This is a genomic window from Pseudomonas sp. NPDC089918 (genome assembly GCF_050280605.1).
Taxonomy (GTDB): domain Bacteria; phylum Pseudomonadota; class Gammaproteobacteria; order Pseudomonadales; family Pseudomonadaceae; genus Aquipseudomonas.
The window spans coordinates 1-57,671 of sequence record NZ_JBNNVP010000010.1 but is presented as its reverse complement, the minus strand read 5'-3'; the positions used below and the strand labels follow the sequence as shown (position 1 = coordinate 57,671).

Sequence of the window (57,671 nt, the reverse complement as noted above, 5' to 3'; positions counted from 1 at the left end):
TAAGGAGCGGCACAGAGCTGGGCCTTGAACACGCTCAAGTGGTGGAGTTTTCCAGCGTCATCGCCACCGACAACGGCATTCAGCTGTCCAGTATCAAAGCCGCCGATGACGTCTACCCGTTGCGTGGCGAACTGAAAAGCGCCCCCGCGCCCTTCGCGCCGGAAGAACCCGGTGGCGGACCGAAACCCGGCGAAGCCTGGGTCGAAGCGCGACTGCTGACCGCATTGGACTTGAAGATCGGCGACAGCATCGACGTCGGCATGAAAACCCTGACGCTGGCGAGAGTGCTGACCTACGAACCGGATCGCGCCGGCAATTTCTACAGCCTGACGCCACGGGTGCTGATCAACTTCAGCGACCTTGAGGCAACCGGCGTGGTGCAACCCGGCAGCCGGGTCAGTTACCGCGAACTCTGGCGCGGCAACGCCTCGGCGCTGGAAACCTATCGGCAACTGATCAAGCCAGGCCTGGCGGCCAACCAGCGTATCCAGGATGCTCGCGATGGCAATCGGCAGATCGGCGGCGCCCTGGGCAAGGCTGAACGTTATTTGAACATGGCCAGTCTGGTGGCGGTGCTGTTGTCCGGTGTGGCGGTGGCGTTGTCGGCGACACGCTTCGCCACCCGCCGCTTCGATGCCAGCGCATTGCTGCGCTGCCTGGGCCTGTCCCGTCGGGAAACCATGGTGCTGTTCAGTCTGCAGCTAACCGTACTCGGACTGCTTGCCAGCATCAGCGGCGCCCTGCTCGGCTGGCTCGCGCAGCTCGGGCTGTTTGCGCTGCTGCGTGATTTACTGCCGACCGATGTTCCACCGGGTGGCCTGCTGCCGGCCATCGCGGGGATCGGCACCGGGCTGGTGGCGCTGGCCGGTTTCGCCCTGCCACCACTGGCTGCTTTGGGTCGAGTGCCACCGTTGCGCGTGTTGCGTCGCGACATGCTGCCGATTCCGTCCAGCACCTGGATAGTTTATGGCGCGGCATTAGGCGCCCTCGGCCTGATCATGTGGCGCTTGAGCCTGGACCTGTTGCTGACTTTCGCCCTGCTCGGCGGCGGTGTGATCGCGGCACTGGTGCTGGGCGGCTTGCTGTTGCTGCTACTGAAAAGCCTGCGCCGGATGCTGGCGCGCGCCGAATTGCCATGGCGCCTCGGGTTGGGCCAACTGCTGCGCCATCCACTGGCGGCGGCCGGTCAAGCCCTGGCCTTCGGTTTGATTCTGCTGTCCATGGCACTGATCGCTTTGCTGCGTGGCGAGTTGCTCGATACCTGGCAAAACCAGTTGCCGAAAAACGCCCCGAACTATTTCGCCCTGAACATTCTGCCGGCAGACAAACAGGCCTTTACCGATCGACTGATGGAGCTGTCGGCACAATCGGCGCCGCTGTATCCGGTGGTGCCGGGACGGCTGATCAGCATCAATGGCGAACCGGTGCAGGACATCGTCAGCAAGGATTCGGCCGGTGATCGAGCCATTCAACGCGACCTGAGCCTGACTTGGGCGGCCGACCTGCCAGCGGGCAACAAACTCACCGCCGGCAACTGGTGGGACCAACAACCGGCAGATGAAATACCCGGAGTTTCGGTGGAAGGTAAAGTCGCCGAAAGCCTCAAACTCAAGCTCGGCGATCACATGGTGTTTACCGTCGGCGGAGCCAATCGGGAGGCGAAAGTCACCAGCCTGCGGGAGATCAACTGGGACAACTTCCAGCCGAACTTTTTCATGATCTTCCAGCCCGGCACCCTGAAGGACTTGCCGGCGACCTACCTGACCAGTTTCTATCTGGCGCCCGGTCACGATCAGCAGATCGTTGATCTGTCCCGAAGCTTTCCGGCAGTGACCATTCTGCAAGTCGAAGCCTTGCTGGCGCAGCTGCGCAGCATTCTCGGCCAGGTCACCCTGGCAGTAGAATACGTGCTGTTGTTTGTGCTGGCGGCGGGCATGGCGGTGTTGTTCTCCGGTTTGCAGGCAACGCTGGATGAACGCATACGCCAAGGTGCATTGCTGCGAGCGCTAGGCGCCGAGCGACAGTTGCTGGTCAGGGCCCGGCGGATCGAGTTCGGTCTGCTCGGCGCGGTCAGCGGATTGTTGGCGGCACTGGGTTCGGAATTGGTGAGCCTGGTGCTCTACCGTTATGCCTTCGACCTGCCCTGGCATCCGCATCCATGGCTGCTGGTATTGCCGCTGATCGGCGCCGCGTTGATCGGAGGCGCCGGTGTATTTGGTACACGCCGCGCTCTTAACGCCAGCCCCCTGACAGTCTTGCGCGAGGGTTGATAGACTCAAGCTCTCTTTACCACAAGAAGTTGCCATGAGCCGTTATCGCCCTCCCCGTACCGCCGGCACCGCGTTGATCACCCCCGAAGGTGAAGCGCGGATGCGCGCCGAGTTTCATGAGTTGTGGCATGTTCGACGCCCTCAAGTGACACAGTCGGTCAGCGAGGCCGCAGCCCAGGGCGATCGCTCGGAAAACGCGGAGTACACCTACGGCAAAAAAATGTTGCGCGAGATCGACAGTCGCGTGCGTTTTCTCACCAAACGGCTGGAAGCACTGAAGGTCGTCAGCGAGAAGCCCAGCGATCCGAACAAAGTCTATTTTGGCGCCTGGGTCACCATTGAAGATGAAGAAGGCAAAGAGTCGCGCTATCGCATCGTCGGGCCAGATGAACTGGACTTGAAACAAGGGCTGATCAGCATCGACTCGCCGCTGGCACGCGCCCTGATCGGCAAAGCGCTGGACGCCGAAGTTCGAGTGCAAACACCGACTGGCGAACAGTGCGTTTATATTATAGACATCAATTACCCGTAACACCCTACCTACAACATCGAAACAACAAGCTGCAAACACCCCCATCTTCCTACTTGACTTAAAAACAACAAAGAACAACTATCAAGCCGCCAGACAGCCCGACAACTGACAATCTTGTTGGCGGATGCCTGCCTCACTTACTCAGTTAACTTTATTCAAAGGAATGAATAACATGCTTGATCGCTGGATGAACAATACGCTACATATCGGCAACTTGCGTATCGACGAACTTATTCTGCCGGGGTCGCATGACTCAGGCTTTGACAAAAAAGCGCCGAACGCATTTTTTCCTCAAGAGATCACACAAGATGTCAGCCCTCAGGAGCAAGTGGCCGCCGGCGTACGGGTGCTGGACCTAAGGGTAGAGTTCTATAGCAACAAGCCTGTCGGCCGGGCACACCGCTTCCAGATTTTCCACAAGACGTCGTCCGGACGCACGGTCAGCGTCGATATTCTAGACATGGTGAATGACTTCTATGATACGCCTTCAACCAAATCGGCCCGGGCGCGGGAAATTTTCATTCTGGACTTTCACGAGTTCAAGAACTTTACCCCACAGGCTCATCAAGAGTTGCGTGAACTTATCAATAGTAAAATCGGTTACAGATCCATCTCTAAAGATCTGCGCCACTTGACGCTTGACCAACTATGGAATCAACACCCAGGAAAAACGGTCGTCGTTGCTTATAATCATTTCATTCAAAACTCCGACTTCTGGCCCGGAGTGGAACAAAAATGGTCTGGCGACAATGTCATGACCACCCAACAATTGAAAGCCTTTATGGACGAGGTCGCCACGCAATACAAACCTTCTTATGTGCTGCGTTCAATACAATGCGCCAAATACGTTTTACCACTCGTTGTACCCGACGATTTCAGCAACAAAATAGATACTTGGTTTGAATCGACTGACGAAAATAGTTATATCCAGAAGTTCTTCATTATCAATACCGACTGGACAACCCGCAGTCGAATTATCCTGAACTGCTTGCACGCCAATCAATTTCGCGGCAGGCAAAAAAAACACCCACAATGACACGCAGGCCTCTTTCAGCGGCGAGTAATCAGCCCTTGGCGAGCCACGCGAGTCAGCTGCCTGATCACTTCAGGCGCATCCTCGGCGTTGGGTGCCAGAATCACCGCCAGATCGAAACTGTCGTTGGCAAACCGTGCCAGTGACTCGCCGTCGTCGACAAACTGAATCAGGAAGGCAGCAGGCCCACCGGTACGACGTGGCCAGCCATCGAGGTAACGCAAAAGCGTCGGCTGATGTTTACCGCCAAGCAGGATTTTTGGATTGCGCTGGGTGAGGTGTGCCGTGATCGGCGCGGGGCGTATAACGGGGTTTAATGCATTCATTGTGTCGTGTCTCTGCCTCAAAAGTCTGCATGGCAGGTGAGAGGCAACACCGAACCAGCGCTTTAGCGGTATTTCGAAGCCTGTTTCAAGCTTCTATCGGCAACTGAATGAGTTACCTGGCGCCCCGCAAGTAGCTGTTTAAATCGGCGCATGGGCAGCATCCTAGAGAAGCTGACCGGACAGTGTCAAGAATCACCAGCAACAAAAAAGGCCTGCACAGTGCGTCGCACAATGCAGGCCTTTTCGTTGAGCCAGGGCAGTCAGTTGGTGATGGCGCGGTCGACCGACAGCTTGCCTGCACCCTCAATCAGCACCGCGAGGCTGCCACCGAGCAAAGCCAGGGCGAACTCATAACCGTTGTTAGCCATGAACAGACCGTTGCTGATGTGCACTGTGAAAATAGCCACCAGAGAGAGAAAGGTCAGCCCCAGCGCTGCCGGGCGTGCCAGCAGACCGATGATCAACGCCAGACCGCCGAAGAACTCGGTACCACCGGCCAGGATCGCCATCACATTGCCCGGAGCCAATCCAATGCTTTCCATGTACTGCGCAGTGCCGGCAATGCCGTAGCCGCCGAATGCCCCAAAGAGTTTCTGTGAACCATGGGCCGCGAAGATGATGCCGACGAAAATGCGCAGAATCGTCAGACCGTAGCCCGCGCGAGTGAACAGTACCTTGTTGATCAGAGTGCTCATGCTGTGTCATCCATTGTGAGTGTGTGTTGGTTGGCCGCTATATTAATCAGTAAAACTCATGTTAAAAGCGCAAAAAACGCACCATAACAATCAGCTTAGTCGATCATTTGCGCGAGACCACTTTTTGCCCCTGGGGCTCCAACGACTCCCGCTCCCGATCGAACGCCAAGTAATACTTGTTCACGCTATTAACATAGCTGACAGCCCCCATCCCCACCTGCTCCATGGCGATGCGCTCGACCTGGAAAAACCACTGATTAGGATTCAAGCCGCGCCGCCGGGCCTCGGCGCGCATGCCTTGAACCCGCTCCGGTCCCATGTTGTAGGCCGCCAGCACGAACGCCATGCGCTCGCGCTCATTGAGTTTGGGGCTGGCAAAAAACTTGCGGCGGATCATCGCCAGGTACTTGGCGCCGGCCTGCACATTGGCGTCGAGGTTTTGAATATTACTCACGCCAACCCGTTGGGCGGCGGACGGGGTGATTTGCATCAGGCCGGTGGGGCCGCTACCGCTTCTGGCGTTGGGTTGCAGCGCCGACTCCTTGAAGGCCAGCGCTGCCAGGTTCAGCCAGTCCATGCCTTGGGCTTCAGCGTGTTTCTGCAACACCGGGCGAAGTTTTTCCAGGCGCTGCCGATCGGCTTTGGCCAAGGGATAGTGCACTTGATACAGGCGTCGATAGATCCGCAGGAACGCCGCATCCTGGTCCGACGGTTTCTTGTAAGTAGTCAGGAAGCGATCGATGCTCGAACGCAGCATTGAAGCGTCGCGGCGCACAAACCAGTATTCCTCGCCTGGCTCGCTGATAAGGACCTGTCGATCGAAGCGTAATTTGGGCAGGATTTTGCCCCAACGTTCGGCAATCGGTTGCTCGACAATCGTCAGATGAAAAATCCCGCCCTGGACCATTTCCAGCACGTCCTCGACCGCCAGGCTGGGATCGACCCACTCGATCTTCACTGGAGGCAGTTTGTGCAGCGCGAGTTTCTGATTGATCTGGCTGACCGCATCCCCGGCGGCACTGCCGGTGGGCAGCGCGAGGGTTTTGCCCGAGAGTTGTTCGAGACGGGTGTAACGTCGTTCGCCTTTAATCCCCACCAGCAGCAACGGCACGTTACTGGCAATCGGCTGACTGGTACTGACGGCGAGGCTCGGTTGCGGGTCGAGTAATTCTCCCGGCGCAACCAGATCACCCTCCCCGCGCTGCAACGCGCCGAGCAGTTGATCCTTGGCTTTGGGAATGATCTTGAGGGTGATTTCCTGGCCATCGCGGGCATGGCCATTGAGGTATTGTTCGAAAGCGCGCAGGCGGTGGTATTCGACGCCGATGGCCTGGCCCTGGACTTCACCGGAGCTGTTGCGGCTCTGGTTGACCAACACCCGCAACACGCGACTGCTGCGAATCTCCGCCAGGTCGCGGACCTTGGCCGCCGGCACGGCTTGCAACGGCCCGGCCAGACGCGCAACCGCCGGCATGGGCAGCAGCAACGAACAACACAGCAGTAACAAAACCGAGGGACGAGTCATCCACTCTCCGGAAAGAATACTGGTCGACTTCATGGGTGATTTCATGACGTCGAGCGACAGAAACAGAGCGCCTGAAGCGCTGGTAAAGTGCGTGAGAGTGGCACAGTGATGGCAAATCTACCAATCCGACCTGTCTCGCGGCCTCAACAGACAGCTTTAACTCGTTGTAGTTCTTGGTTTTTCTTATAAATCCACAGCTCTGATATGCTTTCCGGCCTTTGGTCCGAGGTAGCACCATGCAACTCATCGATATCGGCGTCAACCTGACCAACCCCAGTTTCGCCGACAAACACCAGGCTGTACTCGACCGTGCCTATGCTGCCGGAGTCTGCCAATTGGTGCTCACCGGGACCAGCGTCGAGGGCAGTGAACAGGCTCTGGAGCTGTGCCAGCAACTGGACGAAAGCGCTCAGCGGCTGTTCGCTACGGCCGGTATTCACCCGCACTCGGCCTGCGACTGGAACGCCGACAGCGCTAAGCGCCTGCGCAGTTTGCTCAAGGAGCCGAACGTGGTGGCCGTGGGTGAATGCGGCCTCGATTTCAATCGTGATTTCTCGCCCCGCCCGCAGCAGGAAAAGGTCCTCGAAAAACATCTGGAGATGGCGGTCGAGCTGCAATTGCCGGTGTTCCTGCACGAGCGCGATGCCAGCCAACGATTGCTGGAGATCCTGCGTGATTACCGCGACCAGTTGCCGGCCGCCGTGGTGCACTGCTTCACCGGTGAAAAGAAGGCGCTGTTCAACTACCTCGATCTGGATCTGCACATCGGCATCACTGGCTGGATTTGTGACGAGCGCCGGGGCACGCACCTGCATCCACTGGTCAAAGAGATTAAACGCGGGCGCTTGATGCTGGAGAGCGATGCGCCGTATCTGCTGCCCCGCAGTTTGCGCCCCAAGCCGAAGAATGGCCGCAACGAGCCGGCGTATCTGACTGAAGTGTTGCGTGAGGTGGCGTTGCATCGCGGGGAAAGCCAGGAAGACCTGGCAAACCACACCACAGCATGCGCACGGGCATTCTACGGGTTGCCTTCGATCCCCCAATAACCACAATTCCCTGTGGGAGCGAGCCTGCTCGCGATGGTGGCACCTGCAGCATTCATGTTGCTGACAGACCGCTATCGCGAGCAGGCTCGCTCCCACATTTGGATAGGCTGTACTCGTTGACCTGCATCAACATCTGAATCCCTGCATAGCGGCACAATGCTGGCACCTTGCCAAAACTGTTTCCGCTATCAGAGAAGACCTCCATGGGTGCCTGGCTTAGCAACATCTCGCTGAAATACAAATTCTGGGCGGTCAACGCCGTTGCCTTCGTCACCACCCTGTTGCTGGTGCTGTACGCCGTGCAGCTTGAACAACAGGCCCGCAGCCACGCCGCCCAGGCTTCGGCTCAGGCCCAGGCGCGATTGCTCAATGCCTGGCCTGCCGGGCAGCCGCTGCCCAAGGCCGATAACCTGTTGACCTTCAATCGCGGGCAGGCACCGTTACTGAATGGGCAACCGGTGCTGGAGCTGACCGATACCAATGGTTGGGTCGAGTTCAACGCTATGCCGCTGTTCGGTGAAAACCCGTTGATGGGCGCCGAGATACTCACTCGCCCCGATGGTCAACAGATCGCGGTGATTGCCCATGGCCCGAGCCTGAGCCAAGTGTTCGGCGAACGCTTCACCCACTACGCGGTAGCGGTGTTCATCCTGATGCTGGCAATGCTCGGCGCCTCGCAACTGTTGATCCGCTTCCTGCTCAGCCAGCTCAACACGTTGAAAGACGTGATGCTCCATGTCGAGAAAAGCGGCGACCTGTCGGCCCGTGTGCCGCTGGCTTGCAAGGATGAAGTCGGGCAGATGGCCAACGCCTTCAACGCCATGCAGGCCGGTTATCAGCGGGTGGTCAACACCGTCGCCAGCACCGCCCGGCAACTGGATGTCGGTGCCGCGCGGCTGGCCTCTAGCATGAACGAGGTGCGTCACGGCATGCTCGGTCAGCAAAGCGAAACCGATCAGGCCGCCACAGCGATCAACGAAATGACCGCCACGGTCCATCACATCGCCCAACACGCCGGCGCCACCCGCGACCTCTCGCAAACCGCCGACACCCTGGCCGGCAGCGGCCAGGAAGTGGTCACTCGGGTGCAGAAATCGATTGGTGGGTTGTCCACCGGCGTGCAGCAAACGGCCGAGATGATTCAGCGTCTGGCCGAGGACAGCCAGAAGATCAACGGCGTGGTCAGCGTGATCCACAGCATCGCCGAACAGACCAACCTGCTGGCCCTTAACGCCGCCATCGAAGCGGCCCGGGCCGGGGAAATGGGCCGCGGGTTTGCGGTGGTCGCCGATGAGGTGCGTAACCTGGCCAAGCGAGTCCAGGCGTCCACCGACGAGATCACCACCATGGTTTCAGCGCTGCAGGCCGGCACTCGGGATGCCGTGGACTTCATGCAGGAAAGCTCGTACAAGGCGGACGACTGCATGCAGCAGGCTCAGGAAGCCAGTGTGGCTCTGGTCGAAATCACCAGTGCGGTGGCGCAGATGCGTGAAAGCAATACGCAGATCGCAGTGGCGGCCGAACAGCAGAGTCATGTGGCGGAGGAGATGAATCGGGCGGTGGTGAGCATTCGCGACGTCACCGAGAATACCGTGCAGCAGACCGTGAATTCGGCGATTACCAGCAATGAGTTGGCGATGTTGGCCGGGGAGTTGAGCAAGGCCATAGGTCAGCTGAAACTGTGACGGCCCCATCGCGGGCAAGCCCGCTCCCACAGGATTTGCGCTATTTTAAAATTTGCGCATGACCTGTGGGAGCGGGCTTGCTCGCGAAGGCGTCAGACCGGTCAACATCAATATTGACCATGACCCCTATCACTTCGATAGCCAGCCTCGATTCGCCGACGGCTTTCGCCCGGCCTATTCTTTGTTCAAGAGCCTCATCGAACCAAGGATAAGCATCATGGGCAAACGTCATCCCAACCTTCCCGCCTGGCAATGGCGAGCGTACCCGCATAATCACCAGCACCCGACCAATCTGGTGTTGCACCTGATTGCCGTGCCGCTGTTCATTGTGGCGTTTTTGCTGATGGTCTCGGGGGTGTTCAGCCTGGATCTGGCGAGTATCGCGATCGGCGTTATCGGCCTGATCGCCGCCCTGGGTCTGCAGCGCCAAGGTCATCGCCTGGAGGCGCAAGCCTCCGAGCCCTTCAGTGATCGCAAAGACGCCGTATCACGCTTGTTGGTCGAGCAGTTCCTGACCTTCCCACGGTTTTTCTTCAGTGGCGGCTGGTGGCGCGCCTGGCGTGAACGCCACCGCCGTCGTCACTGATCAGGCGAAAATCGTGACTGTCTGCCGGCTCATGGCGATCAACTGACCGTCTTCGCTCCACAGTTTTGCGGCGGCGTGCCCGTAGCCGTCAGCGGCATACTCGATTTCCACCAGGTACTTGCACCAGTCCAGCGTGCTCAACGCAAGTAACGGCTGGACGAATTCGATGGTCCAGGTCAGCGTGCTGCCTGCCGCAGGCTTCTTCAGATACGACAACAAGGACGGCGGCCAGGCATCGACCAGCGCCAGAATATGCGCCTCGCTGACCACCTCGTCCTTCCCTTCTCCACGCAAGCGCACCCAACCTCCCATGTCGCGGGAGGTGTTGCCGGTGAACGGCAGGCCACCGACACTCCAGCGCATTGCCAAATGACGCATGAATTCCGGGGTCACCCCTTTGATATAGGGCATTTCCTGGCAGTCGTCCCAGTGCTTCATCTCGGGCGCAGCGTTAGCCGTGACCGCCACTTCGGAAGGTCGCGAGGCGCCGAAGCTGCCCTGGACCAACGTCACCACTTGCCCCTTCTGTATCGCCCGGCCCAGCACCTGGCTGACGGCTTTGCCTTCGCGCAACACATCGACTTCAAAACTGACTGGCACATCGGGTTCGACCGGGCCGACAAAGGTGATTGCCAGCGAACGCACCGGACGATCCGCCCGGACTTTTGCGCGCATGGCTTCGTATTGCAAGGCGGCTATCAGCCCACCAAAACTCGCCCGGCCCTGGCCCCATTCCGCCGGAATAGACAGCTCCTGCGGCTGACTGCGCACAGCGTCGAGCAGATCGGAAAAGTGCATGGGAACCTCAGAGACAGGAAAATGGATGGAACGATCTTAACCAGCGCGCAAAGCTGACACAGCGCTTATTCCGGCCAAAATCACTGACAGATGAGCCGTGCCAACATTGAACACACAAACTGATGTGGGAGCGGGCTTGCTCGCGAAAGCGCTCTGACATTCAACATTTACGTTGAATGTTATGCACTCTTCGCGAGCAAGCCCGCTCCCACATTTGATCTTTAGGGTTTTCAGGATTTGAAGCAGGCGGCGCTGAATTTGTCGAGGACGTGGTCGGCGCGTGCTTCGGCCTCGGCCAAGGTGGTTTTCCAGACCGCGACACAAGGCTGCAGATCGGGCTCTTCTTTGGCGCGGTCCAGCCACTGCCAGCTGTCGTGCCAATCGCCCAAGGCAGCCTGCGCCGATTTCAGTCTGGGCAGGGCCGCTTCCGGTAAGCGATCCAGTTCGGGGTAGGCTTCGATGCCATAGCGCACGCGCTTGATCAGCAGGCGCAGGCGATGGCGGTCATGGGCGGGATCATGCAAAGCCTGGTCGAGTTTCTTCCACTGTTTGCCCAGGCGTTTTTCAATGCGCTTGCGCAAGCCCTTGAGCAAACCCTGACGCTGAGAAGCCCGCAGGAAACGCGGAAAGGCATCGAGGATCATCAGCATCTGCGCCACTTCCGGGCTCGCCGCGACGACGGGATAAGCCTCGTCCATCCGCGCCATGCGCCGGTGCGCGGCCTCGGGTTGATCGTGCCGGAGCAGGTACGCCGCCAGCACTTCGCGATCGCGCAACGGCGTGGTCAGGTCACCAACCCGGGATGCCGCCGCTTCCAGTTGCTCGACCCCGGGCAAACCGCGCAAAGGCCGCAGCAAGCTGCGCAAACGCCGCACGGTGGTGCGTAGGTCGTGCAGCGCTTCAGAGTCGGTTCGGGTACTCAAGCGTGCCTGACAGGCGAGCAGGCGAATGTCCAGGCTCAGAACGTGAGCCACCAACCGATCAACCAAGGCAGACATCGCTTGCTCCGTGAATCGAGTTCCCCCATTGGCTATAGCATGCTTCAGCGGCCGGCGCGAGACTCGCGAATGTAGAAGCGCGCCTTCTCGGCTTTCTTGGTGCAACCCTCATAGGCTTCGAATTGCTGCTGGGTCTTGGCACCGGTCAGCAACGACAGCGCCTTGGAGTAGCTGACGGTCCCAGCAAAGCCCTCGACCTTGGCCAGGTCCAGTTCATGCCAGGCGGCGTCGAGCTGGCTTCCGCAGCTGTCACGGTAAGCGGTTTTACCGGCACAACCGGCGAGTGCCAGGGCAATCAACGGCACACAGATCCAGACTTTCATCACTCACACCTCGAAGATAGGTAAACATGCATGCACGTAAGACGGTCTGGCACGTGAAAAGTGCCTTGGGCCGCAGTGGAAACCCGCCGTGAAAATTACAGCGCCCGCGAGAATACCTATTCGCCCTCCCAGAGTGTCAAAAAACGACGCACTGGCCCCGTCGAACGACCATAGCGATTGAAGCGTGCCCCTCGATAGGTGCATTGTTGAACCTTGTCAGAGAGGTCGATTCATGAAAAAGCGTGTCGCACTGGTGTTGGGCTCGGGTGGCGCCCGGGGCTACGCCCATATCGGCGTCATTGAAGAGATCGAACGGCGCGGCTACGACATCGCCTGCATCGCCGGTTGCTCCATGGGCGCAGTGGTCGGCGGGATCTATGCCGCCGGTAAACTCAACGATTATCGCGACTGGATCGAGAGCCTGGATTACCTCGACGTGTTGCGTCTGGTGGACGTCAGCTTTCGCCTGGGCGCAATTCGCGGGGAAAAGGTCTTCGGGCAGATCCGCAAGATCGTCGGCGAGATCAATATTGAAGACCTGCGCATTCCCTACACGGCGGTGGCCACGGACCTGACCAACCAGCAGGAAATCTGGTTCCAGGAAGGCTGCCTGCACCAAGCCATGCGCGCCTCGGCGGCGATCCCCAGCCTGTTCACGCCGGTGATGCAGGGCAATCGAATGCTGGTGGACGGCGGCATTCTCAACCCATTGCCGATCGTGCCGGTGGTGTCGAGCCATTGCGACCTCATCATCGCGGTCAACCTCAACTCCACCAACCAGCGTCATTATCAACTGCCAGTGATCCAGCGCCCGGCCGCGTTCAAGACCCGTTTTGACAGCCTGATCAACTCGTTGGGTTCGAAAATGCCCTTCCGCCGCAAACAGGCGGAACAATTGCTGCTGCTGGAAAAGGAAGCGTTGATGGCAGAAGCGGCCGATATCAATCCGTGGATCGAATCCGCCGCACCCGAAGGCCAGCAACCGGCGGCGGCCCCGGAAAGCAACGGCGCACCGAAATCCGCCACCGGGTCGTTCATCATCGACAACGTCGGGCCGGCGTCCTTGCTGGATCTGATCAACCAGAGTTTCGAGGTGATGCAGACCTCATTGGCGCAGTACAAGATTGCCGGGTATCCGCCGGATATCCTGATCAACGTGCCCAAGCGGGTGTGCCGGTTTTTCGAGTTCTACAAGGCGCCGGAATTGATCGCGCTGGGGCGCGAGATTGCGCGCGATACGCTGGATCGGTATGAGAATGAGCGGGAATCTTGAGGCCTGACGATCGTTCCCACGCTCTGCGTGGGAATGCATCCTGTGACGCTCCGCGTCACGACTTCAAAAGCGGACGCAGAGCGTCCATGGCGGCATTCCCACGCAGAGCGTGGGAACGATCAACTAAAGGCTACCCTCACTCAACAACCGATACCCTACCCCGGCTTCGGTAACGATAAACCGTGGCTGAGTCGGATCATCCGCCAGTTTCTGCCGCAGGTGCCCGACGACGATCCGCAGATAGTGGCTGTCTTCGGTGTGTGTCGGGCCCCAGATGTCCTTGAGCAATTGCTGCTGGGTGATGACCCGCCCCGGATGCCGCGCCAGTTGCGCCAGTACCGCGTATTCCTTGCGCGTCAGCGCCACTTCGGTGCCGTCCAATAGCACCCGGCGATAAGCCAGGTCCACGGTGAGCGGGCCGAAACTGAGCGCCGCTTCCTGAGCCTCACCCGTCGGCGCCTGACGCAGCAAGGCGCGCACCCGGGCCAAAAACTCCTGGATGCCGAACGGCTTGGTCACGTAGTCGTTGGCGCCGCCATCCAGGGCTTGTACTTTCTGCCCTTCGCTGGCGCGCACCGAGAGTACCAGTACCGGCACCGTCGACCACTCGCGAAACTCGCGCAGCACCTGCTGGCCGTCCATGTCCGGCAGGCCGAGGTCGAGCACCAGCAGGTCGGGTTTGTTCAATGCGGCCTGGGCCAGGCCTTCCGTGCCGGTGCCGGCCTCCAGCACTTTGTAGCCTTGGGAGGCGAGGCTGATGCGCAGGAATTTGCGGATCTGCGGTTCGTCGTCGATGACCAAAATGGTCGCAGTCTGGCTCATGAATTCATATCAACACAAAGAAGTGGCAAGAGAGTAGCGCAGGCGAGATCAGGCTTCACTGTCCAATCCCGGTTGAGTCTGCAACGGCAGGTGCAGCGTGATGCAGGTACCGCGCCCTTCGATACCGTCGGCGACGCTGATCCGCCCGCCATGGGCACCGACCATGCCCTGACAGATCGCCAGCCCCAACCCGGTGCCCTGCCCGCCGCGATCACCGCGAGCGGCGGTGTAAAACATGTCGAAAATCTTCGCCCGGTCCTCCTCGGGAATCCCCGGCCCCTCATCGCTCACCGAAAAAAACAGCTCGCTGTCAGTGGCCCCGGCACGCAATTCAAGACGCCCGCGGGGGGGCGAGAAACGCGCGGCGTTTTCCAGCACGTTGACCAGTGCTTGTTCGATCAGCGCGGCATGCACATAGAGCAGCGGCAATTCGGCCGGCACTTCGGTAATGACCTGCAACGATGCCAGCACCGCGCGCAGACGATTGAGCGAACTGCCGACGATGTCTGCTGGCGACACCCAGTCTCGCGCCAGTTTCAGGGCGCCGTGACCGAGGCGCGTCATGTCTAGCAGGTTTTGAATATAGCGATCCAGCCGTTCGGCTTCATCGCGGGTGCCTTCGAGCAGTTCGCGGCGGTCCTCCAAGGGAATCGCCTCGCCAAGCGCCAGCAGGCTGTCGATGCTGCCGCGCATGGAGGTCAACGGCGTGCGTAAATCGTGGGACACCGAGGCCAGCAGCGCGCTGCGCAGTTGCTCGGTTTCGCCATGCAAGCGCGCCGCCTCAAGGTCATCGGCCAGTTGCGCGCGGGCCAATGCCTGGGCCAGCGGTTGGCTCAATGCGGTCAACAAGCGCCGCCGCTGGCCGCTCAGGGTCTGACCTTCTTTGGCACACACGCCGAGCAGCGCCAGCGGCCCATCATCCACCGACAGTGGCCACCACCACCAGCGCCCGAACGGCAAGGTGCCGGTGCCTGCGCCGGCCGGTTGGTCGTGTTGCCAGGCCCAATCGGCGGCGGCGCGCTCGGCTTCGGAGAACTCCAGCGGCCCGCCGGTTTCGACTTTCCAGCCGCTCTGGCCATCGCGATTGAGCAGGCACAGTTTCAGGTCGGTCCAGCCATTGAGGTGCTGCGCCGCAGCGCTGACCACGGCCTGACGGTCGGTGGCGGCGGTGAGTTTGCGCGACAGGTCGAGCAGTTCGCTGGTTTCTTCCTGGGTGTCGCGCAAGGCCTGCAATTGCCGCCGTTGCCGCGCCGCAAGGTTACCGGTCAAGGCTGCCATCAACAGGAAGAACAACAAGGTCAGCACGTCTTCTTCGCGCTGGATTCTGAAGGAGAAATTCGGTGGAATGAACAAAAAATCATAGGTCAGAAACGACAGCGCCGCGCAGGCCAATGCCGGGCCGAGGCTGCTGCGCACCGCCACCAGCAACACCGCGGCGAGGAACACCAGCGAAATGTTGGGCAGCGGCAAGACGCTCGACACCGCCCAGGCCAGGGCACTGGCGAGCACCGTCGCCACCAGTGCTAACGCGTAGTCGAACCAGACCAGCGACTGCGCCGAGCGTTGGCGCGGTTGATGCTGTTCGTGGTCTCTGTCGAGCACGTTGATTTCCAGCCCGCGAGCATCACGCAGTAAACGAGACGCCAGACCGCCACCGAACAACCGTCGACGCAAACGCTGGCGCGACTGGCCCACCAGTACCAGGCTGGCGCGGCGTTCAGCGGCATGCTGGATCAGCGTTTTCGCCACCTCACCGGCACGCAGCAACACCACTTCGCCACCGAGGCGTTCGGCCAGTTGTTGAGCGCTTTGCAGGCGCAGCCGCGATTGCTCGTCGCGCACACGGCCGTTGTCCACATGCACCAGGCTCCACGGCAGATGCCGACGCTGGGCCACACGACTGGCGTGACGCACCAGGCGCTCGGCCTGAGCATCGCCATCGACGCCCACCAGCAAGCGACCGCGCACAGCCGGCGCGGCCTGCCCCAACTGGCGATAACCCTGGGCCAGATCGTTATCCACCTGAGCGGCGGCGGTTTGCATCGCCAGTTCGCGCAGGGCGGTGAGGTTGGTCTGGGTGAAGAACGCATCGATGGCCGCCCGCGCCTGCTCCGGCACGTAGACCTTGCCGTCGCGCAGACGCTCCAGCAACTCGCGCGGCGGCAGGTCGATCAGCAGCAGTTCGTAGGCTTCTTGCAGCACCCAGTCCGGCAGGGTTTCGCGCACCTGAACGCCGGTGATGCCGCGCACTTGATCGTTGAGACTTTCCAGATGCTGGACGTTGACCGTGGTGAACACGTCGATGCCGGCAGCCAGCAATTCCTGGATGTCTTGCCAGCGCTTGGCGTGTCGACTGCCGGGGGCGTTGCTGTGGGCCAGTTCGTCCACCAGCACCAGTTTCGGTTTGGCGGCAAGCAGACCGTCGAGGTCCATTTCTTCGAGCATCACGCCGCGGTATTCCGAGCGCACCAACGGTTGCTGCGGCAAGCCAGCCAGTAGCGCTTCGGTTTCGGCGCGACCGTGGGTTTCGACCACCCCGGCCATGACTTTCACGCCCTGGCGCAATTGAGTGTGGGCGGCTTGCAGCATGGCGTAGGTCTTGCCGACTCCCGGAGCGGCGCCGAGGAACACTTTGAGCCGGCCACGGCCATCGCGGGGCAGGTCTGCTAACAGCGCGTCGGCGCGGCCGGAGTCACTCATGCTTGAAGTTCTCTCTAATTGATCGTTCCCACGCTCTGCGTGGGAATGCAGCCCGGGACGCTCCGCGTCCCAGCCGAAGCGGACGCAGAGCGTCCATAGATGCATTCCCACGCAGAGCGTGGGAACGATCCTTTCCAAACTTTTGACCTTTACAGTTTTTCCAGCGCCATATTCAGCGCCAACACATTCACCACCGGCGGCCCCACCAAGGGCTGTTCAATGTGCGCATCCAGCAGTTGCTCAAGCGTAGACACTGGCAGATTGCGCGCCGCCGCGACACGCGCCAGTTGATAGGCAATCGCGTCCGGTGGCAAGTGCGGATCGAGGCCGCTGCCGGAGGTGGTCAGCATCGCCAACGGCACCGGCCCCTGGCCAGCTACCTGCAATTTACTGGCCTCGTCGATAACCCGAGTGGCGAGCGCCGGATTGCTGGGCGAGAGGTTGCTGGCGCTGCTCGACACGGTGGCAAAGGCACCGGCCGATGGCCGTGGGTGGAACCAGCCATCACCAACGAAATCCTGGGCGATCAGCGACGAACCCCGAACCTTGCCGTCGGCGTCGCGCACCAGGCTGCCGTTGGCCTGGTCCGGGAAGGCGACCTGGGCGACACCGGTGACCACCAAGGGATAGGCGACGCCGGTGATCAGGGTCATCAGCAACAGCAGGCTCAGGGCCGGACGTATCAGTGTGGACATTTCAAAATCCTCGATTCGATAAAAAACTCAGGTCTGGAAGCTACTGCTCAACCCGGTGGCAAAGGAGCTTTTGTGGCGAGGGGGCTTGCCCCCGTTCGGCTGCGAAGCAGTCGCCAGAGCGATGCATGCGGTATGTCTGAAGAAATGAGGTTTTAGGTTTTGGGGCTGCTGCGCAACCCAACGGGGGCAAGCCCCCTCGCCACAAAAACCCCTCACCACTGGCAAGCGCCTCAGCACAAAAAAACCGCACACTCAGATCAACCTCAAACCAAATGCAACGCCGTCAACAACATGTCGATCGCCTTGATGCCCACGAACGGCACCAGAATCCCGCCCAGCCCATAAATCAGCAGATTGCGCCGCAGCAACGCCGCCGCACTCACCGCTTGCACCCTCACACCACGCAATGCCAAAGGAATCAGCACCACAATGATCAAGGCGTTGAACACAATCGCCGACAGAATCGCGCTCTGCGGACTGCTCAGGTGCATGACGTTGAGCACACCCAGTTGCGGGTAGATCGAGGCGAACAGCGCCGGCAGGATCGCGAAGTACTTGGCCACGTCGTTGGCGATGGAAAAGGTGGTCAGCGCACCACGGGTCACCAGTAATTCCTTGCCGATTTGCACCACGTCCAGCAGCTTGGTCGGATCGCTGTCGAGGTCGACCATGTTCGCCGCCTCCCGCGCCGCTTGCGTACCGTCGTTCATCGCCATGCCGACGTCCGCCTGGGCCAGGGCCGGGGCATCATTGGCACCGTCGCCGCACATGGCGACCAAGCGACCGTCGTTCTGCTCGTGACGAATGCGCGCCAGTTTTTTCTCCGGTGTGGCTTCGGCCAGCACGTCATCCACGCCCGCTTCGGCGGCAATCGCAGCGGCGGTCAGCGGGTTGTCTCCGGTGACCATGACCGTGCGAATCCCCAGCTTGCGCAACTCGGCGAAACGCTCGCGGATGCCGGGCTTGACCACGTCCTTGAGGTGAATGACACCGAGCAATTTGCCGTCGGCGCAGACCAGCAGAGGCGTGCCGCCACTCTGGGCGATCTTGTCGATTTCCCGGGACAGAGGCGCGGCCAGATCGGCGCGTTTCAGGCCGACGAAAGCCAGCAGCGAATCCACCGCGCCTTTGCGATAGACCCGGCCCTGATAGTCAACGCCAGACAAGCGGGTTTCAGCACTGAACGGCACCGCGGTCAGCACCTCGGCGGACGGCTCGGGTTGCGGATGAAGACCGCGCAGGTACTCGACGATGGATTTGCCTTCAGCCGTGTCATCGGCCAAGGAGGCAAACAACGCGCCTTCGGCCAGTTCCTTGGCAGTGACACCAGGCGCGGCATAGACCGCTGAGCAGCGCCGGTTGCCGAAGGTGATGGTGCCGGTCTTGTCCAGCAGCAGGACGTGAACGTCCCCCGCCGCTTCCACGGCGCGACCGGATTTGGCGATCACGTTCAGGCGCACCAGACGGTCCATCCCGGCGATACCGATGGCCGACAACAAACCGCCAATGGTGGTCGGAATCAGCGTGACCAATAACGCCACCAGAAACACCAGCGGCAGGCTGCCATTGGCGAAGTGGGCGAACGGTTGCAGGGTCACCACCACCAGCAGAAAGATCAGGGTCAGGCCGATCAGCAGGATATCCAGCGCCACTTCGTTCGGGGTTTTCTGGCGTTTGGCGCCTTCGACCAGCGCGATCATGCGGTCGAGGGTCGACTCGCCGGGGTTGGCAGTGATACGCACCAACAGCCAGTCGGACACCAGTCGGGTGTTGCCGGTGACGGCCGAACGGTCGCCACCGGACTCACGAATCACCGGTGCCGATTCACCGGTAATCGCCGCTTCGTTGACCGCCGCGATGCCTTCGATCACCTCGCCGTCACCGGGGATCATCTCCCCCGCTTCGACGCGCACCACATCACCCTTGCGCAGGCTGGTGGCGGGCACCACCTGAAAGCTGCCATTGGCGTTTTTGCGCCGGGCACTCAAGCCTTCACTGCCGGCCTTGAGGCTGTCGGCACGGGCCTTGCCGCGACCTTCGGCCAGAGCTTCGGCGAAGTTGGCGAACAACACGGTGAACCACAGCCACAAGGCGATTTGCGCGGCGACGAAAGTCGGCACGGCGCTGTCGGGAATGAAGCACAGCACAGTGGTCAGAATCGCAGTCAGTTCCACCACCAGCATCACCGGCGCACGTTGCAATTGCCGTGGGTCGAGCTTTACGAACGCTTGCACCAGCGCCGGGCGCCAGAGCGCGGCGATCGCGGTTTTCGGTTGTTCCGGCGCCTTGACGACGGCGGCTTTAGTTGCGGGCATATTCATCATTGACTCCTTAGAAGCCCAAGCTCAGATGTTCGGCAATCGGGCCCAGCGCCAGGGTCGGCAGGAAGGTCAAACCACCCACCAGCAAAATGGTCACGGTCAACAGCACCACGAACAGCGGGCCGTGAGTCGGGAAGCTGTTCTGGCCGATCGGCGCGGTTTTCTTCATCGCCAGGCTGCCGGCCAGGGCCAGTACCGGGAGGATGTAACCGAAGCGACCGATCAACATGCCCAGCCCCAGCATCAGGTTGTGGAACGCGGTGTTGGCACCGAAGCCGCCGAACGCCGAGCCGTTGTTGGCACTGGCCGAGGTGTAGGCATAAAGCAACTGGCTGAAACCGTGAGCACCGGGGTTACTCACCGCCGCGACCGGGCCAGGCAGGCTGGCAGCAATCGCGCCGAGCACCAGCACGCCGACTGGCATCACCAGTAAGGTCACCACCAGTAACTGGACTTCTTTGGCTTGCAGTTTCTTGCCGAGGTATTCCGGCGTGCGGCCGATCATCAGCCCGGCGAGGAATACCGCGATCAGCACGTTGAGCAACATGCCGTAGAGCCCGGCCCCGACGCCGCCGAAGATCACTTCGCCGACCATCATGTTGATCATCGCCACCATGCCGCTCAGCGGGTTGAGGCTGTCGTGCATGCCATTGACCGAACCGTTCGACGCCGCAGTGGTGGTCACCGACCACAGCACGGTGGCGGTGGTACCGAAGCGCGCTTCCTTGCCTTCCAGCGGCGCGGTCTGTTCGACGGCGACGTTGTTCAGGGTCGGGTTAGGCTGGTACTCAGCCCACAGTGAAGTGGCGCCGCCGATCAAAAACAGCGCCAGCATGCAGGCGATGATCGCGCGGCTCTGACGCAGGTCTTTCACGTAATGGCCAAAGGTGAACACCAGCGCCACCGGGATCAGAATGATCGAAGCGACTTCGAACAGGTTGCTCCACGCCGTCGGGTTCTCGAACGGGTGCGCCGAGTTGACGCCGAAGAAGCCACCACCGTTGGTGCCCAGTTGCTTGATCGCAATCTGGCTGGCGGCCGGGCCGAGCGGGATCACCTGATCGACGCCCTGCATTGTCACGGCGTTCACGTACTGGGCGAACGTTTGTGGCACGCCCTGCCAGACCAGATACAGCGCCAGCAGCAGGCACAGCGGCAGCAGGCCGTAGAGGGTGGCGCGGGTCATGTCGACCCAGAAGTTGCCCAGGGTCTTGGTCGACTTGCGACCGATGCCGCGACATAACGCAACCAGAACCGCCAGGCCGGTGGCAGCGCTGACGAAGTTCTGCACGGTGAGGCCGACCATCTGACTCAGGTAGCTGAGAGTCGCTTCGCCGCTGTAGGACTGCCAGTTGGTATTGGTCATGAAGCTGACGGCGGTGTTGAACGCTTGCGTCCATTCCTGACCCGGCAAATTTTGCGGATTGAGCGGCAAATAATCCTGAAACAGCAGGATCGCGAACAACAGCAAAAAACCCGCGAGGTTGAAGGCGAGCAAGGCCAGGGTGTATTTCTGCCAGCTCTGCTCAGCCTGTGGATCGACACCGGCCACCCGATAGCAACCCCGCTCCACCGGCCCGAGGATCGGCGACAGCCAGGTGCGCTGCCCTTCCATCACCTTGTAGTAGAAGCGCCCCAGAAACGGTGCCGGGATCAGCACCACGGCAAAGAAGGCGAGGATCAGCCAATAGTCATAACTGTGCATAGCCGCTCCTAGTTCCGGTCCGCGCGCAACAGCGCAACCAACAGATAAATGAACAGCCCCACTGCCAATAGCAGTGACACCCCGTCCAGAACGCTCATGGAAATTCTCCGTGTTACGGCGTATTGCCGCGTGTGGAGTGATTGTCGGGAGGGAGGCTGTAAAGGCGCGAGATCGAGGGGGGTGGCGGGGCATAAATAAAGCGTAAAGAGTGGGGTTAAGGCTTTGTTACAGCGGTGTTCCGGCGGGCCTCATCGCGAGCAGGCTCGCTCCCACAGGAGTTCGGCGTTGTATGGACGGCAGCATTCCAATGTGGGAGCGAGCCTGCTCGCGATAGCGCCAGAACAGGTGTCGACGCCCCTAACTGGAGCACAAAAAGCACTCATCCAGCCGCGAACATCCCCGATACGACAGCTTTCCGCGCTTTACGACGCCCTCCTGAAAAATGGCACGCCCACTGCACACGCCCTCCCCCGAGCTTTTCCAAACCGTTCAGGGAGCAAGGCATGAACACACAACTCAAACCCACGCTGGGTACGCTGCACCTGTGGGGTATCGCGGTCGGGCTGGTGATTTCCGGTGAGTACTTCGGCTGGAGTTACGGCTGGGGCGTGGCCGGGACACTGGGCTTTCTCGTGACCTCATTCATGGTCGCCACGATGTACACCTGCTTCATCTTCAGTTTCACCGAACTGACCACCGCCATTCCCCATGCCGGCGGTCCCTTTGCCTACAGCCGCCGCGCCTTTGGCGAGAAAGGCGGTTTGATTGCCGGGTTGGCGACCCTGATCGAGTTCGTCTTCGCCCCTCCGGCGATTGCCCTGGCGATCGGCGCCTACCTGAATGTGCAGTTTCCCGCCCTCGACCCGAAACACGCGGCGGTCGGTGCCTACATTGTGTTCATGGGCTTGAACATTCTCGGCGTGAAACTGGCCGCGACCTTCGAACTGGTGGTCTGCGTATTGGCGGTCGCCGAATTGCTGGTGTTCATGGGCGTGGTCGCCCCGGCGTTCAGCTTCAGCAACTTCGCCCTCAATGGCTGGGCTGGTGCTGATGTGTTCGGTGCGCCAGCGATTGCCGGGATGTTCGCGGCCATTCCGTTTGCCATCTGGTTCTTCCTGGCCATCGAAGGTGCAGCCATGGCCGCCGAAGAAGCCAAGGACCCGAAACGCACGATTCCCAAGGCCTATATCAGCGGCATCCTGACCCTGGTGCTGCTGGCCATGGGCGTAATGTTCTTCGCCGGCGGCGTCGGTGACTGGCGCACCCTGTCGAACATCAACGATCCGCTGCCGCAAGCCATGAAAGCCGTGGTCGGCGAAAGCTCCGGCTGGTTGCACATGCTGGTGTGGATCGGCCTGTTCGGCCTGGTGGCGAGTTTCCACGGGATTATTCTCGGCTACTCGCGGCAGTTCTTTGCGCTGGCCCGGGCCGGTTACCTGCCAGCATCCCTGGCCAAACTGTCGCGCTTCCAGACCCCGCACCGGGCGATCATCGCCGGTGGCGTGATTGGCATTGCGGCGATCTACAGCGATGGCTTGATCAACCTCGGCGGCATGACGCTGACGGCGGCGATGATCACCATGGCGGTATTCGGTGCGATCGTGATGTACATCATGAGCATGCTCAGCCTGTTCAAACTGCGCAAAACCGAACCGAACCTGGAACGCACCTTCCGCGCGCCCTGCTACCCATTGGTGCCGTTCATTGCGTTGATGCTCGCGGTGGTTTGCCTGGTGGCGATGGCCTGGTTCAACACCTTGATCGGGTTGATCTTCCTCGGCTTCATGGCAGTGGGTTTCGTGTACTTCATGCTTACCGCGCAACTGCGTGCCGATGCGCCGGCGGATGCGATGTTGACCGGGCTATAACCTCACACACCGCGCCCCTACGGGGGAATGTGCAAGTTTCGAAGATGTGACGCAGATGAACGGGACATAACAGGCCTAGAATGGAACCACTGCGAAATTCCATCGCTCAAAAGTGGTATGCAGGATCGATCGGCGAACCCTCGCCCACCGGCCTGCCCTTAAGGAGAGCCGTTATGCCTTGGTATGCCTGGTTGATTCTGATCGTTGCCATCGGCTCGATCGTTGGCGGTTTGATGATGCTGCGCGACACCGCCAACAAGGTCGAATTGACCGAAGAGCAACGCAAGCGCGTCGCCGAACGCAATGCGGAAGCGGATGCCAAGGATGCGCAGGACCGCTAGATCAAAAGATCGCAGCCTTCGGCAGCTCCTACATGGAATATGCGTTTCCCTGTAGGAGCTGCCGAAGGCTGCGATCTTTTTGCTCTTGCTTTTAGCGCTTACTTTTCCCAATCGGCCTTGGCGATGTGCAAGCCATGCAGCCCCTTGTAAGCCGCACGTTCCGGCTGGCTCCAGCCTTCAAGTAACGACTCCTCCAACCGATAAATCTCAACGCCTAATGGGCGACACACACTCAATGGATCCTGCGCATCCGGCCCCCACATGGCCAGTGACAAATCCCCACCCGGACAAGTCGACAGCGCGCACAGCAAATCAATCTCGGCAAAGAACTCCAGATAATCACCCTTCTGTGCCGGGCAGGCTTTCATGAAGTACATGTCGTCGTGGTTCAGACCAGTGCACTGGAAAATGTTCAGCACATCATGCACGTCAAACTCGGTCAGGCCATGGGGTAACACGGCGCGGGTCAAATTCGAGTGGCAGTGATGATGGAAGTCCTCGCCGGTGAGCATTTTGTTCACATACGGATCGCACCGCGTCCCCAGCAAGTCGTGCAAACGCCCGCCATGTTCGTCGATGCCGTACCCGGCCAGGCTATCGTCGGTGATGGTCACCAGCGGCCGCAAAAATGGCAGGTTCGACCAGAGCCGGTCATGAATGCTGACATGAGCACCCTGCAACTGCCGGGTCCGCGCCGCCCACAAGCGTTCGCGCGGGTCATGGGCATTCCAGACATTGAAATCCCCGACTTGCGGGCCAACCGGGGTCGTGACCCTGAACACGTGCCCCGCCGGCACATTCCAGGCGCGGCCAGTGCGGATCGGCACTTCGAACTGTTCGATCAGCGTGCGCCCCTCTTTCTTGTCCCGGACTCTCTCGTAGAAAGCCGTGTCCACCTGCAAGGCCGAGCCTTTGCTGACTTGATAGGCCGCCGGATAGTCTTTGTACATGGCACAAATCCTCGATCAGTGATGGGAAGAAGGGGCAAGCATCTGCAACAGGAGGTGTTCGGAGTCGTCGAGATAAAGGCTCATCGCGTCCCCGGCCGCGGGTTTGTCGCCGTCGGCCAGCAAGTCATGTATCTGCCGGTCACGCGCCAGCCAAGGCGCCTGAAAACGTGATTCATCGGGAGCGGTGCAAAACACCAGGCGCAGTTGCGCGACAACGTTAGTGAAGAACTCATCAAACAACGGACTGCGCAGCAATCCGACGATGTGTTGATGAAACGCCAGGCTGTGGGTGCCGACGGCGCGCCAGTCCTCACGCTCCCGGGCCAGCTCGGTGGCCTCCAGGGCTTCGAGCATCCGGTCGGACTGATATTCACGCAATGGCTGACTGGCGCTGATGGCTTGCAGCTCCAGGGTGCGACGAACCTTGAACAGATCGCGCACATCCTCGACACCCAACCTGCGCACCATCACGCCTTTGTTGCGGACATAACGGGTCAGCCCTTCCTGACCCAGACGGTGCAACGCCTCGCGAATTGTGTTTCGCGAGGCGTTGTAAGCCGACACCAGATCGTTTTCCACCAGCGCCATGCCCGGCAGCAAACGACCGCCGATGATGTCAGCGCGCAACTCCAATGTGATGTGGTCGGCCAGGGACAGTCCGCTGCTCATACTCAATGCCTCGTGATTGTTCAACAATCGTCAGCGAATGAGTAATCACTATTCGTGCCATCTACCTTGAACTACTCCTCCCAGTATTTGAACAACACACTGGCGTTCACGCCACCAAATCCGAAGCCGTTGGATAACGCGTAATCGATGGTCATCGGCCGCGCCTGACCGTGAACGATGTCCACCCCTTGCGTTGCCGGATCCGGGTTATCGAAGTTGAGCGTGGCCGGCACCACCTGATCTCGGAGCGCCAACAGCGTAAAGATCGCCTCGATCCCGCCAGCAGCGCCGAGCAAATGCCCGGTGGCCGATTTGGTCGACGTCACCGCTATCTTGTTGTCCGAGCCGAACAACGCTTTGATGGCCGCCAACTCCCCCAAATCCCCCACCGGGGTCGAGGTTGCATGGGCGTTGAGATGCTGCACCTGCGCCGGCGAAATGCCCGCCTGGGCCAACGCCAGCGACATCGCCCGACGCGCACCGCTGCCATCTTCAGGCCCCGCGGTCAGATGATAGGCATCGGCACTGGTGCCGTAACCGACCAGCTCGGCCAGCGGCTGAGCGCCGCGCGCCAAGGCATGCTCCAGGGATTCGATCACCAGAAGGCCCGAGCCCTCGCCCATCACAAAGCCATCACGCCCACTGTCGAACGGCCGCGAGGCGCGTTCCGGGGTGTCGTTGTAACCGCTGGACAACGCCCGAGCCGCCGCGAACCCGGCAAGGCTGACACGATCGATTGCCGCTTCCGCACCGCCACACACTGCAATATCCGCTTCGCCACAGCGAATCAGCCGCGCAGCGTCACCAATCGCCTGAACCCCGGCCGCGCACGCTGTTACCGGAGCCCCCAAAGGCCCCTTGAAACCATGCTGGATCGACACATGCCCTGCCGCAAGGTTGACCAGAAACGAAGGAATGGTGAACGGCGACAAACGTCGCGGGCCACGGTTGTCGGTGGTGCGCACCGCATCGGCAATCGCGCCGAAACCACCCACGCCCGAGCCAATAATGGTGGCAGTGCGTTCCTGGGCGTTGACGTCCTGCGGATGCCAACCGGCCTGCTCCAGTGCCTGACGCGCCGCCTCCATGGCAAACATAATGAAGCGGTCCATCTTCTTCTGCTCTTTGGGCTGCGTCGCCCGGTCCGGATCAAAACCCGCCTCGGGATCTTCCGCCAGCGTCTGCACCGCGCCACCGACCTTGGTGGTCAGATCGGCAACCACCTCGTCCGGCAACGCCCGCAACCCGGAACGCCCGGCCAACAAACGCGCCCAAACCGCTTCGACGCCACTACCCAACGGCGACACCAGGCCCATGCCCGTGACGACCACTCGACGATTACTCATAACGCAAATACCTCAAGCCGATTCATGGCGCCTCACTTGTAACGCGTGGCGGCCGTGCTTCTGGACAGATTCGGCGCCATCGCATGACGCGCCGCCATAAAGGCCTCCCACTCGGAGGCATTCGGTAACGAAGGAATGGTGATCAACTCACCCTGGTCCAGACCCGACAATGCCGCGTCGACCATCTCCCCTGCTTCCATGATCATGTCCGCCGGAATCTGGGACGCATCGATACCGGACCGCTCCAGGATCTCGGTACGTGTGACGCCCGGCAACACCGCTTGAACCTGAACCCCGGTGCCCTGCAGTTCGGCGTCCAACGACTGAGTCAGACTCAACACATAAGCCTTGCTCGCGCTGTACGTCGCATTGAACCGCTCCGGGAACAACGCCACCACCGAGGCAATGTTAATAATCGTCCCCCGACCGGCCTTGGAAAAACCGGCCGCCGCTGCCGAGGCCAACCGCGTCACCGTGGTGACGTTCAGCTGAATCAAACGCTCCAGCTCATCCAGATCCGCATTGGCAAGCAAACCATCCGCCGCGACACCGGCGTTATTCAGCAACAGGCTGATACTCGAATCGCTACGCAGGCGCTGCTCAAGCTTCAACACATCATCCTTTTGCGTCAGATCCGCCTTCAGCACCTCCACCTGAACCCCATGCGCCGCGCGCAACTGGCTCGCCGCGGCCTCCAGCCGTTCCTGATCACGGGCCACCAGCAACAAATCAAAACCACGCGCCGCCAACCGCTCCGCGTAAACCGCACCGATGCCGGAAGAAGCACCGGTGACGAGGGCCGTACCTTGGTTCTGGACAGAATTCATGACGGTGCTCCTGGAGGATGCTTGAGGAAGGTGAGCGTCTGAAAATCAGGGCGCATCAACAAATGACGAATTTATTATAGGCATAATTTAAGCGCCATATGATAGACGTAATTTTTCCCGTCCCGATGAAAGGCTTCGGATCGCCCTCTGCGGCAATATGCAAAAAGGCCGGTCAATGACCGGCCTCTTGGAGTGGATCTACAAGCTTAGTTCACTTCCAGCTTCTCGCGATTCTTGTCCAGAATAGCCTTGCCAATCCCCTTCACTTCCAGCAATTCGTCGACGGACGAAAACGGCCCATTACTCTCACGATAAGCAACAATCGCCTTGGCCTTGGCCTCACCAATCCCGGACAACTCGCGCTGCAGAGTCGGCGCATCGGCGCCATTGAGATCGACCTTGGCGGTTTGAGCCTTGGCGGCAGCATCCAGCATCAGGGGTGCCTTGGCAGCCTCTGGCGCGCCCGTCGGTGTAGCCGTCGGTGCAGCAATGGCCGCAATAGAGGCGCTGGTGAGCAGGGCAAAAACCAGAGAGTAGAAATAGCCAGTACGCATAAATGAAGCTCCATGACATCGATTGAGAAAGCAGCTTTTCCGAAGCTGCCTTCCAAACTTAGGCGATGTGGTGGAGCTGTCAAAAATGTGTCCGTTACAGGATGTGAAACAATCAGGGTTCGAGGCGGCGTTGCTGATGAATCCAGTCGACAATCTCCCCGTCGGGGGTATAGCCGCTGACCGTTTCGCGCAAGAGTTGGCGCACGCGGGAATAATCGTCCTGCTCGACGGCGAGCAACAAATCAGTCAAACGGCTCTTGAGCACATCCCAGGGCAAATGATCTTCATTGGCCGTCATGATCATCGGATGCGGCGTCGCAGCGACGTTATCCCCGATCAACAACTCTTCGTAGAGCTTCTCGCCCGGACGCAACCCAGTGAACTCGATCGAAATATCGCCCTGGGGATTTCGCTCGGAACGGATGCTCAAACCAGACAGATGAATCATCTTCTCCGCCAGCTCGACAATCCTCACCGGCTCGCCCATATCCAGCACAAACACATCACCGCCCTGCCCCATGGAACCGGCCTGAATCACCAGTTGCGCGGCTTCGGGGATGGTCATGAAGTAACGGGTGATCTTCGGATGGGTCACCGTCAAAGGCCCACCCGACTTGATCTGACTGTGGAACAACGGAATCACCGAACCGGAAGATCCCAACACATTGCCAAAACGAACCATGGTGAAACGGGTTTTATTGACCCGGGATACATTGGCTTTATCGCCAAACAGCACCGGAGCAATTTCACGACTGAGGGCCTGAAGGGTCAACTCCGCCAGACGCTTGGTGCTGCCCATGATGTTGGTCGGACGCACGGCTTTATCGGTGGAGATCAGCACGAAGTTGGCCACACCCGACTGCAAGGCAGCCTGAGCAGTGTTCAACGTGCCGATGACATTATTGAGCACGCCTTCGGCAATGTTGTGCTCGACCATCGGCACATGTTTATAAGCCGCTGCGTGATAAACGGTATCCACGCGCCAGGTCTTCATCACATCGAGCAGTTTATGCGGGTGACGGATGGAGCCGAGAATAGGCAGCAACTGAACCGACACCGACTCACGACTGGCACGCTGCTCCAGCTCTGACAGGATGCTGTAGAGGTTGAACTCACTGTGTTCGAACAGAATAAGCGTGGTCGGGCCAAGGGAGAAAATCTGCCGACACAGCTCCGAACCGATCGATCCGCCGGCGCCAGTAACCATCACTGTCTTGCCTTTGATACAGCGCTCGAGCAAATCGGACTGGGCTGGCACGGCATCACGACCGAGCAAGTCAGCGATATCCACTTCCTGAATGTCTTCAACCTTGACCCGACCGCTGGCCAGATCGGTGAAGTTCGGGACGCTTCGCACGTGAAGCGGATAACCTTCCAGCAGATTGAGAATTTCCCGGCGCCGTGCGCGGGTGGACGATGGGAGCGCCAGGAGAATTTCCTGGGCGCCCGTGACGTCAATCATCTGCTGGATGTGCTTGGGTTTGTAGACCTGGAGGCCTGAGATAGAGCGATCGGCGATGCTGGAATCGTCGTCGATGAATGCCACCGGGCGCATCACCCTGCCCATGCGTAATGCAGCAACCAACTGATTACCGGCCACGCCTGCGCCGTAGATGGCGACTTTGGTGAGGCCGTCATCACGGCTGGTGAACGGTACGTGCTGGGCAGCGGTGAACCAGTCGCCCATGAAGTATTGGCGCATGCACAGGCGTAGGCCGCCGATGATGACGAGGCTTAGCCACCAGTAGTTGAAGATGATTGAGCGCGGGACGACGGTTTGGTGGTTGCTGTACCAGTAGACAACGACCGCCAGGATCAGGGATGACAGGCTGACAGCTTTGATGATGGCTATCAGGGCATCATTGCCAAAATAACGCATGACCGCTCGGTACATGCCGAAGCGGATGAACAAGGGAATGGCTACAACCGGCGCGCAGGCGAAAAGCCAGAAGTGGACCTTCAAGGGATTGTACATGTCGTCGATGCCGAGGCGGACGATGAAGGCAAGCCATAAGGCAACCCACACAAGCAGCACGTCGGTGGCGACCTGAATGAGGCGCTTTTTCCGGCGCGGCAAGCCTAAAAGGAACGTCCTGAGTCTCTCCATAACGTCATCGAACACTATTTCCCACTCCCCCACCTAAATGCGCGATTGGATTGTACTCGTCTGAGCAGTTTCAGCACATCACATATAAGCGATTGATACCGCAGCATAAATCAACAAATCAGCTTTGATGAGAAGCAATCGCAACTGCCTCAACCATCAATGGGCCAGTACCAAAACTCAAATCTAGAAAAATCTATCCTTCGGACACCGTATCTACCTCAACAAGCGCTGAGAAATTGATTGACCCAGCATAGCTAGCACTCGTCTTCCCGCCACTCACCCATCAAATCGGAGGCCTCGACGGGTGGACGTTGTCATTTCACGCCTCTGATATGCGATCACTTTTTTCCAACGAAGTGCCTGCTGAACAGACTTTTCGAGAAAACCATCTTAAAATGCCGCCCGGATTGGGTCGTGGACAGTTTCCGAGCACTGGCTTCGCCCCTCTACACCCGAAATCCTGTCCTGATTTGTGCACTGCTCGCGCTCTAAAAACTACAGCTTAGTCGCAGATACCGTATTCAATTCGGCAATGTTTGAGATTAGAAAATGAACACGCAGCCCCAAATACCCGAACTGAACGCGGGCGCCAACAAGAACACCGTCTTTACGGCTACCAGCGCCAAAGTTGCCATCTTGCTTTGCACCTATAACGGCTCTGAGTTTATCAGCGAACAACTGGAGTCGTTCACGATGCAAACCCATAGAAATTGGGTTATCTATGCATCGGACGATGGCTCAAGCGATGAAACCATCAGTCTCCTGAAGGACTTTCAAACCAAACAGGGAGAAGATCGTTTAATCATTCTGGAGGGCCCGCGCCAAGGCTTCGCAAAGAACTTTCTGTCGCTAATAAAAAACCCATCCATTGAAGCTGATTATTTTGCATTCAGTGATCAAGACGATGTCTGGTTCCCGGATAAGCTGGAACGAAGCATCGCCAATCTGGCAGATGTACAAAACACCCCCGCACTTTATTGCTCCAGGACTCGCCTCATCTCCGCTGACCGGCAGGTGATCGGCGTTTCTCCGCGCTTTTTGGCACCCCCTCACTTCCGCAACGCTTTGGTACAAAGCATTGCCGGGGCAAACACGATGCTCATAAATCGCCAAACAAGGGAATTGCTAGCGCAGACGGCTGATGACGCAACCATCGTCGCCCACGACTGGCTGACTTATCTTCTGGTCAGTGGATGTGGTGGCAAAGTGATTTTCGATCAAACGCCAACGCTCGACTACCGACAGCATGGCGGCAACCTGATTGGCGCCAATTCAGGGCTTAAAGAACGCCTGATCCGCCTGGGCAAGATGTGTTCGGGACGGTTCAATGAGTGGAGCAATCAAAACCTGATTGTGCTTGCGGACTTCAAGTTGAAGTTAACGCCCGAGAACCGACAGACACTGGAGCAATTTGAGCAGGCTCGCCAAAGCTCTCTGTTGCGCAGGCTTTATCTAATGAAAGAGTCGGGTATCTATCGCCAGACCGGCAAAGGTAACGTCAGCCTTTTCCTTGCCGCATGCCTGAACAAAATTTGAAGCAGCACCGCTCAACAACCCAGAAAATCAGTACTCCGACACCGGGCCTCACCCCTCCTGATCTTGCGGGAATTGCAGCGCCATGGATGCCTCCAAGCCGCATATATGGTAAGGTGCCGCCCGCCCAAGGCGAAGAACAGCCGGCCAATGGCCATCAAAAAAAATATCACTTCAGGCAGCGCTGCAAAATGTAGGCGATGAACGTTTTTCAAGCCTTCACCAAGCGATTTTCAGCGGATACGCCAAAGTAATTTTTCAGGCTTTGAGAGACAGATGGCTGCGGCGATGATCGACAGTCATCCCGAAACATTTTGCCAGGAAGACGTCTCGGGCTACCGAAGTAACCTTGGTCCAATACCGAAAAACTGAAGGAACGAAATGAAGCAAAGTGGAATGGCCCTCACCACTCGGTCAGAAAGGCCTCAAGCAATGAGTGAGTTCATTCGCTTCAGTATCGCCTCAGTCAATCGAACGAGTATGGCCCGCCTGACCTGTATGAATATTGTCCGCAGCCAACGCCGGACACACAACCGATTTTTCGATGACTTTGCCTCCTTGCCATTGCGCCAAGGCCATAGCAAAGACCTCACCTCGTTTCTGGTGGAGACTTTATAACGATGAAAGCCACACCTCTTGCCATCCCGGAAGTCATTCTGTTCGAGCCAAAGGTTTTTGGGGATGACCGCGGATTCTTCTATGAGAGTTTCAATCAAAAAGCTTTTGAAGAAGCTGTTGGACGCTCCGTCCAGTTTGTACAGGACAACCATTCACGTTCGGTAAAGGGTGTGCTCAGAGGCTTGCACTATCAGGTCAAACAAACTCAGGGCAAGCTGGTGCGTGTAACGCAAGGTGAGGTGTTCGACGTCGCGGTGGATTTGCGTAAAAGCTCTCCGACATTCGGCAAATGGGTAGGCGCCCACCTGAGTGCTGAAAACAAGCAGCAACTGTGGGTTCCAGAAGGTTTCGCCCACGGCTTCGTGGTGCTGTCCGAGAACGCAGAGTTCTTGTACAAGACAACTGATTACTACGCCCCCATTCACGAGCGCAGCCTGGCGTGGAACGATCCGAGTATCGGAATTGATTGGCCACTAGCTGCTGCACCAACGCTTTCCACCAAAGACCAAGCGGCCGTGCTACTCCAAAACGCCGAGGTATTAGCTTAGTGAACCCACATCTTTCCCCGGCAAGCGGCCCTCTTAGCCTGCTGCGAAGCCTCTGGCACAACCGCCAACTGATCGCTCAAATGACCAGGCGTGAAGTCATCGGCCGCTATCGAGGTTCGGTAATGGGACTGGCATGGTCCTTCTTCAACCCAATCCTGATGTTGGCGGTATACACCTTTGTCTTCTCCGAGATTTTCAAGGCTCGATGGGTTGGCCAGGATGCGGGTAAAGGTCAATTCGCGATTCTGCTGTTCGTTGGCATGATCGTGCATGGTCTGTTCGCCGAATGCGCCAACCGAGCACCGTCCCTGATTCTGTCGAACAGTAACTACGTCAAGAAGGTGGTATTTCCGCTGGAAATTCTGCCACTGATCACGCTAGGCTCTGCGTTGTTCCATACCTGCATAAGCTTGATCGTCCTGGTGCTTGCGCAGTTGCTCTTGACTCACGCTCTTCCATGGACTGCGGCCCTACTCCCGCTGGTATTAATGCCCTTGGTTCTGGGGACCTTGGGTATCAGCTGGCTGCTGGCGTCACTTGGCGTATTCCTGCGCGATGTCAGCCATGTCATTGGTGTTCTGACCACCGTTCTGCTGTTTCTTTCGCCTGTGTTATACCCAGTGGCGGCGCTCCCCCCCGCCTATCAGCCATGGCTGAAACTGAACCCGCTCACCTACATCATCGAGGAGAGCCGCAACATCCTGCTGTTCGGACACTTGCCTCAATGGGGTAGCCTTTTTGTTGCAATGGCTATCGGGGCGCTGATGGCGGCTGCCGGCTATTGGGTATTCCAGAAAACACGTAAGGGATTTGCTGATGTCCTCTGATGATTTTGCAATCAGCGTAAGTAACGTCTCCAAATGCTTTTATACCTATGAAAAGCCTCAGGATCGACTCAAGCAAGCCTTCGTGCCCAGATTACAACGAATGGTCGGTCGCCCAGTTACAACCTATGGCAAAGAGTTCTGGGCTCTGCGGGACGTCAATTTCACCGTTCAGAAAGGCGAAACCGTTGGTATCGTTGGTCGAAACGGTTCCGGAAAATCAACCCTGCTGCAGATCATCAGCGGCACGCTGACACCAACAACAGGTGTGGTAGAAACCCGCGGCAGAATCGCTGCACTGCTTGAGCTCGGTTCAGGTTTCAACCCCGAGTTCTCAGGGCGAGAGAACATCTATCTGAACGCAGCCGTTCTCGGGCTAAGCCGCGATGAGGTGGACCATCGATTCGATGCAATCGCTAGCTTCGCAGACATTGGCGAATTCATCGACCAACCTGTAAAAGCGTATTCGAGCGGCATGGCTGTACGATTGGCGTTTGCCGTACAGGCGCAAGTAGATCCGGACATCCTGATCGTCGATGAAGCTCTGTCCGTAGGGGACGCCAGATTTCAGGCCAAGTGCTTCGAACGCCTGCGTCAGTTGAAGGACAATGGCACCAGTATTCTTTTAGTGACCCACGCCAGCGAGCAAGTGGTTACGCATTGTTCCCGTGCGATTCTGCTGGAGCGAAGCCGAGTCGAACTGATCGATAAATCTCGCCCGGTCATTAATCGATACCTTGACATCCTATTCGGTAGGGATAAACGCCAAGACGCCGAAACCGAGCAGCCTCAGGAGCAAGCCTCTTCCAGTAAGCTGGAAATCACTGCTCCGTTCGCAGACGACGGTCTTAGTTTTGGTGAAGACAAGTACTCCACCCAAGTTGGCTACAACCCTCATGAGTACCGTTGGGGTGATGGCGCTGCAACCTTGCTGGACTTCCACCTGAGCGCAGGTGGTCGTGAGTACCCGAACACTATCGATGCAGGTGAACAGGTCACCCTCTCTCTGGCCATCAAGTTCAACCATCTCGTCGTTAATCCAATACTCGGATTCACAATCAAAACCAAAGAAGGAGTGACCATCTATGGTACTAACTCCTATTTGCTCGATTGCGACGACATGAGCCGGATGGGAGCAGCAGGCACCCAGGCCAAAGCGCGCTTGAGCTTTCAGAACAAACTGGCTTCCGGCGACTATTTCATATCGGTTGGACTGGCCTCTCGCCAGGGCGAAGAAATCGTCCCACACGACCGTCGATATGACTCCATCCACTTCATCGTCTCACCCACACCTCGCCATCATGGCTTGATAGATTTGGCTGTTTCCATGGATTTTGATCAGGTAAATAACAATGCTCGAGCTTGAGCGCAACGGATACTCCCGTAGCCCAGAGACAGGCGTATGGTTACGCTCCGACTATCAAGGCATTGCCTATAGCGACGGTGATCACGCAGAAAACCACCTGGCTCAAATTGTCCGCAATGCCAGCGACGTATCCGTGTTGTCGGTGGAGCTTTCCAGGCACTGCCACGACTGGGCGACTCTTTACCACCTCAGCTCAGCTCGCGGGAACATCCTTCGCCCGTTCGAAGCTCATCTCAAAGGACGCATCCTTGAGATTGGTGCAGGTTGTGGCGCAATCAGCCGTTATCTAGGCGAGTGCGGCGGTGACGTTTTGAGCTTGGAGGGCAGCCCACGCCGGGCAGCTATCGCCGCTAGCCGGACCCGAGACCTCGATAACGTTACGGTTCTTTCCGAACGGTTTGACGACTTCAAAACCGAAGAGCGTTTCGACGCGATTACACTAATCGGTGTGCTCGAATACGCCAGCATGTTCAGCTCGGACCCGGATCCGGCCTATGCGATGCTCAAACGTATTCGCGAACTTCTGAAACCAAATGGCCGACTGTTCATTGCGATCGAAAACCAGCTGGGCCTGAAGTATTTCGCTGGTGCTCCCGAAGACCATGTCGGCATCAAGATGTACGGCATCGAAGGTCGCTACACATCCGGACAACCGCAAACCTATGGTCGCAAAGAACTTGCAGACCTGATCGCACGCGCGGGCTACAAACGTTCGGAATTCCTTTCGCCAAGTCCTGACTACAAAATTCCAAATTCTATCTTTACGGAACGCGGCATCACCGTAAAAGACTTCGATTCGGGCAGCTTGAACGTTCAAAACGTTAAGAAGGACCCGCAGTTGCCGCTCGACACTCTCTTCAACCTTGAGAAAGCATGGCCTGTCGTCGTCGACAACCACTTGGGAATGGAGCTGGCGAACTCCTTCCTGATTGCCGCCTCGTGCGAAGACGACAAGACCATTGCCGATAACGTACTGGCCTATCACTTCAGTACCGGCCGAAAAGCTGCGTATTGCAAGCAGGCGCTGTTCGTAGAAACCCCCGAAGGCATTAGCGTTCAATACACTCGACTCAACGCTGACAAGCCCGCAGCTGATGACAGCGGCTTCAACTACATTCTTCCTGAAACTGACCGCTACGTTCAGGGACGCGTACTGAGCCTGGATTTCCTCTCGATTGCCAGCCTTTCGAACTGGTCGATGGAGCAGTTTGCAGAGTTCATGAAGAGCTATGTGGACCACCTGCGAAATCTGCTTGCCGATCAAGGAATCAACCTTCCATTGATCAGCGCAGATGAGCGCTTGCCTGGGAGGTTCATCGACGCGGTACCTCAAAACGTCGTACTACAAAGCGACGGCACACCACAGCTCATCGACATCGAGTGGGAAGCCAGCGAGGGCGTCGAGTTTGGCCACCTATTGATGCGTGGGCTGCTGCTGCTTCTAGCCAGCACCGGTCCTCTGCCGGCAGCTCAGCGACAGTTGACTCGTCGAGAGTTCGTATCTGGCGCATTCAACGCTGTAGGCTTGTCTGTCAACTCAGCACAACTGGATAAATACGTCACCGAAGAGTCCCGCTTCCAGGAGCAGGTAACCGGTCGAGCGCGTGACACCTTTCTGAACTGGCTGCCAGACGATCCTGTCAATCCGCAAGCTCTGGATGCAGATGCTCAACTATGTGCATCGCTGTACTACGCGGAAACGGAAGACGGCTTTAATGAACAAGCAGTCATTCATCGCGAGATCACACTCGACCAACGAACATTGACCTTCCCGTTGAGTAGCATCCCGGCATCGTCGACATTCTTGCGACTGGATCCGGTCAACAAGCAGACCTGCTTCTCTATTGCGTCGTTGCGCGTCCTGCACGGCAACAACGTCGAGTGGGAATGGTCCGGTAAACTTGAAGAGCTATCCCATTGCTCGGGAGCCTTGCAGCTGCTCAATGGGATAGGGAAAAGTGGGTTGCTTCTTAGCACGACTGAAGACGTGTTTTTTACCCTTCCAATCAAGCTGGACAACTTGCCAGAGCGGGCAGATTCGGTATTGGAGTTAAAAATCCATCGCCACGACAACCGTTATGTCTTTGAAAAGTTGGGCTTGTCCATTCAGCCGGGGCTGGGTGAAAAGCAACTCCAAGAGCAAGACCCTATGCCACTGCTGATTGGCATAAATACCAAACTCCATCAGGACTCGGAAAAGGCTCTTCAAAAATCCGCCGCAGATCTAGCCCAGCTTGCCCATGAAAAAAATACACATATCCATAACCTGAACTTAACGATCCAAGCACTTCAAGGATCAACAAGCTGGCTTGTCACTGCTCCACTGCGCAAATCAATCGTTCTCACAAGACGCCTGGAAAAAGTACTGCGGTTGATCCCCCAGATAATCAAACGTAGCGGTGGCGTACAAAAAACCCTGAAAAAAGCGCATAGCATCTGGAAAGCTCAAGGAACTGCTGGGGTTCTCGCTCGCCTCCGCTGGCTGAATCGGCCAGAAAATCTGGCCTTCGCCGGCCAAGAAACTCGAGACGTGCCAGATCGCCACGATTACGCATTGTGGGTCGAGTATTACGACACTATCGACGCCAGCGCACGAGCACGCATCACGAAGGAAATTGGTCGTTGGGACAGCGCACCTCTGATCTCCATAATCATGCCGGTATACAACCCACCTTTGGACTTGTTGCGCGAAGCCGTCGACAGCGTCAAAGATCAGCTATACCCGAATTGGCAACTGTGTCTCGCGGACGACGCCTCAACAGATCCGGAAGTCCTCACTTACCTGAAATCACTGTCTGCTGAAGACCAGCGAATTGAGGTGGTTTTCAGACCTGAAAATGGTCATATATCCCGTGCCAGCAACTCGGCACTGGAAATAGCCAAAGGTCAATATATTGCGCTGATGGACAACGACGACCTGCTACCAGAACACGCTCTGTACTGGGTTGCTCGCACCATCCTCGAAAACCCGAATGTAGGCTTGATCTACTCCGACGAAGACAAAATCGACACCCAAGGCCAGCGAAGCTCGCCTTATTTCAAATCCGACTGGAACGAATATCTGTTCCGCTCACAAAACATGATTTGCCATCTGGGCGTTTACCGTCGCGACCTGGTGAATGAGGTTGGTCAGTTCCGTGTCGGCTTCGAAGGTGCGCAAGACTATGATCTGGCGCTGCGCTGCGTCGAGAAACTTAGCCGCGATGAAATCATCCACATCCCTCGAGTGCTTTATCACTGGCGGATGCACAGTGGCAGCACGGCAATGGCCGGCGACGAGAAGCCATATGCAGCCTTGGCTGGTGTAAAGGCCCTCGACGAGCACTTGCAGCGGAAAGGTAATATTGGTACGACCGAGTTACTGCCTATGGGTATGTACCGTATCCATTATCAATTGCCAGATGTTCTTCCGATGGTTAGCTTGATCATTCCGACTCGGAATGCGCATGAGTTGGTTAAGCAATGTATTGATAGCATTAAGCAGTTAACGACCTATACAAACTACGAAATAATTCTTGTCGACAATGGTTCGGACGACCCAGAGTCCATCAAGTACTTTGAAGAAATAAACCAGGAAGAGAATATAACAGTACTACGTGATGACGGCCCCTTTAACTATTCAGCTTTAAATAATGAAGCTGTCAAAAAGGCTCGCGGCGAACTTGTAGGTCTAATTAACAATGACATCGAGGTAATTACACCAGAATGGTTAGATGAGATGGTATCCATTGCATTACAGCCTGGCATTGGTGCAGTGGGTGCAAGACTCTGGTATCCAGACGATAGACTTCAGCATGGTGGAGTCGTTATAGGTATCGGCGGTGTCGCCGGCCACTCTCATAAGTATCTTCCAAAAGGCGACTATGGGTATTTTTGTAGAGGGGGGTTGATTCAAGAGTTTTCCGCAGTGACAGCTGCATGCTTGGTGATTAGAAAATCAATTTTCAATGAAGTTAATGGCTTGGACGAAACCAATCTGAAGATAGCCTTTAACGACGTTGATTTTTGCCTAAGGGTATTTGAGGTCGGTTACAGAAATGTTTGGACTCCCTACGCAGAGCTTTATCACCATGAATCAGCTACGCGCGGGTTAGAAGATACGCCACAGAAAAAACAACGATTCCAACAAGAAGTTATATATATGCAAAGCCGGTGGCCAAATATGTCCTATGACTACATCTATAATGTTAACCTCACTCTTGATCATGAAGATTTTGGTCTAGCATGGCCTCCAAGAGTACATAATTAAACTAAATTATCAAAGTGACACATTGGTAATTTTTATGCTGCACAGCGGGGCGAAGCATATAATAGCCCCCTGCTTTTAACAAAGACGCTGGAGTAAACCGTGGCTTATTTTCCGATATTTTTATCCGTTGTTATGGTTCTGAGAAATCAGTCCGATAGAATTGAGCCTTTACTCGCCGACGCCGTAAAAATTATCGAAAGTCAAGTAAGCGATTTCGAATTAATAATAGTAGATAACGCATCGGATGATTGCTCAGTCTCCATATTGAAAAGACTTACAGACGAAACAGGCCTACCAAATTTACAGGTCTATGCCCTTACCAAATCTGTAGATGCCGATACCGCGTCATGGGTTGGCCTGGAAAATGCTCTTGGTGATTTTGTCGCCGTAATTGACCCTCTTACTGACGACATTACTTTTCTGAATGAGATGTTGAGCAAGGCTGTAGAAGGTGCCGACGTTGTATTCGCTAATAACAAAAATAAAACCGATCAAGGCTTTTTATACAAAGGCGCTTTCTCCATTTTTAACAAGCTCTACAAGTGGTTTAACGGTATAGACTTAGCTAATGAAGCCCCCCAATATCGCATCCTAAGTAAACGCGTAGTAAATTTCATATTACAGCACCCTCAACCAGCAATGACCTACCGTCACCTTCCGGCGACAGGGGGATTCGCTAGAGTCAACCTTGAATACAGTTCTCAAACCAAACCCAAAAAGGATCGCCATCTAGGCGAGAGCATTGATCGGGGCATGAGAATGATCGTGTCCACTACCCGTGCACCTATGCGACTTGTTACATCACTTTCTCTTTTCGGTGCCTTTGCTAACTTAATATACTCAATTTATGTTGTAACAATCTGGTTATTCAAGTCCGATGTCGCATCAGGGTGGGTCAGCTTATCCCTACAACAGTCAGGTATGTTTTTCCTTATATCGTTAGTTCTATTAGTTCTAGGCGAATACATTCTTCATATGGCTCACTCGTCTAACGAGGGACCTCTATATCATGTAGCACAAGAATTCACTAGCGCTATAATACGTCGCAAAGAAAAATTAAACATCGAAGAAAACACTTATACCTCCTCCCTTCAATACGCTTCCAACCAGGAGCAAGATAAGTAATGCAAAATGCCGCCAACGATTATGATGCCGTAATAATAGGAGGAGGCTTCTACGGCGTTTCGATCGCAACTTATCTCGCATCAACAAGAGGCATCAAGCGAATCTTAGTCATTGAACAAGAAGCGCAGTTAATGACACGTGCCTCATATAACAATCAAGCTCGTGTTCATAATGGGTATCACTACCCTAGAAGCTTCACAACAGCCTATCGTAGCAGAGTTAACTTACCACGCTTTGTTAAAGATTGGCCTCAAATAATCAGACAAGATTTCACCAAAATCTATGCCATTGCTCGTAGAAACTCGAAGGTCACAGCCAAACAATTTGAAAGATTCTGCTCTGAAATAGGGGCATCCGTCAAACCAATCGACGCCTCCTTGAAAGGCTTATTTGAACCTCACTTGATTGAGAAGGCCTTTTTAGTCGAAGAATATGCCTTTGACTCGAAAAAACTATGTGACTGGGCTACAAGCGAGCTTAATCGCTTAAATATAAAAATTCTTTATAGCACTCGGGCAACACAAATAAGAAACTTAGACACAGAACAGTTGGGCATCAAACTCATTAGTAACTTCACTCATAATCACGTTATTAAAACCCGCACTATATTTAACTGCACCTATAGTGGATTAAATCAGTTTTCTGGCGATTTCAGGTCTCTATCTTCGAAACTAAAACATGAAATTACCGAGATGGCTCTTGTAAAAATGCCGCCCGAGCTTTCAGATTTGGGCATAACTGTTATGGATGGCCCTTTCTTTTCACTGATGCCTTTCCCATCTCGTGACCTACATACTCTATCCCACGTTAGGTACACGCCTCATTTAAGCTGGAAAGACAACTTCGGTGTAGACCCATATCTCAAACTAGAGCAATACAACCGAAGTTCTCGTACTGACAGGATGATCAGAGATGTTAGCAGATATATACCTAGCATTATAAAAGCACGTCACATCGAATCACTTTTCGAAATAAAAACTGTCTTGACGAAAAATGAAAGCGACGATGGTAGACCCATACTATTTGAGAAACATGCAGAGCTTCCTGGGTGTTACTCAATATTGGGTGGAAAAATTGATAACATCTACGATATATTTGAAAAACTAGACACCGAGATATTAATTAACTCACCGATTATCGAAAGCTGAATACTGGAGTAATTAATGGCTGACGCACTCATTGGATCATCGGGTTTCGTGGGGAGCACCCTTCTGAACCAAACTCAATTTGATTTTCATTACCGCTCGACGAACATTCAGGAGATTGATGGAAAATCATTTGATACCGTAGTGTGCGCAGCAGCGCCCGCTCAAAAGTGGATTGCCAACCAAAATCCAGAAAAAGATCAGGAAATCATTGATGCGCTTATTAGTCATTTAAAAACCATAACCTGCAACAATTTTATTTTAATTAGCACTGTGGATGTTTTTAGTTCACCCATTGGTGTAAATGAAGCCAGCCCTATAAATGAAAACGAGCTTCAAGCGTATGGTCTAAATCGACGAAGATTAGAAAAATTTGTGGAACAACATTTTGAGCGCCACCTGATAGTTCGTCTTCCAGGACTGGTTGGGCCCGGTCTTCGAAAAAACATAATTTACGACTTTCAGCATAACAACAACACTCAAAACATCGACAGCCAAGCAATTTTTCAATTTTATCCTATGGTAAACCTCTGGGCAGATATCAAAATTGCTAGCGAGGCAAACATTAAAATAATTCATTTAACAGCAGAACCCATATCTGTTTCGGATGTATCGAAGTACGGTTTTGGAAAAAACTTCGAAAACCAATGCTCGGCCGAAAGCGCAAGATATGATATGCAAACACAGTATGCAAATGTTTATGGTGCATCGGGAAGTTACCTATATAGTGTGCGCGAAGCTATTCAGGCCATAAGATCCTATAATCAATACCAGCAAGCTCTTTCCGGTAAAAAGCCATGACACTATCAATTTCAAATATAGCATGGTCTGTTGAAGAAGATACTTCTATTGTCGAACTCTTGCACAGCTATAATGTCAATGCTATCGATATAGCTCCTGGCAAATATTTCCCTGAACCACTCAGCACGTCGGACATCGAAACTGCCAACGTTAGAAATTGGTGGCAGGAACAAGGAATCGAAATTACAGGCATGCAGGCCTTGTTATTTGGGACAACTGGATTGAATATGTTCGGTTCACCAAACTCACAGTCAGAAATGCTACGGCACTTAGATGCGGTATGTCGAATAGGGGCTGGACTAGAAGCTAAACGCCTTGTTTTCGGATCTCCGAAAAACCGCGATAGAACAGGGTTGAGTGACAAGGAAGCGTTGGACGTTGCAAGTGCCTTTTTCCATAGTCTTGGCGATATTGCTGCGCGCCACGGAGTAATAGTTTGCCTAGAGCCAAACCCTCCAATTTATAATTCGAATTTCATGACTACGAGCGTAGAAACAGCAGAAGTAGTAAAGCACACCAATCACCAAGCAATAAAGATGCAACTGGACACTGGGGCTATAACGTTAAACAATGAGGACCCGGCCATAATTATTAAGAATTTTGCACACTTGATCGGTCACATTCATATCAGCGAACCAAACCTAGTGCCTATTGGCGACGGATCTACTGACCACGACTCGATAAGATTAGCTTTGGACTCCTTCTTACCTCAAACGCTACTGACTATCGAAATGCTAGCCACGGTTAATGAACCTCATATCGTATCAATTAAGCGTTCACTAGATGTCGCCTTCAACAAATACTGTAATAAACTAGCGGACCTGCAACGATGAAATGGCTAATTTTAATTATGGGTATACTCTCTAATGCATCCGCGAGTGTTCTCGTTAAGATGGCTATGGTCCCTCCTAGAAAATTTCCATCTATTCAAACGCCGCTTGAGTCGCTGAGTAACTGGCCATTCTGGCTTGGCCTTGTATTATATGGAGCAGCTTTTCTACTTTATGCTGCAGCATTGACCAAGTTGCCCTTGAATGTGGCACACCCGGTTCTCACAGCAGGGGCTGTCGCAACTGTCGCGCTATTTTCAGTATTAATATTTCGTGAGAACTTTTACTGGACAACGGTAGCCGGCATTTTCTTAATAATTGCAGGTGTTGCGTTAATTACAGCACGCGTAGCGTAAAGGAAAACAATATGCACTTATCAGATACAAGCCTATTTGATCGCGACACATGGGAAATCCCAAACTTCAACACCACTTTCTGGAATGGTCGCAAGCATAATTACTGCATAGTGATACCAGTAATTAATGAAGGAGAAAGGATAAAGAATCTTCTCTCCCGCATGTCCGACTTGAATATTGAACAGCAAGCGGATATTTTGATTGTGGATGGGGGTAGCACAGATGGCTCTTTGATTCATGATGAACTTATAAAACTAGGTGTCAACGGCTTAATTGTAAAAACCGGCCCAGGAAAATTAAGCTCGCAACTTCGATGCGCATATGCCTTCGCTTTAGATGAATGTTACGATGGCATTATTACAATTGATGGTAACGACAAAGACGATCCTGAGGCAATTCCTCGATTCATAGAGGCTTTATCTGCCGGAGTTGATTTCGTGCAAGCTTCAAGATTTGTCGCAGGAGGAGTTGCAGAAAACACTCCAAAATCACGCGATTTAGCCATTAGATTTATTCACGCCCCCCTACTAAGTATTAGCTCTGGCTTTAAATGGACCGACACTACTCAGGGGTTCAGAGCATATAGTCGAAAAATGTTGATAGATCCGGAAATTTCAATATTCCGCGACATCTTCAGAACCTATGAGCTTTTAGCATATCTATCCTATCGTGCTCCAAAACTGGGTTATCGCTGCATAGAAATAGCAACTAATCGACGTTATCCAAAAGGTGAAGTACCAACAAAAATCAGCAGTATCAAAGGCAATCTTTCGGTACTCGAAGTTCTTTTTCGGGCATGTGCCGGCCGCTACAACCCAACAAAGAAACAATAAAATGACCTCTATCCCATCATCAAAATTTTATTTTTTAGATAAATTAACAGTCGCTATTGTGTCCATCTGCGTGGCTATGTTTTTCACATTAGCATCTTTGAACTTAACTTTAGCACCATCATATTTTAGTTTTATTGTGGGCAATATCACCTGGGATGCAAACTCCAAACTTCAAGATTTAATAGCTGCGCCTGTATTTATATTTACATTATTATTTAGTCTTTGGTTTTTTAAAACAAAATTAATCACCATTAAGACAAAAACCTCTCAAGATGAAGCCAACTCTTTTGTCAAACAACTATTAATTTGGTCGATTCCCGCAGCAATGACGTTTGGTTCAAGCCTGATAGGACTCCCATTCGATATTAAACTTTTTTATCTTTCTATACTCGGAATTATCTATTTTTTGCTCATCAGCCTAACACTCACCAAGTCAAGCACAAAATTAACCTCGAATACGGCAAGTATAGCCCTGTTCAGCATTATTCTTATATCCCTAGCCCCACTTGAACTAGCACTTACTTTAGGCCGCCTGCCAGCCAGTATTGGCCACACCCTAGACATAAAACCAACACTAAGAATAGCTTATATATTATTGACTCTTGGGGTCATAGCGCTCTTATTTACAGCCACTTATCGGTCACATTTTCTAGAAAAACTAACCCCCTTTGCTTTGCTTTTTGGACAAACTACTCTATCTACACTTTTTCTATGCTTTTATCCCGCGAGGCTAATAACTCCCACTGGCGCCATCACGAAATATTCAACAACTCCTTTGCTTAAAATAGTGCTTATCCTTTTGGTTGCACTCTGCGTACTTGATATTATTCGACGTCATATAAATTATCAAAGAAACAAAATAAATGGAATTACGAGTTTAATATCACCCTTAGCAATATTTGCACTTCTTATTGTATTTAAAGCAGGAGTTACAGCCCAGCCACTGGTCAGTCCCGATGACTACCATTTTGGTGAGCATCTGTTAGGTTGGTGGCAATATCTTAAAGGCGCTGTTCCTTATGTAGACTATATGCCCGCACATGGGATCATCGGAGATGACCTCCCTGGCCTCTTGGCTTATGTATTTTATGAGGGAACTGCTGCAAATATTGCTGAAGCGGCCCGCTTTGCAACACTATTACTGAGCCTCGTAGCTTTTTTAGCACTTTATAAATTCAGTCAAAACTACTTACTGGCGTTTATTGCGATACTTCTTCTTGGTGGCTTTTCGCAATCGACTAATTTGAGTTGGTTATTCCTCGTCCCATTCTTATGTCTATGGCTCGATAATAGTCTTATCGAAAAACACGCAAAATGGCTATCTATTTGGCTATTAACCGCACCTATTGCAATATTGGGTGTGCCCCCACAAGGATTGTTAATCACTTTTGCTTCAGCGCCAATAGGTTTATACGTCCTATGGAAGTACTGGAAAAGCGATAAGTTTACCGTTGGACGAGGTTTTGTAGTCCTTGCTCTTGGAGTCATTGTTCTTCTTTCGGCTACTAGTCCGTTTCTTTCGATGCTTTTCAATGCAGTAAGGTATGTCTTAGAAAATGGTCCGATTAACCAAATTGCTTATGGAGTACCTTGGAGTCTAAGTTGGAATGGCGGTCCGCGCTCAGGATTTATTTTTGAAGCAGTCCGAATGTCTTGGGTTTTTGTTCCAGTAATTGCCTTAATCACTATATACAACCATCGTCACTATCTAAAAAGCAATCCAAACTTAATTTTACCTGCCGTAGTAGTCGTTGCACTATCTCTGCTATTGATTCCATATTCAATGGGAAGAATTGATCCAAGCGCTGGATCTCGGCCAGCAACATCAGGCATATTAGGTTGGACTATCCTGGTTCCGCTGGCGATATGGCATTTGACGGAGGCCCGAATAAAAGCCGGATGGATTCTTTTTGGAGTAACCCTAAGCTCCACTGTAAACGTTTTTCCTCCTTCACTAAACTCCTTCGTATTCAGCTTTTCATCTCACATTCCTGTTGGGCATCTCTTTGATGGCGAGAAAAGTGGCTTTCCCAATATAGGTACTGGCTCTATCCAAATAGAAAACATCAATCGCCTAAAACATCTAAAGGCCCTATTCGACGCCAAATTATCACCAAATGAGTCATACTTAGATCTTACCTCTCGCAACGCACAATACTTTTATCTCAACAGGCCTCCGTTGCTATCGGTTACAGCCGTATATAACATGGTGCCTCTGGAACAACAACGCAGAGCAATAAAAACCCTGATTAAAGCCAAACCTCGTATGGCCTTATTGGAAGGTGCCAATATCATTCACGACGGAGGAGGCCTTGCTCTTCGCACACCATTGCTCTATCACTACATAGTTGAAAATTATCTAGCCAACTTAGAGAATGGTTTTATAGTCGGCTACTTAAAATCCGAGTCAGACTCGATAAGCAATGTCGTTCAAATCCCAACAATTACCACTCCTGATTCCACACCCTTAATCTCGAAAAACTCGAGTAAATTCAAAATAACTATCGACCCGGATTTTTCGAACATACTTAATATTGGTCAAACAATAAAATTGTTGAACACTCAATATACAATCACCAATATAGATAAAAATATAATCACAATTTCTTCAGACATAAAGCTCACGAAGTTTGAGTCCAGCGAGCAAACATATATTGAAGCTGAGTTAACTGGAGAATCCATTAACAAATATAGATCAACACTAATGCAAAAATCCTTTGGCAGCAATGACTTCAAAAAGATCCCGATCGCTTGGGGACGATCGCTTAAGTCTCTCGAATCTAAGCTCAACCTATTATCAGATCTTTCCTCCACCCCATTTTCTACGAAAGACTTTTCTGGACAGGGGGAGTCGTTAAGAGTCTCGGGACCTGACCCTCAACTTATCTATGATGTTTCCAGTTTGGCCTTGTCTGGAAAGACCTCTGGGATGCTGCGCTTCGACTTTTCCTGCGAGGATAAACAGCAAGAACCACGTATTCAACTATTCTGGTGGGGTGACACATACGACGGTCCAAACGAAGCGTTGAGCGTAAAGTTTAACGCCGAGGACGGAAGCATAGTAGTACCTCTTGAGGCTTTACCTTTATGGTTAACAATGAAAACAATTGCAGGACTTAGAATTGATCTTGATAATCCTGCTGCGTGCACGAGCATTAAGCTGAAACACCTTGCACTATATAAGAACAACACTCTTCCATAACAATTATAAAAGTGCTTATCCCAACAGATAGGCGCTCCGCACAAGGTGCTTTATTGTAATTTTGTTGCGATAAAGCACCTTTAGCACGGCCCGAACACTTCAGTGAACTCAAAAATAGATGGCTACCATCATCGCTATCGTGCGCTGTGCTTAACGCAAGAAAACCACATGCGTCATTTATATTGATCGTACTACACTGGGGATTTAGGGAAAAGATCATGAAGATTCCTAGGCTGTTGCGCCGTCCGCTAGGCAATACGAACATGTCCTGGAACAATGGGCTGGTAGCGGATGGATGAGATAGAGATTCCCAATCTATACCTCGCCAATCCAAGGTATTATACGTGACGCAATTCCGTTCGCATCAAAGTTCTACACTATTACGACCTGGCTTGTGTGGTTGATATCGCTGGGGCCCGGGCTGTACAAGCGCGAGTAGCAGATGGGTCAATATGATCTGGTTGTATTACGTAGCTAAGTGGTCGGCGGTGAGAGTCGGCAAGCAAGCACTGGGGTGAGCGAAGGAAAGGCGCGAGAGCTGATTAAGGAGTGTTGCCTGGATTGACTGCGTGCTGGAGGGGGTGAGGAGACCGCTGCATAGCAACATTCACACTGATCAGCAGTTGCATTGATAGTGACCGTCGTCAGCATCCGATTTGACCAATACACGCCGAATAGGCAACCAGCGGAGAGCGTCCAGAGATATTCGTAAAGCTGTTCTGTCGTCAGAATCCCACGACTCATAAAATTCGCTTATGTAACACAAGAGTCGACTAACTCATTTTTGCTTCTGCAAAACCAATAAAAATACAGATATACTGGAAAAGGATATATCGAACTAGCCTTGGAGTATGTAGTGGGATCAATTAGATTTTTTCAGAATTTTATTTGTGCGCTTGCAGGGTTAACCATAGCCTATTGGGCCTGTGTTTTGGTCGGGGCAAATCAAAACAGCGGATTGATAGCCACACTTATGGCGGCGATTGTCTTTTGGTTGATTTCATCCAGAATCCAAAAAAACCAAGAAATAAGATACAGTAAAGATTTTTTTGTTTTGCTTGGTGTATCCATTTTTTTTGCGTCGATTACAGCTTTTCTTTACGCATTTAATCCAGATGACAGCACTTTTTTCCATCGAATAGCGTTTTTGAGGTTAAGTGGTGATATTTTTTTACCGAACTACGATACTAGAATAGCGTTTGATCAAGTCGCGCCAATCAGCGCTGCCCATCTAATGACATCTTGGGAATATTTCCTCTCCAACTTTGGCAGTTTTTTTGGATCAGAGATTATTGGGTATCAAATCGGCGGAACATTCGTTTCAATAATGCTCTATGCTTTTTCAGTAAATTACGCAGTTGCACATTTTTTTCCAAAGACAAGTGCATCAACTAGAGTCATTGTCGCCGGTTCTGTATTTTTATTTTTATTTTTTGGGGATGCAGATCAGAATAGGCGCATAGGGGCATGGCTTTTTCTTGGTGGGTGGACTGGAAAGTGTTTTCTATCCGCAGCTCTAATTACACTATTTCCGGCGTTTGATCGAGCTTACGAAACTAATCGACCAGACGATTGGTTTTTTGTATTTTGCACAGTAGTTTTTTTCTTAGGACTGACAGGTTCCTCACTTTTTATACTGCCACTCGCAATAGCTGCATTAATTCTTACTGAGCTTATAGTCCGCAAGGGTGCTTCACCTAGATTCATGTCTTTTTTGCTAGCCGCAGTGCCAGTAACAGTGGGTGGGATTTTTATATATAAATTCGGAGGCCTGAAAGACGATAGTTATTGGAGAGGATTTGAAACGATGCCTTTTTCGGACTATATAAAATTAAGCCTCTCCAGTAGGAGCCTTTTCATATATCTCGCATTAATCCCAATCCTGTTATACAAAAATCTAGAAATAAACAGGGCGGCACTGATTAAATTTTCAGTCTATCAACTTGTACTTGGCATAGTTCTTCTTAATCCATTACTGCTTCCAGTCTTCCATAAATTCGTTCCTTCTGATGGTTTTTGGAGAATTTATTATCTTTTTCAATACCCCACTATAGTAGCAATGCTTGGCATGATTGTTATAAATTTTATCAAGATACAATCGTATAACATAGCCTTGCTCCCTAGTCTTTTTCTTGTCTTGATTATTGCTGCCGGATCAAACATATTTTCACTTCAAAAGCAGTGGGGCTACCCTCATCACTTCAAAGGACTATTCGAAGAGAAACTTCCTGAAATAGAGCTTATGTCGGTAAGGAAAGCGTCGGAAAACTGCCGACACTTTAAAGAGTCGGCAACACTTTTGGCTCCAGAGCAGTGGGAGGTAACTGCCCAAATGCTCGAACCGTCACTGAGAAGTGTCGCCGCACGTCACATGCATCATAACTTCTTAAACACTAATACTGCTCAAATAAAGGTGCCGGAGGATGTAAGGCTGCGCGCAAGAAATTTTGCAACTGGTCTACAAGATGGTTCAGCCGAAGATTTTCGTTTTCTAATAGCTAAAGGGGTTGATATTATTGTGATTCGTTCACAAGTCGAAAACGGCGCAAGCTTAATGCTAAATAACTATAAAAAGGTACTTACAGAGGGAGATTACGTAGTTTTCTGTCGTAATTAATGTATCGTTGAAACATGAAAAAACTGAGTTTTTATATATGAGTTGATGGGCGTGGGGGGAGGAGGGTTTATCTGTTTGATGCGGCCCGTGCGCTAAAAGATAGTTATCCATATGGAATAGCGCTGTTTTATAGCACGGTGTTCAGCTATTTCAGCGCGACAGGAGAGAGAAAGCCCGACCTCTGCAGTTCAGCGGCAATCCTAAAAACTAGACCAGCGCTCAACTTTTAGCTCGACGAGCCCCGCTCTTCTGCCCCTGCTTCAAACTTTAACGCAAGCAATATAAGAGGTACGAAAGCCAGCAATACGCCGACAAGCTCGCTCAACATCGAAGATCCAACAGCTAACGAGATTGGCAGCAGCCAAAATACATTTATTGCCATGACACCAAGCGTTACCCTTTTATGGCTTGCGTAATATCTAGATGCGGATTGATAGGCATGACTACGATGCGCCTGATAAATCTTATCCCCCCTCACTAGCCTCCGGATCAAAGTCAAAGTTGAGTCCACAATAAAAACACCTAACAGAATCAACCAACTCCATAACAGTTCGGAGTTAAGCCATGTTGACTCTAGAGCTATCGCCCCCAGCACAACCCCCAGAAACCCACTCCCCGCATCCCCCATAAAAATCCGCGCTGGAGGAAAATTCCACCACAGAAACCCCGCCACAGCCGCCGCCAGCATCAACGGAGCCCAGATCAGCTCAAGATTCCCGCTGAACCAGTAAACCAGACACATTCCCAGGCAAACACTGATCGCCTCGGCACTGGCCAATCCATCAATGCCGTCCATGAAGTTATAGAGATTGAGCATCCAGACCAGATAGACCAACGCCAGGATATTACCGAACCACCCCAAATCAACGGTGATGCCGAACAGTTCAATTGGTGGAAGCCCGTTCAACCAAAACAGCGCCCAAGCCGCAGCGATGAAATGCCCTAGCAACCGCCATCTGGCAGCAATATGCCCATGGTCATCGGCGAACCCGATAATCGCAACGAGCAACCCCGAACCAAACAATCCATACAAGGCCTCCCGACTCAGCAGATCAAGCCCCGTAAGAACAGGAAGTGCCAGTAGAAAGGCGACAACTATGGCCACCCCTCCCCCACGAGGAGTCGGAACAGAGTGCGAACTCCGTTCATTGGGTATGTCCATCAAACTCTTGGCCAAGGCATAACGACGCAACCCAAGCGTCAACAGCCAAGAGACGGCGAGTACCGCCAATAGCAGCCACCAAACAGTCATTTCGTTTGCTTTTCCAGATAATGGCCAGCGGTCTGACGCATGGCTTTGTCCATATTGATGGGTGGCGTCCACCCTAATAATTCACGATTTTTGCTGATATCTACTTGTAGCGAGCCACATATGCGCTGAGCAACGGCTTGCTTACCCAGTGTCGAAGCTGCCAGTTTCAATAGCCACTCAGGTAGAGGCAAGAGCCGGGCAGGTTTGCCTAGTGCCTTGGATAGACGACGGAGCAGCTGAGTTGTAGATAAGTCTTCACCGTCGCTAACTAGAAAGGTCCGGCTGGCCGCAGCGGGATGTTCGATACACCTGACAATAAGGCTCACCAGGTTTCCGATGGCTACAAGGCTTCGCTGATTTCGAATCGCACCCAGTGGCAGTGGAATGCCCTTATTGAGCCAGCTCAACATACTCAGAAAATTAGCCTTCACTCCAGGCCCGTAGACCAGTGGTGGACGGATGATCACCACTTCCATGCCGGTGTCGTGGCCTAGTCGCTTCAGAGCCTCTTCGGCTTCGTACTTGGACACACCGTAAGGATCTTGCGGATTCGGATGATCATCGGCTTTGAAGGGTTGACCCGGGAGAGTGCTTTCGCCGTTGACCTTGATCGAGCTGATGAAGATAAAACGCTTTACTCCCGATTCCGCAGCGCACTGAGCCAGCTTGAGCGTCCCCTCCACATTGACCTTACGAAACTCGGCCAATGCATCCACTGCGGTTTCATTCATGACATGCACTCGGGCAGCGGCATGAACGACTACCTGGACATCGTCGAGTGCAGGCAAGATCTTGGCATGGGTGAGATCGAAGGGCACCACTGGGCACAATCCGTGCAACCGCGTGGCACCGCGTGCCGCCGCTATCGGGCTGAACTTCTTGTCCACCAACAGCCTGAAAACCAACGCCTCTCCAACGAAACCGCTAGCCCCCGTCACTAATACCTTCGGGGTGGTCATCTGGCCTTCTTCCCTATCAACGCGGTCGCCCAGCAAATACAAAAGAAAAACACTTTATCCCGCACTCGCCGTCGGCAACGCCAAGCACTGAAGGAAAGTTTCATAAGTTGTCTGCGGCGCAGTTTCAGCCATGTCTGCACGAAAGGATCGCCCCCCTGTCCTACCAAGTGTGCAATCAACTGAACCTGATTGAACCACCAACCGTCATGAATTGTTTTGTAGCGGGCAATCAGCGGACTCAAGCCCTTATTGGCGCCTACCTGGTTACGCTCATGCTGGCGATAGTCCATGGACGGCTCAGAGTCGATGTACCAGCGGTAACCATGGCTGCGAGCGAAGGCGTAGCAATACCAGTCATGCAAACTGACATCTTGCAGTTGCTGCCAATTGGCGAGCATCGAAGCCTTTAGCGAGTCCGCGAGTTTTTTGCTCATCACGTAGGTACAGCCGGGACCCGCCGCTTCGAACAGAAAATCCCATGCAACCTGAGGCTGCGCCTTGTCCAACACATGAGTGCTGCCATCTGGCCAGAATGCCGTGACATTGCTGGAGTAGGCTTCTACACGACGGGCCTGGATGGCTTGGGTCGCACGCTGGAGTTTATTCGAATGCCAAACATCATCCTGGTCAGCAAAGGCCACAAAGTCGTAGCTTTCAAAGTCGACATCGCGGATGAGACGGAAGAAGTTACGGGAGGCACCGCCAAAACTGCCGGCGGCCGGCAAGACCAAAACCTCGGGGTGCTCAGCCGCATAAGCCGCGCACCAAGCCTCGGTACCATCAGTGGAAGGATCGATACTGATATAAACGGTTACGTCGACAGCTGACTGGTCGAGGATCGAGGCCAACTGCTCCTCGATCCACCGCATGCCATTGTAGGCAGCCAGCAAAACTGCAACCTTGGGATGTTTTACTGGCATGCCATTCCTGCCTGGACCGGTTAAACGCTACTGCTCGAAAGGATTGAGTTTTCGAATCAGTGGGAAGGCGAGTCCAGCAGTTTCTGCAGGTACTGGCCATAGCCAGTCTTCTTCAGAGCATCAGCCTGAGTACCCAACTGCTCGGCTGTGATCCAGCCATTGTGGTAAGCGATTTCTTCCAGGCACGCCACTTTCAAGCCTTGGCGCTGCTCGATGGTGTGCACGAAGTGACTGGCTTCCAGCAGCGAATCGTGGGTGCCGGTGTCCAGCCAGGCGAAACCGCGGCCGAGCATTTCGACGTTGAGGGTCTTCTGTTCGAGGTAGGCACGGTTAACGTCGGTGATTTCCAGCTCGCCACGGGCAGAAGGCTTGATGCTCTTGGCGATTTCGACGACCTGGTTATCGTAAAAGTACAGGCCAGTCACCGCGTAGGCAGATTTAGGCTTCAGCGGCTTCTCTTCGATGCTCAAGGCACGGCCGGCAGCGTCGAACTCGACTACACCGAAACGCTCCGGGTCCGACACGTGGTAACCAAATACAGTCGCGCCATGCTCTTGAGTGCTGGCGGAACGCAAGTTTTCGGAGAAGTGCTGACCGTAGAAGATGTTGTCGCCCAGGATCAGGCAGCAAGGGTCTTTGCCGATGAACTCTTCGCCGATGATGAAGGCTTGTGCCAGGCCGTCCGGGTTAGGTTGCTCGGCGTAGGTCAGCTTGATGCCGTACAGGCTGCCGTCACCCAGCAATTTCTGGAACGATGGCAGGTCTTCAGGGGTGGAGATAATCAGGATTTCGCGCATGCCGGCGAGCATCAGCACCGACAGCGGATAGAAGATCATCGGCTTGTCGTAGATCGGCAGCATCTGCTTGGACACACCAAGGGTCAACGGGTGCAGGCGAGTGCCCGAGCCGCCAGCGAGGATGATGCCTTTACGATTTGTCGTGGTCATTTATTCAGAACTTCCATAAGCATTCGGGTGACGCCACTTTGCCAATCCGGCAAGTGCAGAGAAAAATTGTCGCGCAGCTTCTGAGTGTTCAACCGTGAGTTCAGAGGGCGGCGCGCCGGTGTTGGGTAGGCGGTTGTGTCGATCGGATTGATCGTCGTGACGGCAAGCTCTTCGCCGTTGGCCTTGGCAAAACCAATCACATGGCTGGCATAGCCGTGCCAGGACACTTCACCACTGGCCGCCAGATGATACAGGCCCGCCAGTTCAGGGCGTAGCTGGACCTGCTGAATGGCCAGTGCCGTTACATCGGCGATCAAATCTGCGCCCGTTGGGGCACCGATCTGGTCGGCGATGACGCTCAGGGTGTCGCGGTCCTTGGCCAGACGCAGCATGGTCTTGGCGAAGTTATTGCCGCGAGCGCCATAGACCCAGCTGGTGCGGAAGATCAGGTGCTTGCAGCCCGAGGCAATGATCGCTTGCTCGCCGGCCAGTTTGCTGGCGCCGTAGTGATTCACCGGGGCGACGGCATCCGTCTCCTGCCACGGCGTCAGGCCTTCGCCGCTGAACACGTAGTCGGTCGAGTAGTGAATCAGCCAGGCACCCAGGGATGCAGCCTCTTCAGCCATGACCTGGCTGGCTTGGCCGTTCACACGGTCGGCCAGTTCGGTCTCGGACTCAGCCTTATCGACGGCAGTGTAGGCCGCAGCGTTGACGATGACATCCGGCTTGACCTTACGAATCGTCGCGCGCAATGCATCGAGATCAGACAGGTCGCCGCTCAAGCCATCGACCGGGTGACGATCGAGGGCGATCAATTCGCCAAGCGGCGCAAGGGAGCGTTGCAGCTCCCAGCCAACCTGGCCGTTTTTTCCCAACAGGAGGATTTTCATGCTTTGTCCGAACGATCCGTGTAGTTCTGGTCAATCCATTGCTGGTAGCTGCCGCTCTTCACGTGAGCTACCCATTCAGTGTTGCTGAGGTACCACTCGACGGTCTTGCGGATACCGGTTTCAAAGGTTTCTTCCGGCGTCCAGCCTAGCTCGCGCTGGATTTTGCTGGCGTCGATGGCATAGCGCTGGTCGTGGCCCGGGCGATCCTGAACGTAGGTGATCAGGCTGGCATGGGGACGATGCGCGGAATCTGGACGCAGTTCGTCGAGCAGTGCGCACAGGGTATGCACCACTTCGATGTTTTGCTTTTCGTTATGGCCGCCGATGTTGTAGGTCTCGCCGATCACGCCTTCGGTCACGACTTTGTACAGTGCGCGAGCGTGGTCTTCGACGTAGAGCCAGTCACGGACCTGGTTGCCTTTGCCATACACAGGCAGCGGCTTACCTTCCAGTGCATTGAGAATGATCAGCGGGATCAATTTCTCTGGGAAATGGCAAGGGCCGTAGTTGTTCGAGCAGTTGGTCACCAGCGTCGGCAGGCCGTAAGTGCGAGCCCAGGCGCGAACCAGGTGATCGGAACTGGCCTTGCTGGCCGAATATGGCGAGCTTGGCTGATACGGTGTGGTTTCGGTGAAGAGGTCTTCCGGACCTTCGAGGTCTCCGTAGACTTCGTCGGTGGAGATATGGTGGAAGCGGAAATTGGTTTTACGCGCCCCATCCAGTGCCGCCCAATAGTGGCGTGCAGCTTCCAGCAAGGTGTAGGTGCCGATGATGTTGGTCTGGATGAATTCAGACGGACCGGAGATCGAGCGGTCAACGTGGGACTCTGCGGCCAGGTGCATGATGGCATCTGGTTGGTGCTCACGCAGGACACGGTCCACTTCATTACGGTCGCAGATGTCGACGCGTTCAAACACGTAACGCGAGTTCTGGCTGACTTCGGCCAACGACTCAAGGTTACCGGCATAAGTCAGTTTATCGACGTTAACGACAGAATCGGTGGTGTTGGAGATGATATGACGAATGACTGCCGAGCCGATGAACCCTGCGCCGCCGGTAACTAGAATTTTCACGCGAAACCTTACCCTTAAGTTGCTGACAGGGCCGCCAACCGCGCACTGTCTAATCCATGAATGCAAAAGCCATCAAGTCAGCAGTGGCTTCTGACAGAGTCAGTCTGAACCGATGTGGGGAAATTACCCCTACCAGCCAAGCGCAGCATTTTACAGCTTAATGAAGGTTTTACTATTGGATATGGACAAGCCTTGACGCAAATTCGACGCGTGTAACGGGTTTGTCGCGATCAGACAAGGCGCTTGCGTGAAGCCCTGGACGTACGCCCCAGAAACCAGCCGAGAATCGGCCCGATCACCATGCCAATCAGCAGCGCAATCACCATGACCAGCGATACTGGCAACTGCGGGCCCGCCCAGCCCAGGAACAGCAGTGACACGCTTTGCTGGTTCTCAAGTACGAACGCCAGGATCGCGAGAACGAGCAACAGGACAAATATAGCGAGAAGTACACGCTTGAGGTTACGCATCAGCGGTTCCTTGAAGTGCAGCAGCTGTCAAAGCCCCTCCTCCTCTTCCTCGTTCACGCGATCGCGCAGTTCTTTGCCTGGCTTGAAATGCGGAACGAACTTGCCGTCGAGGCTGACGGACTGACCGGTTTTCGGATTGCGGCCTACGCGCGGCGCGCGATAGTGCAAGGAGAAGCTGCCAAACCCACGGATCTCGATTCGATCACCGGTGGCCAGACATTGGGACATTTGCTCAAGCATGGTCTTGATGGCCAGCTCCACATCCTTGGATGAGAGCAGCCCTTGATGGGTGACAATTCGTTCGATCAACTCCGACTTCGTCATATTTTTCCCTTCTTTTTCAAGCAGCTAGGAAAAGCGCTTCAAAGGTTTTAGCATGCCCGGAGAAATTTGAACAGCCTGAGTTTTGACATATCTTTCCTCGTAATGAGGCACCCGATTTCAGAACATCGGAACATTGCTCCAACCCGGCATTCATCTACAGATAACCAGCATGGTGCGCGTCAGATAACCCGCGGGATTGAAGCCGAAAGGGAATACATCCTCTTCCTTGGCATCATCGGACCTGACGACGACTTTATAACCTGCGCCTTTGCATTCCTTTGCAGCTCGCTTGTGGCACTTTTCCCATCCGGAGCCCAACCCGGAACAATCGATCTCTATGCCACTGACTCCGCGTACCGCATGAGTCTTGGCGCTTGTGGTACAACCCGCCAATGTCAGTACTGCTATCACGACAATGAGCTTGTTCATTCGCTTCCTTATGCCGGGCGCTATGCCCAGCGGTCGTTCACTTCAGACTAAGCCTAGCCTCGAATAGATGATTGACCTGTATGAAGTTACAGACAACTTATGTAGATCATTGGTTTCACGAAAGAAAAGCGGTGGTGCCAGCCCTCCTTGGGACTCACCAAATCGCAGACGCAAAAAAGGGCGACCGAAGTCGCCCTTTTTTTATGGTCTGACAGAACTTAGTTCTGTTTTTCCATTTGTGCACGCAACAGGTCGCCCAGAGTGGTAGGACCAGCAGCGATGCTATCCGAAGGCTTGTCTTTCATCTTGGAGAAGGTCTCGCCTTTCTTGAAGTTCAGGCGCCCGTCATCACCGGTCGAAGACTG

Annotated in this window: 50 protein-coding genes (1 of these 50 running past the window's edge); 22 read left to right on the top strand and 28 right to left on the bottom strand. The window is 54.5% G+C overall.

The window, feature by feature from the left end:
* The 3 genes from ACQKPC_RS09750 to ACQKPC_RS09740 form a co-directional block, all read left to right on the top strand.
* On the top strand, window positions 1-2,270 hold the 3' portion of the coding sequence (locus tag ACQKPC_RS09750) for an ABC transporter permease (protein ID WP_427624285.1). It extends 235 nt beyond the left edge of the window; the window shows 2,270 of its 2,505 coding nt (coding positions 236-2,505); its start codon lies beyond the left edge, outside the window; the stop codon is at window positions 2,268-2,270.
* Between the two features lie 34 nt (window positions 2,271-2,304).
* Window positions 2,305-2,802: a transcription elongation factor GreB gene (gene greB, locus ACQKPC_RS09745; protein WP_123501220.1), complete on the top strand. Its 498-nt coding sequence runs from the start codon at window positions 2,305-2,307 to the stop codon at window positions 2,800-2,802.
* A gap of 172 nt (window positions 2,803-2,974) precedes the next feature.
* Complete coding sequence (locus ACQKPC_RS09740; protein WP_427624284.1) at window positions 2,975-3,838, top strand: hypothetical protein; 864 nt, start codon at window positions 2,975-2,977, stop codon at window positions 3,836-3,838.
* 14 nt (window positions 3,839-3,852) lie between these two features.
* Here ACQKPC_RS09740 and ACQKPC_RS09735 read toward each other — a convergent pair whose 3' ends face one another.
* The 3 genes from ACQKPC_RS09735 to ACQKPC_RS09725 all read right to left on the bottom strand — a co-directional run bounded on the left by ACQKPC_RS09735 (window position 3,853) and on the right by ACQKPC_RS09725 (window position 6,381).
* Window positions 3,853-4,161: a class I SAM-dependent methyltransferase gene (locus tag ACQKPC_RS09735; RefSeq protein ID WP_123723182.1), complete on the bottom strand. Its 309-nt coding sequence runs from the start codon at window positions 4,159-4,161 to the stop codon at window positions 3,853-3,855.
* A gap of 260 nt (window positions 4,162-4,421) precedes the next feature.
* The gene (locus ACQKPC_RS09730; RefSeq protein ID WP_063341098.1) at window positions 4,422-4,856 is read right to left on the bottom strand and encodes a DoxX family protein; all 435 of its coding nucleotides are present in this window, start codon (window positions 4,854-4,856) and stop codon (window positions 4,422-4,424) included.
* Window positions 4,857-4,959: 103 nt separating this feature from the next.
* Window positions 4,960-6,381 carry a transglycosylase SLT domain-containing protein gene (locus ACQKPC_RS09725; RefSeq protein ID WP_427624377.1) on the bottom strand — a complete coding sequence of 474 codons (1,422 nt, stop codon included), beginning with the start codon at window positions 6,379-6,381 and terminating at the stop codon, window positions 4,960-4,962.
* Between the two features lie 236 nt (window positions 6,382-6,617).
* On the opposite strand from ACQKPC_RS09725, the gene ACQKPC_RS09720 reads away from it, so the two are divergent.
* On the top strand, window positions 6,618-7,427 hold the full coding sequence (locus ACQKPC_RS09720; RefSeq protein WP_427624283.1) for a TatD family hydrolase: 810 nt from the start codon (window positions 6,618-6,620) through the stop codon (window positions 7,425-7,427).
* Window positions 7,428-7,630: 203 nt separating this feature from the next.
* Window positions 7,631-9,112, top strand: a complete 1,482-nt coding sequence (locus ACQKPC_RS09715; protein ID WP_427624282.1) for a methyl-accepting chemotaxis protein — start codon at window positions 7,631-7,633, stop codon at window positions 9,110-9,112.
* 40 nt (window positions 9,113-9,152) lie between these two features.
* Here ACQKPC_RS09715 and ACQKPC_RS09710 read toward each other — a convergent pair whose 3' ends face one another.
* Window positions 9,153-9,344, bottom strand: coding sequence for a hypothetical protein (locus tag ACQKPC_RS09710; RefSeq protein WP_427624281.1), 192 nt, complete (start codon window positions 9,342-9,344; stop codon window positions 9,153-9,155).
* Between ACQKPC_RS09710 and ACQKPC_RS09705 the strand changes: the two genes are divergently transcribed.
* The gene (locus ACQKPC_RS09705; protein WP_008071687.1) at window positions 9,330-9,698 is read left to right on the top strand and encodes an Mpo1-like protein; all 369 of its coding nucleotides are present in this window, start codon (window positions 9,330-9,332) and stop codon (window positions 9,696-9,698) included. The genes ACQKPC_RS09710 and ACQKPC_RS09705 overlap by 15 nt on opposite strands.
* Here ACQKPC_RS09705 and ACQKPC_RS09700 read toward each other — a convergent pair whose 3' ends face one another.
* The 3 genes from ACQKPC_RS09700 to ACQKPC_RS09690 all read right to left on the bottom strand — a co-directional run bounded on the left by ACQKPC_RS09700 (window position 9,699) and on the right by ACQKPC_RS09690 (window position 11,817).
* A complete protein-coding gene (locus ACQKPC_RS09700; protein ID WP_427624280.1) occupies window positions 9,699-10,496 on the bottom strand; it encodes an acyl-CoA thioesterase in 798 nt (265 codons plus the stop codon).
* 230 nt (window positions 10,497-10,726) lie between these two features.
* Window positions 10,727-11,494: a CHAD domain-containing protein gene (locus ACQKPC_RS09695; RefSeq protein ID WP_427624279.1), complete on the bottom strand. Its 768-nt coding sequence runs from the start codon at window positions 11,492-11,494 to the stop codon at window positions 10,727-10,729.
* Window positions 11,495-11,538: 44 nt separating this feature from the next.
* Window positions 11,539-11,817, bottom strand: coding sequence for a hypothetical protein (locus ACQKPC_RS09690; RefSeq protein WP_052964059.1), 279 nt, complete (start codon window positions 11,815-11,817; stop codon window positions 11,539-11,541).
* 232 nt (window positions 11,818-12,049) lie between these two features.
* On the opposite strand from ACQKPC_RS09690, the gene ACQKPC_RS09685 reads away from it, so the two are divergent.
* Window positions 12,050-13,090 carry a patatin-like phospholipase family protein gene (locus tag ACQKPC_RS09685; RefSeq protein ID WP_427624278.1) on the top strand — a complete coding sequence of 347 codons (1,041 nt, stop codon included), beginning with the start codon at window positions 12,050-12,052 and terminating at the stop codon, window positions 13,088-13,090.
* Between the two features lie 123 nt (window positions 13,091-13,213).
* Here the strand turns inward: ACQKPC_RS09685 and ACQKPC_RS09680 are convergent, their stop codons facing one another.
* The 6 genes from ACQKPC_RS09680 to kdpF all read right to left on the bottom strand — a co-directional run bounded on the left by ACQKPC_RS09680 (window position 13,214) and on the right by kdpF (window position 21,431).
* Window positions 13,214-13,912: a response regulator gene (locus ACQKPC_RS09680; RefSeq protein WP_123357720.1), complete on the bottom strand. Its 699-nt coding sequence runs from the start codon at window positions 13,910-13,912 to the stop codon at window positions 13,214-13,216.
* 48 nt (window positions 13,913-13,960) lie between these two features.
* A complete protein-coding gene (locus ACQKPC_RS09675; protein ID WP_427624277.1) occupies window positions 13,961-16,612 on the bottom strand; it encodes a DUF4118 domain-containing protein in 2,652 nt (883 codons plus the stop codon).
* 149 nt (window positions 16,613-16,761) lie between these two features.
* Window positions 16,762-17,307 (bottom strand): potassium-transporting ATPase subunit KdpC, encoded by a 546-nt coding sequence (gene kdpC / locus ACQKPC_RS09670; RefSeq protein WP_427624276.1) that lies wholly within the window; start codon window positions 17,305-17,307, stop codon window positions 16,762-16,764.
* A 263-nt stretch (window positions 17,308-17,570) separates the two neighbouring features.
* Window positions 17,571-19,628: a potassium-transporting ATPase subunit KdpB gene (gene kdpB / locus ACQKPC_RS09665; protein ID WP_427624275.1), complete on the bottom strand. Its 2,058-nt coding sequence runs from the start codon at window positions 19,626-19,628 to the stop codon at window positions 17,571-17,573.
* Window positions 19,629-19,638: 10 nt separating this feature from the next.
* Window positions 19,639-21,333, bottom strand: coding sequence for a potassium-transporting ATPase subunit KdpA (gene kdpA / locus ACQKPC_RS09660; protein WP_008071672.1), 1,695 nt, complete (start codon window positions 21,331-21,333; stop codon window positions 19,639-19,641).
* A gap of 8 nt (window positions 21,334-21,341) precedes the next feature.
* Window positions 21,342-21,431 (bottom strand): K(+)-transporting ATPase subunit F, encoded by a 90-nt coding sequence (gene kdpF / locus ACQKPC_RS09655; protein WP_007899818.1) that lies wholly within the window; start codon window positions 21,429-21,431, stop codon window positions 21,342-21,344.
* A gap of 405 nt (window positions 21,432-21,836) precedes the next feature.
* Between kdpF and eat the strand changes: the two genes are divergently transcribed.
* Window positions 21,837-23,201: an ethanolamine permease gene (gene eat / locus ACQKPC_RS09650; RefSeq protein ID WP_123494491.1), complete on the top strand. Its 1,365-nt coding sequence runs from the start codon at window positions 21,837-21,839 to the stop codon at window positions 23,199-23,201.
* A gap of 173 nt (window positions 23,202-23,374) precedes the next feature.
* Window positions 23,375-23,542: a DUF2897 family protein gene (locus tag ACQKPC_RS09645; RefSeq protein ID WP_008006000.1), complete on the top strand. Its 168-nt coding sequence runs from the start codon at window positions 23,375-23,377 to the stop codon at window positions 23,540-23,542.
* 98 nt (window positions 23,543-23,640) lie between these two features.
* Here ACQKPC_RS09645 and ACQKPC_RS09640 read toward each other — a convergent pair whose 3' ends face one another.
* The 6 genes from ACQKPC_RS09640 to ACQKPC_RS09615 form a co-directional block, all read right to left on the bottom strand.
* A complete protein-coding gene (locus ACQKPC_RS09640; RefSeq protein ID WP_401172976.1) occupies window positions 23,641-24,492 on the bottom strand; it encodes an urea carboxylase-associated family protein in 852 nt (283 codons plus the stop codon).
* Between the two features lie 15 nt (window positions 24,493-24,507).
* Window positions 24,508-25,161, bottom strand: coding sequence for a GntR family transcriptional regulator (locus ACQKPC_RS09635; protein WP_008071669.1), 654 nt, complete (start codon window positions 25,159-25,161; stop codon window positions 24,508-24,510).
* Between the two features lie 71 nt (window positions 25,162-25,232).
* The gene (fabF, locus tag ACQKPC_RS09630; RefSeq protein WP_427624274.1) at window positions 25,233-26,507 is read right to left on the bottom strand and encodes a beta-ketoacyl-ACP synthase II; all 1,275 of its coding nucleotides are present in this window, start codon (window positions 26,505-26,507) and stop codon (window positions 25,233-25,235) included.
* Window positions 26,508-26,539: 32 nt separating this feature from the next.
* A complete protein-coding gene (locus ACQKPC_RS09625; protein WP_427624273.1) occupies window positions 26,540-27,334 on the bottom strand; it encodes an SDR family NAD(P)-dependent oxidoreductase in 795 nt (264 codons plus the stop codon).
* Window positions 27,335-27,540: 206 nt separating this feature from the next.
* The gene (locus tag ACQKPC_RS09620; RefSeq protein ID WP_427624271.1) at window positions 27,541-27,888 is read right to left on the bottom strand and encodes a ComEA family DNA-binding protein; all 348 of its coding nucleotides are present in this window, start codon (window positions 27,886-27,888) and stop codon (window positions 27,541-27,543) included.
* A gap of 112 nt (window positions 27,889-28,000) precedes the next feature.
* A complete protein-coding gene (locus tag ACQKPC_RS09615; RefSeq protein ID WP_427624375.1) occupies window positions 28,001-29,995 on the bottom strand; it encodes a polysaccharide biosynthesis protein in 1,995 nt (664 codons plus the stop codon).
* A 549-nt stretch (window positions 29,996-30,544) separates the two neighbouring features.
* Here ACQKPC_RS09615 and ACQKPC_RS09610 point away from each other — a divergent pair.
* The 13 genes from ACQKPC_RS09610 to ACQKPC_RS09550 all read left to right on the top strand — a co-directional run bounded on the left by ACQKPC_RS09610 (window position 30,545) and on the right by ACQKPC_RS09550 (window position 50,042).
* On the top strand, window positions 30,545-31,531 hold the full coding sequence (locus ACQKPC_RS09610; RefSeq protein ID WP_427624269.1) for a glycosyltransferase family 2 protein: 987 nt from the start codon (window positions 30,545-30,547) through the stop codon (window positions 31,529-31,531).
* 617 nt (window positions 31,532-32,148) lie between these two features.
* Window positions 32,149-32,694 carry a dTDP-4-dehydrorhamnose 3,5-epimerase gene (gene rfbC / locus ACQKPC_RS09605; RefSeq protein WP_427624268.1) on the top strand — a complete coding sequence of 182 codons (546 nt, stop codon included), beginning with the start codon at window positions 32,149-32,151 and terminating at the stop codon, window positions 32,692-32,694.
* On the top strand, window positions 32,694-33,521 hold the full coding sequence (locus ACQKPC_RS09600) for an ABC transporter permease (RefSeq protein WP_427624266.1): 828 nt from the start codon (window positions 32,694-32,696) through the stop codon (window positions 33,519-33,521). The genes rfbC and ACQKPC_RS09600 overlap by 1 nt, the downstream gene beginning before the upstream one ends.
* Window positions 33,511-34,884 carry an ABC transporter ATP-binding protein gene (locus tag ACQKPC_RS09595; protein ID WP_427624265.1) on the top strand — a complete coding sequence of 458 codons (1,374 nt, stop codon included), beginning with the start codon at window positions 33,511-33,513 and terminating at the stop codon, window positions 34,882-34,884. Before ACQKPC_RS09600 ends, ACQKPC_RS09595 begins: the two co-directional genes overlap by 11 nt.
* On the top strand, window positions 34,871-39,133 hold the full coding sequence (locus tag ACQKPC_RS09590) for a glycosyltransferase (protein WP_427624264.1): 4,263 nt from the start codon (window positions 34,871-34,873) through the stop codon (window positions 39,131-39,133). The genes ACQKPC_RS09595 and ACQKPC_RS09590 overlap by 14 nt, the downstream gene beginning before the upstream one ends.
* Window positions 39,134-39,232: 99 nt before the next feature.
* Window positions 39,233-40,258 (top strand): glycosyltransferase, encoded by a 1,026-nt coding sequence (locus ACQKPC_RS09585; protein ID WP_427624263.1) that lies wholly within the window; start codon window positions 39,233-39,235, stop codon window positions 40,256-40,258.
* On the top strand, window positions 40,258-41,406 hold the full coding sequence (locus ACQKPC_RS09580) for an FAD-dependent oxidoreductase (protein ID WP_427624261.1): 1,149 nt from the start codon (window positions 40,258-40,260) through the stop codon (window positions 41,404-41,406). The genes ACQKPC_RS09585 and ACQKPC_RS09580 overlap by 1 nt, the downstream gene beginning before the upstream one ends.
* A gap of 15 nt (window positions 41,407-41,421) precedes the next feature.
* On the top strand, window positions 41,422-42,204 hold the full coding sequence (locus tag ACQKPC_RS09575) for a pyridine nucleotide transhydrogenase (RefSeq protein WP_427624260.1): 783 nt from the start codon (window positions 41,422-41,424) through the stop codon (window positions 42,202-42,204).
* Window positions 42,201-43,037 carry a sugar phosphate isomerase/epimerase family protein gene (locus ACQKPC_RS09570; RefSeq protein WP_427624259.1) on the top strand — a complete coding sequence of 279 codons (837 nt, stop codon included), beginning with the start codon at window positions 42,201-42,203 and terminating at the stop codon, window positions 43,035-43,037. Before ACQKPC_RS09575 ends, ACQKPC_RS09570 begins: the two co-directional genes overlap by 4 nt.
* A complete protein-coding gene (locus tag ACQKPC_RS09565) occupies window positions 43,034-43,390 on the top strand; it encodes a DMT family transporter (protein WP_427624258.1) in 357 nt (118 codons plus the stop codon). The genes ACQKPC_RS09570 and ACQKPC_RS09565 overlap by 4 nt, the downstream gene beginning before the upstream one ends.
* Before the next feature lie 11 nt (window positions 43,391-43,401).
* A complete protein-coding gene (locus ACQKPC_RS09560; protein WP_427624257.1) occupies window positions 43,402-44,223 on the top strand; it encodes a glycosyltransferase family 2 protein in 822 nt (273 codons plus the stop codon).
* A 1-nt stretch (window position 44,224) separates the two neighbouring features.
* Complete coding sequence (locus tag ACQKPC_RS09555) at window positions 44,225-47,425, top strand: hypothetical protein (RefSeq protein ID WP_427624256.1); 3,201 nt, start codon at window positions 44,225-44,227, stop codon at window positions 47,423-47,425.
* Between the two features lie 856 nt (window positions 47,426-48,281).
* Complete coding sequence (locus ACQKPC_RS09550) at window positions 48,282-50,042, top strand: hypothetical protein (protein ID WP_427624255.1); 1,761 nt, start codon at window positions 48,282-48,284, stop codon at window positions 50,040-50,042.
* Window positions 50,043-50,268: 226 nt separating this feature from the next.
* On the opposite strand, the gene ACQKPC_RS09545 is transcribed toward ACQKPC_RS09550, so the two are convergent.
* The 9 genes from ACQKPC_RS09545 to ACQKPC_RS09505 form a co-directional block, all read right to left on the bottom strand.
* A complete protein-coding gene (locus tag ACQKPC_RS09545; RefSeq protein ID WP_427624254.1) occupies window positions 50,269-51,294 on the bottom strand; it encodes an MraY family glycosyltransferase in 1,026 nt (341 codons plus the stop codon).
* The gene (locus tag ACQKPC_RS09540; protein ID WP_427624253.1) at window positions 51,291-52,253 is read right to left on the bottom strand and encodes a UDP-glucose 4-epimerase family protein; all 963 of its coding nucleotides are present in this window, start codon (window positions 52,251-52,253) and stop codon (window positions 51,291-51,293) included. Before ACQKPC_RS09540 ends, ACQKPC_RS09545 begins: the two co-directional genes overlap by 4 nt.
* Window positions 52,250-53,173, bottom strand: a complete 924-nt coding sequence (locus ACQKPC_RS09535; protein ID WP_427624252.1) for a glycosyltransferase — start codon at window positions 53,171-53,173, stop codon at window positions 52,250-52,252. The genes ACQKPC_RS09540 and ACQKPC_RS09535 overlap by 4 nt, the downstream gene beginning before the upstream one ends.
* A 56-nt stretch (window positions 53,174-53,229) precedes the next feature.
* On the bottom strand, window positions 53,230-54,120 hold the full coding sequence (gene rfbA / locus ACQKPC_RS09530; RefSeq protein ID WP_427624250.1) for a glucose-1-phosphate thymidylyltransferase RfbA: 891 nt from the start codon (window positions 54,118-54,120) through the stop codon (window positions 53,230-53,232).
* The gene (gene rfbD, locus ACQKPC_RS09525) at window positions 54,117-55,010 is read right to left on the bottom strand and encodes a dTDP-4-dehydrorhamnose reductase (RefSeq protein ID WP_427624249.1); all 894 of its coding nucleotides are present in this window, start codon (window positions 55,008-55,010) and stop codon (window positions 54,117-54,119) included. Before rfbD ends, rfbA begins: the two co-directional genes overlap by 4 nt.
* Entirely contained in the window at window positions 55,007-56,083 is a 1,077-nt protein-coding gene (gene rfbB, locus ACQKPC_RS09520) for a dTDP-glucose 4,6-dehydratase (RefSeq protein ID WP_427624248.1), read from the bottom strand. The genes rfbD and rfbB overlap by 4 nt, the downstream gene beginning before the upstream one ends.
* A 230-nt stretch (window positions 56,084-56,313) precedes the next feature.
* Window positions 56,314-56,553, bottom strand: a complete 240-nt coding sequence (locus ACQKPC_RS09515) for a LapA family protein (RefSeq protein WP_008071619.1) — start codon at window positions 56,551-56,553, stop codon at window positions 56,314-56,316.
* Window positions 56,554-56,580: 27 nt separating this feature from the next.
* Window positions 56,581-56,877 (bottom strand): integration host factor subunit beta, encoded by a 297-nt coding sequence (gene ihfB / locus ACQKPC_RS09510; RefSeq protein WP_007899751.1) that lies wholly within the window; start codon window positions 56,875-56,877, stop codon window positions 56,581-56,583.
* 150 nt (window positions 56,878-57,027) lie between these two features.
* Complete coding sequence (locus tag ACQKPC_RS09505; RefSeq protein ID WP_008071618.1) at window positions 57,028-57,306, bottom strand: hypothetical protein; 279 nt, start codon at window positions 57,304-57,306, stop codon at window positions 57,028-57,030.
* Window positions 57,307-57,671 lie beyond the last annotated feature (365 nt).

What these genes read in the sequence shown, in the direction of transcription:
- ACQKPC_RS09595 (WP_427624265.1), top strand. Translation starts at nt 33,511, where the DNA reads ATGTCCTCTGATGATTTTGCAATCAGCGTAAGTAACGTCTCCAAATGC.
- ACQKPC_RS09560 (WP_427624257.1), top strand. Translation starts at nt 43,402, where the DNA reads ATGCACTTATCAGATACAAGCCTATTTGATCGCGACACATGGGAAATC.
- ACQKPC_RS09645 (WP_008006000.1), top strand. Translation starts at nt 23,375, where the DNA reads ATGCCTTGGTATGCCTGGTTGATTCTGATCGTTGCCATCGGCTCGATC.
- ACQKPC_RS09590 (WP_427624264.1), top strand. Translation starts at nt 34,871, where the DNA reads ATGCTCGAGCTTGAGCGCAACGGATACTCCCGTAGCCCAGAGACAGGC.
- ACQKPC_RS09580 (WP_427624261.1), top strand. Translation starts at nt 40,258, where the DNA reads ATGCAAAATGCCGCCAACGATTATGATGCCGTAATAATAGGAGGAGGC.
- ACQKPC_RS09540 (WP_427624253.1), bottom strand. Translation starts at nt 52,253, where the DNA reads ATGACCACCCCGAAGGTATTAGTGACGGGGGCTAGCGGTTTCGTTGGA.
- greB (WP_123501220.1), top strand. Translation starts at nt 2,305, where the DNA reads ATGAGCCGTTATCGCCCTCCCCGTACCGCCGGCACCGCGTTGATCACC.
- ACQKPC_RS09635 (WP_008071669.1), bottom strand. Translation starts at nt 25,161, where the DNA reads ATGAGCAGCGGACTGTCCCTGGCCGACCACATCACATTGGAGTTGCGC.
- ACQKPC_RS09625 (WP_427624273.1), bottom strand. Translation starts at nt 27,334, where the DNA reads ATGAATTCTGTCCAGAACCAAGGTACGGCCCTCGTCACCGGTGCTTCT.
- ACQKPC_RS09740 (WP_427624284.1), top strand. Translation starts at nt 2,975, where the DNA reads ATGCTTGATCGCTGGATGAACAATACGCTACATATCGGCAACTTGCGT.
- ACQKPC_RS09735 (WP_123723182.1), bottom strand. Translation starts at nt 4,161, where the DNA reads ATGAATGCATTAAACCCCGTTATACGCCCCGCGCCGATCACGGCACAC.
- rfbD (WP_427624249.1), bottom strand. Translation starts at nt 55,010, where the DNA reads ATGAAAATCCTCCTGTTGGGAAAAAACGGCCAGGTTGGCTGGGAGCTG.
- ACQKPC_RS09555 (WP_427624256.1), top strand. Translation starts at nt 44,225, where the DNA reads ATGACCTCTATCCCATCATCAAAATTTTATTTTTTAGATAAATTAACA.
- ACQKPC_RS09615 (WP_427624375.1), bottom strand. Translation starts at nt 29,995, where the DNA reads ATGGAGAGACTCAGGACGTTCCTTTTAGGCTTGCCGCGCCGGAAAAAG.
- ACQKPC_RS09730 (WP_063341098.1), bottom strand. Translation starts at nt 4,856, where the DNA reads ATGAGCACTCTGATCAACAAGGTACTGTTCACTCGCGCGGGCTACGGT.
- ACQKPC_RS09545 (WP_427624254.1), bottom strand. Translation starts at nt 51,294, where the DNA reads ATGACTGTTTGGTGGCTGCTATTGGCGGTACTCGCCGTCTCTTGGCTG.
- ACQKPC_RS09675 (WP_427624277.1), bottom strand. Translation starts at nt 16,612, where the DNA reads ATGAGTGACTCCGGCCGCGCCGACGCGCTGTTAGCAGACCTGCCCCGC.
- eat (WP_123494491.1), top strand. Translation starts at nt 21,837, where the DNA reads ATGAACACACAACTCAAACCCACGCTGGGTACGCTGCACCTGTGGGGT.
- ACQKPC_RS09565 (WP_427624258.1), top strand. Translation starts at nt 43,034, where the DNA reads ATGAAATGGCTAATTTTAATTATGGGTATACTCTCTAATGCATCCGCG.
- ACQKPC_RS09695 (WP_427624279.1), bottom strand. Translation starts at nt 11,494, where the DNA reads ATGTCTGCCTTGGTTGATCGGTTGGTGGCTCACGTTCTGAGCCTGGAC.
- ACQKPC_RS09690 (WP_052964059.1), bottom strand. Translation starts at nt 11,817, where the DNA reads ATGAAAGTCTGGATCTGTGTGCCGTTGATTGCCCTGGCACTCGCCGGT.
- ACQKPC_RS09505 (WP_008071618.1), bottom strand. Translation starts at nt 57,306, where the DNA reads ATGAACAAGCTCATTGTCGTGATAGCAGTACTGACATTGGCGGGTTGT.
- kdpA (WP_008071672.1), bottom strand. Translation starts at nt 21,333, where the DNA reads ATGCACAGTTATGACTATTGGCTGATCCTCGCCTTCTTTGCCGTGGTG.
- ACQKPC_RS09570 (WP_427624259.1), top strand. Translation starts at nt 42,201, where the DNA reads ATGACACTATCAATTTCAAATATAGCATGGTCTGTTGAAGAAGATACT.
- ACQKPC_RS09715 (WP_427624282.1), top strand. Translation starts at nt 7,631, where the DNA reads ATGGGTGCCTGGCTTAGCAACATCTCGCTGAAATACAAATTCTGGGCG.
- kdpB (WP_427624275.1), bottom strand. Translation starts at nt 19,628, where the DNA reads ATGAATATGCCCGCAACTAAAGCCGCCGTCGTCAAGGCGCCGGAACAA.
- ACQKPC_RS09720 (WP_427624283.1), top strand. Translation starts at nt 6,618, where the DNA reads ATGCAACTCATCGATATCGGCGTCAACCTGACCAACCCCAGTTTCGCC.
- rfbA (WP_427624250.1), bottom strand. Translation starts at nt 54,120, where the DNA reads ATGACCACGACAAATCGTAAAGGCATCATCCTCGCTGGCGGCTCGGGC.
- ACQKPC_RS09610 (WP_427624269.1), top strand. Translation starts at nt 30,545, where the DNA reads ATGAACACGCAGCCCCAAATACCCGAACTGAACGCGGGCGCCAACAAG.
- ACQKPC_RS09700 (WP_427624280.1), bottom strand. Translation starts at nt 10,496, where the DNA reads ATGCACTTTTCCGATCTGCTCGACGCTGTGCGCAGTCAGCCGCAGGAG.
- ACQKPC_RS09705 (WP_008071687.1), top strand. Translation starts at nt 9,330, where the DNA reads ATGGGCAAACGTCATCCCAACCTTCCCGCCTGGCAATGGCGAGCGTAC.
- ACQKPC_RS09620 (WP_427624271.1), bottom strand. Translation starts at nt 27,888, where the DNA reads ATGCGTACTGGCTATTTCTACTCTCTGGTTTTTGCCCTGCTCACCAGC.
- ACQKPC_RS09685 (WP_427624278.1), top strand. Translation starts at nt 12,050, where the DNA reads ATGAAAAAGCGTGTCGCACTGGTGTTGGGCTCGGGTGGCGCCCGGGGC.
- kdpC (WP_427624276.1), bottom strand. Translation starts at nt 17,307, where the DNA reads ATGTCCACACTGATACGTCCGGCCCTGAGCCTGCTGTTGCTGATGACC.
- ihfB (WP_007899751.1), bottom strand. Translation starts at nt 56,877, where the DNA reads ATGACGAAGTCGGAGTTGATCGAACGAATTGTCACCCATCAAGGGCTG.
- ACQKPC_RS09640 (WP_401172976.1), bottom strand. Translation starts at nt 24,492, where the DNA reads ATGTACAAAGACTATCCGGCGGCCTATCAAGTCAGCAAAGGCTCGGCC.
- ACQKPC_RS09725 (WP_427624377.1), bottom strand. Translation starts at nt 6,381, where the DNA reads ATGACTCGTCCCTCGGTTTTGTTACTGCTGTGTTGTTCGTTGCTGCTG.
- ACQKPC_RS09515 (WP_008071619.1), bottom strand. Translation starts at nt 56,553, where the DNA reads ATGCGTAACCTCAAGCGTGTACTTCTCGCTATATTTGTCCTGTTGCTC.
- kdpF (WP_007899818.1), bottom strand. Translation starts at nt 21,431, where the DNA reads ATGAGCGTTCTGGACGGGGTGTCACTGCTATTGGCAGTGGGGCTGTTC.
- ACQKPC_RS09710 (WP_427624281.1), bottom strand. Translation starts at nt 9,344, where the DNA reads ATGACGTTTGCCCATGATGCTTATCCTTGGTTCGATGAGGCTCTTGAA.
- ACQKPC_RS09680 (WP_123357720.1), bottom strand. Translation starts at nt 13,912, where the DNA reads ATGAGCCAGACTGCGACCATTTTGGTCATCGACGACGAACCGCAGATC.
- ACQKPC_RS09575 (WP_427624260.1), top strand. Translation starts at nt 41,422, where the DNA reads ATGGCTGACGCACTCATTGGATCATCGGGTTTCGTGGGGAGCACCCTT.
- ACQKPC_RS09535 (WP_427624252.1), bottom strand. Translation starts at nt 53,173, where the DNA reads ATGCCAGTAAAACATCCCAAGGTTGCAGTTTTGCTGGCTGCCTACAAT.
- fabF (WP_427624274.1), bottom strand. Translation starts at nt 26,507, where the DNA reads ATGAGTAATCGTCGAGTGGTCGTCACGGGCATGGGCCTGGTGTCGCCG.
- rfbC (WP_427624268.1), top strand. Translation starts at nt 32,149, where the DNA reads ATGAAAGCCACACCTCTTGCCATCCCGGAAGTCATTCTGTTCGAGCCA.